At 67.3% G+C, this 57671-nt stretch carries 53 protein-coding genes and 1 riboswitch (2 of these 54 cut by a window edge); of the genes, 23 read left to right on the forward strand and 30 right to left on the reverse strand.

Translation table 11 applies throughout. The features are described from left to right. A protein-coding gene (locus L5G33_RS12620; protein WP_236998529.1) for a phytoene/squalene synthase family protein crosses the window boundary here: on the forward strand, positions 1-908 show its 3' portion. The gene continues 49 nt to the left of window position 1, outside the view; 908 of the gene's 957 nt are visible here — the last part of the coding sequence; the start codon falls outside the window, past its left edge; its stop codon occupies positions 906-908. A gap of 37 nt (positions 909-945) precedes the next feature. Here L5G33_RS12620 and L5G33_RS12625 read toward each other — a convergent pair whose 3' ends face one another. Beyond that, positions 946-1311: an Rv2175c family DNA-binding protein gene (locus L5G33_RS12625; protein ID WP_236998530.1), complete on the reverse strand. Its 366-nt coding sequence runs from the start codon at positions 1309-1311 to the stop codon at positions 946-948. Positions 1312-1384: 73 nt separating this feature from the next. Here L5G33_RS12625 and L5G33_RS12630 point away from each other — a divergent pair, with 73 nt between their 5' ends. Next, entirely contained in the window at positions 1385-2626 is a 1242-nt protein-coding gene (locus tag L5G33_RS12630) for a protein kinase domain-containing protein (RefSeq protein ID WP_236998531.1), read from the forward strand. Positions 2627-2635: 9 nt separating this feature from the next. Here L5G33_RS12630 and L5G33_RS12635 read toward each other — a convergent pair whose 3' ends face one another. Together L5G33_RS12635 and L5G33_RS12640 are read right to left on the reverse strand one after the other, a co-directional pair. Beyond that, positions 2636-4030 carry a class II 3-deoxy-7-phosphoheptulonate synthase gene (locus tag L5G33_RS12635; protein ID WP_236998532.1) on the reverse strand — a complete coding sequence of 465 codons (1395 nt, stop codon included), beginning with the start codon at positions 4028-4030 and terminating at the stop codon, positions 2636-2638. 10 nt (positions 4031-4040) lie between these two features. Beyond that, positions 4041-4541, reverse strand: a complete 501-nt coding sequence (locus L5G33_RS12640) for a polyadenylate-specific 3'-exoribonuclease AS (protein WP_236998533.1) — start codon at positions 4539-4541, stop codon at positions 4041-4043. A gap of 41 nt (positions 4542-4582) precedes the next feature. Here L5G33_RS12640 and L5G33_RS12645 point away from each other — a divergent pair, with 41 nt between their 5' ends. Next, positions 4583-5878 (forward strand): glycosyltransferase 87 family protein, encoded by a 1296-nt coding sequence (locus tag L5G33_RS12645; RefSeq protein ID WP_236998534.1) that lies wholly within the window; start codon positions 4583-4585, stop codon positions 5876-5878. Between the two features lie 44 nt (positions 5879-5922). Here the strand turns inward: L5G33_RS12645 and L5G33_RS12650 are convergent, their stop codons facing one another. From L5G33_RS12650 to L5G33_RS12675, 6 genes are all read right to left on the reverse strand, one after another. After that, positions 5923-6648, reverse strand: a complete 726-nt coding sequence (locus L5G33_RS12650) for a lysophospholipid acyltransferase family protein (RefSeq protein ID WP_236998535.1) — start codon at positions 6646-6648, stop codon at positions 5923-5925. A 53-nt stretch (positions 6649-6701) separates the two neighbouring features. Beyond that, on the reverse strand, positions 6702-7694 hold the full coding sequence (locus L5G33_RS12655; RefSeq protein ID WP_236998536.1) for an ROK family protein: 993 nt from the start codon (positions 7692-7694) through the stop codon (positions 6702-6704). A 3-nt stretch (positions 7695-7697) separates the two neighbouring features. Continuing rightward, positions 7698-8045, reverse strand: a complete 348-nt coding sequence (locus tag L5G33_RS12660; protein ID WP_236998537.1) for a hypothetical protein — start codon at positions 8043-8045, stop codon at positions 7698-7700. Positions 8046-8167: 122 nt separating this feature from the next. Continuing rightward, complete coding sequence (locus tag L5G33_RS12665) at positions 8168-9421, reverse strand: ArsA family ATPase (protein ID WP_236998757.1); 1254 nt, start codon at positions 9419-9421, stop codon at positions 8168-8170. A gap of 20 nt (positions 9422-9441) precedes the next feature. Further along, entirely contained in the window at positions 9442-9879 is a 438-nt protein-coding gene (locus L5G33_RS12670; protein WP_236998538.1) for an SRPBCC family protein, read from the reverse strand. After that, entirely contained in the window at positions 9876-10283 is a 408-nt protein-coding gene (locus L5G33_RS12675; RefSeq protein ID WP_236998539.1) for a hypothetical protein, read from the reverse strand. The genes L5G33_RS12670 and L5G33_RS12675 overlap by 4 nt, the downstream gene beginning before the upstream one ends. A 133-nt stretch (positions 10284-10416) precedes the next feature. On the opposite strand from L5G33_RS12675, the gene L5G33_RS12680 reads away from it, so the two are divergent. Next, complete coding sequence (locus tag L5G33_RS12680) at positions 10417-12213, forward strand: AMP-dependent synthetase/ligase (protein WP_236998540.1); 1797 nt, start codon at positions 10417-10419, stop codon at positions 12211-12213. A gap of 72 nt (positions 12214-12285) precedes the next feature. On the opposite strand, the gene L5G33_RS12685 is transcribed toward L5G33_RS12680, so the two are convergent. The 4 genes from L5G33_RS12685 to L5G33_RS12700 all read right to left on the reverse strand — a co-directional run bounded on the left by L5G33_RS12685 (position 12286) and on the right by L5G33_RS12700 (position 16527). Then, positions 12286-13404: a glycosyltransferase family 4 protein gene (locus tag L5G33_RS12685; RefSeq protein WP_236998758.1), complete on the reverse strand. Its 1119-nt coding sequence runs from the start codon at positions 13402-13404 to the stop codon at positions 12286-12288. Next, on the reverse strand, positions 13404-14816 hold the full coding sequence (locus L5G33_RS12690) for a peptidase MA family metallohydrolase (RefSeq protein ID WP_236998541.1): 1413 nt from the start codon (positions 14814-14816) through the stop codon (positions 13404-13406). The genes L5G33_RS12685 and L5G33_RS12690 overlap by 1 nt, the downstream gene beginning before the upstream one ends. Further along, positions 14817-15806, reverse strand: a complete 990-nt coding sequence (locus L5G33_RS12695; protein ID WP_236998759.1) for a C40 family peptidase — start codon at positions 15804-15806, stop codon at positions 14817-14819. It abuts the gene before it with no gap. A gap of 151 nt (positions 15807-15957) precedes the next feature. Continuing rightward, positions 15958-16527: a C40 family peptidase gene (locus L5G33_RS12700; RefSeq protein ID WP_236998542.1), complete on the reverse strand. Its 570-nt coding sequence runs from the start codon at positions 16525-16527 to the stop codon at positions 15958-15960. Between the two features lie 18 nt (positions 16528-16545). Next, a riboswitch (cyclic di-AMP (ydaO/yuaA leader) is annotated at positions 16546-16737 on the reverse strand. Positions 16738-17305: 568 nt separating this feature from the next. Between L5G33_RS12700 and L5G33_RS12705 the strand changes: the two genes are divergently transcribed. Then, the gene (locus L5G33_RS12705; protein ID WP_236998543.1) at positions 17306-19084 is read left to right on the forward strand and encodes a DEDD exonuclease domain-containing protein; all 1779 of its coding nucleotides are present in this window, start codon (positions 17306-17308) and stop codon (positions 19082-19084) included. Next, a complete protein-coding gene (locus tag L5G33_RS12710; protein WP_236998544.1) occupies positions 19081-19359 on the forward strand; it encodes an Lrp/AsnC family transcriptional regulator in 279 nt (92 codons plus the stop codon). Before L5G33_RS12705 ends, L5G33_RS12710 begins: the two co-directional genes overlap by 4 nt. A 35-nt stretch (positions 19360-19394) precedes the next feature. Here the strand turns inward: L5G33_RS12710 and trpD are convergent, their stop codons facing one another. Beyond that, on the reverse strand, positions 19395-20507 hold the full coding sequence (gene trpD, locus L5G33_RS12715) for an anthranilate phosphoribosyltransferase (RefSeq protein WP_236998545.1): 1113 nt from the start codon (positions 20505-20507) through the stop codon (positions 19395-19397). Between the two features lie 9 nt (positions 20508-20516). Further along, positions 20517-20966 carry a hypothetical protein gene (locus tag L5G33_RS12720; protein ID WP_236998546.1) on the reverse strand — a complete coding sequence of 150 codons (450 nt, stop codon included), beginning with the start codon at positions 20964-20966 and terminating at the stop codon, positions 20517-20519. 150 nt (positions 20967-21116) lie between these two features. On the opposite strand from L5G33_RS12720, the gene ctaE reads away from it, so the two are divergent. The 4 genes from ctaE (at position 21117) to qcrB (ending at position 25485) form a co-directional block, all read left to right on the forward strand. Next, positions 21117-21728, forward strand: coding sequence for an aa3-type cytochrome oxidase subunit III (ctaE, locus tag L5G33_RS12725; RefSeq protein WP_236998547.1), 612 nt, complete (start codon positions 21117-21119; stop codon positions 21726-21728). Between the two features lie 81 nt (positions 21729-21809). Next, a complete protein-coding gene (gene qcrC, locus L5G33_RS12730; RefSeq protein ID WP_236998548.1) occupies positions 21810-22706 on the forward strand; it encodes a cytochrome bc1 complex diheme cytochrome c subunit in 897 nt (298 codons plus the stop codon). Further along, positions 22703-23869, forward strand: a complete 1167-nt coding sequence (gene qcrA, locus L5G33_RS12735; RefSeq protein ID WP_236998549.1) for a cytochrome bc1 complex Rieske iron-sulfur subunit — start codon at positions 22703-22705, stop codon at positions 23867-23869. The genes qcrC and qcrA overlap by 4 nt, the downstream gene beginning before the upstream one ends. Further along, positions 23866-25485, forward strand: coding sequence for a cytochrome bc1 complex cytochrome b subunit (gene qcrB, locus L5G33_RS12740; RefSeq protein WP_236998550.1), 1620 nt, complete (start codon positions 23866-23868; stop codon positions 25483-25485). The genes qcrA and qcrB overlap by 4 nt, the downstream gene beginning before the upstream one ends. 408 nt (positions 25486-25893) lie before the next feature. Here qcrB and L5G33_RS12745 read toward each other — a convergent pair whose 3' ends face one another. Genes L5G33_RS12745 through ctaC form a run of 3 tightly spaced genes read right to left on the reverse strand, consistent with a single transcriptional unit; the run spans position 25894 to position 28027 of the window. Then, positions 25894-26421: a GNAT family N-acetyltransferase gene (locus L5G33_RS12745; protein WP_236998551.1), complete on the reverse strand. Its 528-nt coding sequence runs from the start codon at positions 26419-26421 to the stop codon at positions 25894-25896. A 38-nt stretch (positions 26422-26459) separates the two neighbouring features. Further along, positions 26460-26876 carry a cytochrome c oxidase subunit 4 gene (locus tag L5G33_RS12750; RefSeq protein ID WP_236998552.1) on the reverse strand — a complete coding sequence of 139 codons (417 nt, stop codon included), beginning with the start codon at positions 26874-26876 and terminating at the stop codon, positions 26460-26462. Further along, complete coding sequence (gene ctaC / locus L5G33_RS12755) at positions 26876-28027, reverse strand: aa3-type cytochrome oxidase subunit II (protein ID WP_236998553.1); 1152 nt, start codon at positions 28025-28027, stop codon at positions 26876-26878. Before ctaC ends, L5G33_RS12750 begins: the two co-directional genes overlap by 1 nt. Before the next feature lie 313 nt (positions 28028-28340). Here ctaC and asnB point away from each other — a divergent pair, with 313 nt between their 5' ends. Then, the gene (gene asnB, locus L5G33_RS12760; RefSeq protein ID WP_236998760.1) at positions 28341-30266 is read left to right on the forward strand and encodes an asparagine synthase (glutamine-hydrolyzing); all 1926 of its coding nucleotides are present in this window, start codon (positions 28341-28343) and stop codon (positions 30264-30266) included. 29 nt (positions 30267-30295) lie between these two features. On the opposite strand, the gene L5G33_RS12765 is transcribed toward asnB, so the two are convergent. The 3 genes from L5G33_RS12765 to L5G33_RS12775 all read right to left on the reverse strand — a co-directional run bounded on the left by L5G33_RS12765 (position 30296) and on the right by L5G33_RS12775 (position 32944). After that, entirely contained in the window at positions 30296-31264 is a 969-nt protein-coding gene (locus tag L5G33_RS12765) for a carbohydrate kinase family protein (RefSeq protein ID WP_236998554.1), read from the reverse strand. 124 nt (positions 31265-31388) lie between these two features. Then, positions 31389-31739: a HesB/IscA family protein gene (locus L5G33_RS12770; RefSeq protein WP_236998555.1), complete on the reverse strand. Its 351-nt coding sequence runs from the start codon at positions 31737-31739 to the stop codon at positions 31389-31391. A 128-nt stretch (positions 31740-31867) separates the two neighbouring features. Then, complete coding sequence (locus tag L5G33_RS12775; RefSeq protein ID WP_236998556.1) at positions 31868-32944, reverse strand: glycerate kinase family protein; 1077 nt, start codon at positions 32942-32944, stop codon at positions 31868-31870. Positions 32945-33003: 59 nt separating this feature from the next. Between L5G33_RS12775 and L5G33_RS12780 the strand changes: the two genes are divergently transcribed. The 3 genes from L5G33_RS12780 to L5G33_RS12790 are packed head-to-tail and all read left to right on the forward strand — an operon-like array spanning position 33004 to position 36162. Continuing rightward, entirely contained in the window at positions 33004-33678 is a 675-nt protein-coding gene (locus L5G33_RS12780) for a DUF3043 domain-containing protein (protein WP_236998557.1), read from the forward strand. Positions 33679-33680: 2 nt separating this feature from the next. Then, on the forward strand, positions 33681-35426 hold the full coding sequence (gene cobT / locus L5G33_RS12785; RefSeq protein WP_236998558.1) for a nicotinate-nucleotide--dimethylbenzimidazole phosphoribosyltransferase: 1746 nt from the start codon (positions 33681-33683) through the stop codon (positions 35424-35426). After that, positions 35398-36162, forward strand: a complete 765-nt coding sequence (locus tag L5G33_RS12790; RefSeq protein ID WP_236998559.1) for an adenosylcobinamide-GDP ribazoletransferase — start codon at positions 35398-35400, stop codon at positions 36160-36162. Before cobT ends, L5G33_RS12790 begins: the two co-directional genes overlap by 29 nt. A gap of 5 nt (positions 36163-36167) precedes the next feature. Here the strand turns inward: L5G33_RS12790 and L5G33_RS12795 are convergent, their stop codons facing one another. Further along, positions 36168-37274 (reverse strand): branched-chain amino acid aminotransferase, encoded by a 1107-nt coding sequence (locus tag L5G33_RS12795; RefSeq protein ID WP_236998560.1) that lies wholly within the window; start codon positions 37272-37274, stop codon positions 36168-36170. A 63-nt stretch (positions 37275-37337) separates the two neighbouring features. Further along, positions 37338-38447, reverse strand: a complete 1110-nt coding sequence (gene gcvT, locus L5G33_RS12800) for a glycine cleavage system aminomethyltransferase GcvT (protein ID WP_236998561.1) — start codon at positions 38445-38447, stop codon at positions 37338-37340. A 126-nt stretch (positions 38448-38573) separates the two neighbouring features. Between gcvT and L5G33_RS12805 the strand changes: the two genes are divergently transcribed. The 5 genes from L5G33_RS12805 (at position 38574) to L5G33_RS12825 (ending at position 44834) form a co-directional block, all read left to right on the forward strand. Further along, the gene (locus L5G33_RS12805) at positions 38574-40088 is read left to right on the forward strand and encodes a leucyl aminopeptidase (RefSeq protein ID WP_236998562.1); all 1515 of its coding nucleotides are present in this window, start codon (positions 38574-38576) and stop codon (positions 40086-40088) included. A 196-nt stretch (positions 40089-40284) separates the two neighbouring features. After that, on the forward strand, positions 40285-42027 hold the full coding sequence (gene sucB / locus L5G33_RS12810; protein WP_236998563.1) for a 2-oxoglutarate dehydrogenase, E2 component, dihydrolipoamide succinyltransferase: 1743 nt from the start codon (positions 40285-40287) through the stop codon (positions 42025-42027). Positions 42028-42219: 192 nt separating this feature from the next. Beyond that, entirely contained in the window at positions 42220-42954 is a 735-nt protein-coding gene (lipB, locus tag L5G33_RS12815; RefSeq protein ID WP_372476906.1) for a lipoyl(octanoyl) transferase LipB, read from the forward strand. After that, a complete protein-coding gene (gene lipA, locus L5G33_RS12820) occupies positions 42951-44018 on the forward strand; it encodes a lipoyl synthase (RefSeq protein WP_372476907.1) in 1068 nt (355 codons plus the stop codon). Before lipB ends, lipA begins: the two co-directional genes overlap by 4 nt. Positions 44019-44081: 63 nt before the next feature. After that, entirely contained in the window at positions 44082-44834 is a 753-nt protein-coding gene (locus tag L5G33_RS12825) for a DUF4191 domain-containing protein (RefSeq protein WP_236998565.1), read from the forward strand. A 9-nt stretch (positions 44835-44843) separates the two neighbouring features. Here the strand turns inward: L5G33_RS12825 and L5G33_RS12830 are convergent, their stop codons facing one another. Genes L5G33_RS12830 through L5G33_RS12840 form a run of 3 tightly spaced genes read right to left on the reverse strand, consistent with a single transcriptional unit; the run spans position 44844 to position 48141 of the window. Then, the gene (locus L5G33_RS12830) at positions 44844-46316 is read right to left on the reverse strand and encodes a flavin-containing monooxygenase (protein ID WP_236998566.1); all 1473 of its coding nucleotides are present in this window, start codon (positions 46314-46316) and stop codon (positions 44844-44846) included. Further along, the gene (locus tag L5G33_RS12835; protein ID WP_236998567.1) at positions 46313-47242 is read right to left on the reverse strand and encodes a patatin-like phospholipase family protein; all 930 of its coding nucleotides are present in this window, start codon (positions 47240-47242) and stop codon (positions 46313-46315) included. The genes L5G33_RS12830 and L5G33_RS12835 overlap by 4 nt, the downstream gene beginning before the upstream one ends. Further along, positions 47239-48141 (reverse strand): SDR family oxidoreductase, encoded by a 903-nt coding sequence (locus L5G33_RS12840; protein ID WP_236998568.1) that lies wholly within the window; start codon positions 48139-48141, stop codon positions 47239-47241. Before L5G33_RS12840 ends, L5G33_RS12835 begins: the two co-directional genes overlap by 4 nt. A gap of 92 nt (positions 48142-48233) precedes the next feature. Here L5G33_RS12840 and L5G33_RS12845 point away from each other — a divergent pair, with 92 nt between their 5' ends. Next, positions 48234-48899: a TetR/AcrR family transcriptional regulator gene (locus L5G33_RS12845; protein ID WP_236998569.1), complete on the forward strand. Its 666-nt coding sequence runs from the start codon at positions 48234-48236 to the stop codon at positions 48897-48899. Between the two features lie 7 nt (positions 48900-48906). On the opposite strand, the gene L5G33_RS12850 is transcribed toward L5G33_RS12845, so the two are convergent. Next, the gene (locus L5G33_RS12850) at positions 48907-49434 is read right to left on the reverse strand and encodes an RDD family protein (protein ID WP_236998570.1); all 528 of its coding nucleotides are present in this window, start codon (positions 49432-49434) and stop codon (positions 48907-48909) included. Between the two features lie 267 nt (positions 49435-49701). Between L5G33_RS12850 and glnA the strand changes: the two genes are divergently transcribed. The 3 genes from glnA to L5G33_RS12865 all read left to right on the forward strand — a co-directional run bounded on the left by glnA (position 49702) and on the right by L5G33_RS12865 (position 52747). Then, positions 49702-51135, forward strand: coding sequence for a type I glutamate--ammonia ligase (gene glnA, locus L5G33_RS12855; protein ID WP_236998571.1), 1434 nt, complete (start codon positions 49702-49704; stop codon positions 51133-51135). Positions 51136-51281: 146 nt separating this feature from the next. Next, a complete protein-coding gene (locus L5G33_RS12860) occupies positions 51282-52172 on the forward strand; it encodes a hypothetical protein (protein ID WP_236998572.1) in 891 nt (296 codons plus the stop codon). An 11-nt stretch (positions 52173-52183) separates the two neighbouring features. Then, the gene (locus L5G33_RS12865) at positions 52184-52747 is read left to right on the forward strand and encodes an FKBP-type peptidyl-prolyl cis-trans isomerase (RefSeq protein WP_236998573.1); all 564 of its coding nucleotides are present in this window, start codon (positions 52184-52186) and stop codon (positions 52745-52747) included. On the opposite strand, the gene L5G33_RS12870 is transcribed toward L5G33_RS12865, so the two are convergent. From L5G33_RS12870 to L5G33_RS12880, 3 genes are all read right to left on the reverse strand, one after another. Beyond that, positions 52741-53889, reverse strand: coding sequence for an esterase/lipase family protein (locus L5G33_RS12870; RefSeq protein ID WP_236998574.1), 1149 nt, complete (start codon positions 53887-53889; stop codon positions 52741-52743). The genes L5G33_RS12865 and L5G33_RS12870 overlap by 7 nt on opposite strands. 76 nt (positions 53890-53965) lie before the next feature. Continuing rightward, positions 53966-56974 (reverse strand): bifunctional [glutamine synthetase] adenylyltransferase/[glutamine synthetase]-adenylyl-L-tyrosine phosphorylase, encoded by a 3009-nt coding sequence (locus tag L5G33_RS12875; RefSeq protein WP_236998575.1) that lies wholly within the window; start codon positions 56972-56974, stop codon positions 53966-53968. 12 nt (positions 56975-56986) lie between these two features. Further along, positions 56987-57671: the 3' portion of a glutamine synthetase family protein gene (locus L5G33_RS12880; protein WP_236998576.1), read on the reverse strand. 653 nt of this gene lie beyond the right edge of the window; the window shows 685 of its 1338 coding nt (coding positions 654-1338); its start codon lies beyond the right edge, outside the window — the gene reads right to left on this strand; its stop codon occupies positions 56987-56989.

The raw sequence follows: 57671 nt of genomic DNA on the forward strand, positions 1-57671 counted from the left end.
GCTTCGCGATCGCCCGAACGGTAACGTCCAACGCGGGCCGCACCTATTACCTGGCGTCGCGGCTGCTGCCCGCCCGGCGCAGGCGGGCAGTTCACGCGCTGTACGCATTCGCACGGATCGTCGACGACGCGGTCGACGGCGAGCGGCCCGCCCCGGCGGCCGCAGACCGCGTCGATCTGCTCGAAGCCGGGCTCGCCGCCGCCCTGGCCGGCTCCCCCGCACCAGACCTGCTCCGCGGCGACGACGCCGACATCCTGGCCGCGCTCGCCGAAGCCGTGCACGACAACGGAATCGGCGTCGACACGTTCGAGGCGTTCATCCGGTCCATGCGGATGGACATTCCCGGAACGGACGTGTTCCGGAACAGGTATCGGACGTTTGACGAACTCGCCGACTACACCTGCGGGTCGGCCGGAGTGATCGGCCTCCAGCTCGTCCCGATTCTCGGCGCGGACACTGCGCTCGCCGACGGTGCGGCACTGCTCGGCGAAGCATTCCAGTTGACGAACTTCCTGCGCGACGTCGCCGAGGATCTGCGCCGAGACCGGATCTATCTGCCGTTGGACGAGCTCGCGGCTTTCGGCGTCGACGAAGCGTCGTTGCACACGGACCTCGCACGCGGCTCGGCGAGCCGTCCGCTGCGTCGCGCCGTCGCCCACCTGATCGCGGTGAACCGTGACCAGTACCGTCGCGCCACACCGTTCGTCGCACGGCTGCCGGGTGCCAGTCGTCCGGCGATCACCGCAGCCGCGCGCTCGTACGGCGACATCCTGCGAGTCATCGAAGAGACCGGCCACGACGTTGTCGCAGCGCGAGCCGTCGTACCGACCAGAACACGGATCGGACACGCCATAGCCGCGCTGCCGACCGCGGTGCCTGCGCCGAGCCGCGTCATCCGTACGCGGTGACCCGTCTCGTAGTCGGAGTCAGAACGCCTGTGCTGGGTCAGAACGCCTGTGCTTGGGCCCGTCGCAGGACTTCGCGCGCCGAATGCGTGTGCAGCGCGTCCGCGGGCCGCAGCCCGAGATCGGTCTGCTCTTCGAACAGCCACGCCAGTGCATCGTCACGCGTGTATCCGCCGTCGAGCAGGATCGTGACGAGTCCTTCGAAGTGCTTCGCGAGTCCGCCCGGACCGAAGAAGGCTGCCGGGATCACCGGCTGTCCGCCACGGGACGCAGCGAGAAGATTGTGATCGCGGATGAGAGTACGGACTCGATTGGTCGAGACCCGTAGCCGCTCTGCGGCCTCATCGAGGCTCAAGACCTCGGCGTCGTCGGGAAGAATGTCGATGGAAAGCGGAAGGGAACCCACGAGGGAAGACACTACCCGCCCGAGACCTCAGGGTCACACGGCTTCCCATGCGTTACGGGTAGATTCGATCACCGTGAGCACTCCCGTCGACCCGCTGATCGGCCGCGTCCTGGAACGCCGCTATCAGATCGACGCGCCGATCGCGCGCGGCGGGATGTCTGCGGTCTACGTCGGCACCGATCTGCGGCTGCACCGTCGCGTCGCGGTCAAAGTGATGGATGCACGCTACGTCGGCGATCCGCAGTTCCTGCGCCGCTTCGAATTCGAGGCGCGAGCCGTCGCCGGACTCAACCATCCCGGGCTGGTCGCCGTCTACGACCAGAGCATCGACGGGGAGGTGGCGTTCCTCGTCATGGAACTGGTCCGCGGCGGGAGCATCCGCGAACTGCTCCGCGAACGCGGTCCGATGCCGCCGCACGCAGTCGCCGCGGTCGGCATCCCGATGCTCGGCGGACTCGGCACCGCCCACCGCGCCGGACTCGTCCACCGCGACGTGAAACCCGAGAACGTGCTGATCTCCGATTCGGGCGACATCAAGGTCGCCGACTTCGGGCTGGTCCGCGCCGTCGCGGAGGCCGGCGTCACGTCGGCGAGCGTCATCCTCGGCACGGCAGCCTACCTGTCACCAGAGCAGGTGTCGTCGACCGAGATCGATGCGCGCAGCGATGTGTACTCGGCGGGCGTCCTCCTGTTTGAACTCCTCACCGGACGTCAGCCGTTCAGCGGTTCCACCCAGCTCGCACTCGCCTACCAGCGGCTGTCGTACGACGTGCCAGCCCCCGGCGACATCATCGACGGAGTGCCTGCACAGCTCGACGACATCGTGCTGCGCGCGACCGAACGCCATCCGGATGACCGGTTCGTCGACGGCTTCGCCATGCAGCACGCGTTCCTCGACGCCGTCGACGAGCTCGGGCTCCCCGCGTTCACTGTCCCTGCGCCCCACCAGGCGTCGGCCCGCGTCACCTCTGCGATCGCGCGCCCCGTCCAGCCACCACAGGCTCCGCGCGCGGTGGTCGGGACGCGCCAAGCGACCGACCCCGACGAGTTCGACGGTCCCGACTACTCCCGGGACGACTACTACGAGGACGACTACTACGAGCAAGACTACGGTGCGGACGATTACGCGGACCCGTACGCGGACTACGACGACGTCCGCGAACCGGCGCGCGGCCCGGCCCCTCTCGCGGCCGACGTCGACCGTCCGATGCCGCGGGCGAGTCGCCTGACCGCCCTCGTGTGGTCGTTCCTGATCATCGTGGCCGGGGCCGGCGTCGGCGCCCTCGGCTGGGCAATCGGCGCGACGTTGGCCTGACCAGCTCGCCTATCCGCGCAGCATCTCGGCGACCAGGAACGCCAATTCCAACGACTGCTGGGTGTTCAGGCGGGGATCGCACGCCGTCTCGTAGCGGCCTTCGAGGTCGAGATCGGAGATGTCCTGCGCTCCACCGAGGCATTCGGTGACGTCTTCACCGGTCAACTCGATGTGGACGCCGCCCGGATGAGTGCCCAGCGCGCGGTGCACCTCGAAGAAGCCCTGCACTTCGTCGACGACGCGGTCGAAGTGGCGGGTCTTGAAACCGGTCGACGCGGTGTGCGTGTTTCCGTGCATCGGGTCGCACTGCCAGATCACCTTGTGGCCGGTCTGTTCGACGGCCTGCACGATCGCCGGGAGTACCTCGCGGACCTTGCCGTTGCCCATGCGCGACACCAGCGTCAACCGTCCCGGACGGTTGTCCGGGTCGAGGAGCTCCACGTATTCGACGGCTTGCTCGGGGGTCGTCGTCGGCCCGATCTTCATCCCGATCGGATTGCTGATGAGTTTGGCGAGCGCCACGTGGGCGCCGTCGATCTGGCGGGTGCGCTCGCCGATCCACAGGAAGTGCGCCGACAGGTCATAGAGAACCTGGTCGTCACCGCCGCGCGGGTCGTCGGCCAGACGCAGCATCGCACGTTCGTAGTCGAGGACGAGGGCCTCGTGTGAGGCGAATATCGATGCCGACTCGAGGCTCGAGTCGGTGACGCCGCACGCGTCCATAAATTTGAGGCCGCGATCGATCTCCGCGGCCAGCGCCTCGTAGCGGGCGCCCGCCGGTGAGGTGCGTACGAACTCGCGGTTCCAGTCGTGTACGCGTGCCAGTCGCGCCTCGGCCCCGGTGAGTGCACGCACCAGGTTCATCGCGGCGGAAGCGTTCGCGTAGGCGCGGACCAGTCTCGACGGGTCGTGGACACGCGACGCCTCGTCGGCGGCCAGCGAGTTCACCATGTCGCCGCGGTACGACAGGAGGCCGAGCGCGTCCTTGTCGGCCGAACGCGGTTTGGCGTACTGCCCGGCGATGCGGGCCACCTTGACCACCGGCAGGCTCGCGCCGTACGTGAGGACGACGGCCATCTGCAGCAGCGTCCGGATGTTGCCCTTGATGTGCGGTTCGGTGTTCGCCGCGAATGTCTCCGCGCAGTCGCCGCCCTGCAGCAGGAACGCCCGCCCGTGCGCGACCTCGGCGAGTTGATCGGCGAGGTTCTCGACTTCGGTCGGCATGCAGATCGGCGGAACGCTCTCCAGAACCGTCCGCATCTTCCGCGCCTCTTGCGCAGGCCAGTTGGGCTGCTGGAGCGCGGGGCGTGCGAGCACGTCCTCGAACCGTGCGGCCAGCGAGCCGGGCAACGGCGGCAGTTCGGGGAGTTCTTCGAGCGGTACGTCTACGGTCCAGTTCACCACGGTGTTCAGCCTATCCTGCGTCGTCGACGGCTGAGCGCGCCGCCTCGATCGAACGCCACTTGTTCAAGTTGTGACGCGCGTCGGCCAACGCGTCGTGCGCGTCCTTCGGCGCGGGCGGCAGTTTGGGCGAGCCAGCCGCCTCCCAGTGCTGCCGCAGTTCCCTGGTGAAGCGCGGCATGTTTCGCGGCAGTTCGGTCATCGGCCCCCACAACTGGCACAGCACGACGTGGTCGTAGGCGGCCACCCACGCCCACAACTCGATGCGTCCCTCGCCCGCGGTGAGGAACTCGTGCAGGTCATCGCGGATCGCACTCCGTGATTTCCATGCCTTGTCGGCGGGCGACGGCAGTTTGTCGAGCACGTTGGCTCGGACCCAGGCGCCCGCCCGACCCGGGTCGAATTCCGTGGAGCACGCGTAGAACTCGCGGCCGTCCTCGGCGACGATCCCGATCGACACCAGTTCGATCGTCGTTCCGTCCTCGATGAACTCGGTGTCGTAGAAGTAGCGCACGGGGTGAAGGTTAGCGCGCCCCGTGAGACCATAATCGTCCTATGCCTTCTTCGACCCGTGCCGCCGAAGCCGTGCTGCGCCAATGGCGGCCCGGGCCGGTGGTGTCCGTGCTCGCCGCACTTGCGTTCGTCGCGTCGTCCACACTGCAGATCGCAGGCGTCCCGTTCACCTCCAGCTGGGGGACGCGGACCCGCTTCGACATGGACGTGTATCGCCTCGGCGGCCAGCTCTGGCATCAAGGGTTCAGCCTGTACGCCGACGGATCGCTGCCGTTCACACAGGACGGAATCTGGCTGCCGTTCACCTACCCCCCGTTCGCCGCGCTGCTCTTCACCCCGCTCGGCGAGGTGTCGTTGACGGCGACGAGCATCGGCGTGTCGATCGTGACCGCCGTCTTGCTGGTGTACGTCACCGCGCTGACGTTGCGCGTACTCGGGGTCGGCGATCGCCGAAACCGGTGGCAGATTTCGCTTCTCGCGTCAGCGGTCACGGTGTGGTTCAACCCGTTCTGGATGACGCTCGGCTTCGGCCAGATCAACATGGTGCTGATGGCGCTGGTCATGGTCGACGTCTTCGTCATCGGTCGCCGCGACCGGGCCGCCGCCACCGTGCAGGGCGTCCTCGTCGGCGTCGCGTCGGCGGTCAAGTTGACGCCGTTGGTGTTCTTGGGCGTCTTCCTGGCGGCGGGCCGCATCCGCGCCGCGGCGGTCGGCGTTGTGACGTTCGCGGCGGCCGCGTTCATCGGCTGGCTGTGGATGCCGGACGACTCAGTGACGTACTGGACGGACACCCTCTTCCACACCGGCCGGATCGGCGAGCCCGAGGGCCGCATAAACCAGAACCTCAACGCATTGTGGCTGCGCCTATTCGACGACGGCGGCTCCACCGCATCGATCCTGTGGATGGTGACGAGTCTGCTCGTGACGGTCCCCGCCGTCTATGCGGTGCTCGCGGCGCGTCCGCGCGAGGCGTTCGCTCCCGGGCCGATCGGCGGGCGTGTCGACGCGATGGTCGTCGCGTGCAGCGTCGCGGTCTGGGGTCTGCTCGTTTCGCCGACCACGTGGGCGCACCACTGGGTGTGGTGTGTCCCGGCCATCGCGACGTGCTTGGTGTTCGTGTCCCGAACCGGTGACCGCCGGGTCGCGACCGTGTACGGCGCCCTCGCCGGCGTCGGAGCCGCCGTCTTCGCGATCGGCCCGTTCCAGCTCCTCCCGCCGATCCAAGACGGTTGGGTGTGGTGGCAGCACATCATCGGTAACACGTATCCGATCTGGGGTATCGCGTTGCTCGTCGCGTTCTGGCGGATGCCGTACCGGACGAGCGTGCCTGCAGCCTGAACCCCGACCTACCGCGCCTGGCCCCAACTGTGCGGCCGGTCCCGTCAGGCTGCCGGCTGGTCGGGTCCCATGATGTCTTCGGCCTTGGTGTAGCTGCCGTCGTCGTTCTTGAGCTTCGCCGCATAGATATCGACGTACTGCTGGCCGCTGAGACGCATCAGCGCGTACATGATCTCGTCGGTGACGGCCCGTTCGATGAAACGGTTGCCCGCCATGCCCTCGTAACGCGAGAAGTCCAGCGGCTCACCGACTTTCAGGGTGATCCGGGTGGGACGCGGCAGGATGGTCCCGGGCGGGTTGATGCGGTCGGTGCCGACCATCGCGACCGGGATAACCGGGCTGCCCGTCTCCAGCGCCATGCGGGCGAGACCGGTCTTCCCCTTGTACAGGCGGCCGTCCGGCGAACGAGTGCCCTCCGGGTACAGGCACAGCAGTCCCCCGCCGTCGAGGACTCGCCTGCCCGCCGACAACGCGCCCGCGGCAGCACTCGCCCCGGAGCGGTCGATGGGGATCTGCCCGGACGAGGAGAAGAACCACTTCTGGAACTTGCCTTTGAGGCCCGGCGCAGTGAAGTACTCCGACTTGGCGAGGAAGTAGATCCGTCTGCGCGCCATGAGGGGCAGATAGAAGCTGTCGACGACGGCAAGATGGTTCGACGCGATGAGCGCCGCCCCGTCGGACGGGATATTGTCGTGCCCTTCGATGCGCGGGCGTCCCATGGCCCGCAGCGCAGGCCCCATGAGAACGTACTTGAAGAGGAAGTACCACATGTGTTGCCGTGTTCCCTTCTATCCGGAGCCGCGCGGCCCGACGGACACGCGGATCATTTTACTTCGCCGCCCGCGCGCGCCGCGGCCAGTCCTTGCCGTGCCACCTCGGCGGCTCCGATGACGCCAGCTGTCTCCCCCAGTTGGGTGCCGCGGATCCGGGCGAGTTGTCGGTGACCCGCGCCGGTGACCGACGCGGTGTAGTGCTCACGGGCGTCGTCGAGGAACAGTCCCGACGCGGCTCCGACACCGCCTGCGAGAACGATGAGATCGGGGTCGAAGACGTCGGCGATCATACCGAGCCCGATACCGAGCCAGCGCGCGAGGTCGGTGTACGCGGCGACGGCGACCGGGTCGCCGTCGGCCGCTGCCGCCGCCACCCGACGACCGGTGAGCGAGCCGGGGTCCGCATCCGACTCAGCGGCGAGCACGCTGCGCGGAAAACGTTGCGAAGCAAGGAGTTCGACGGCCGTGTCGACGAGCGCGGTCCCGCTGCAGTAGCGCTCCCAGCAGCCGCGTTTGCCGCACCCGCACGGTCGGCCGTCGGGAACGACCGTCAGATGTCCGAGTTCGGGGGCGACGCCGAAGCTCCCCCGGTAGATCTGCCCGCCGAGAAGCAGGCCCGCACCGATGCCGGTGCCGATCGCCAGCACCAGGGTGTTGTGCCCGCGGGCGGCCGCTCCGAAGTGGAGTTCGGCGACGGCTGCCGCGTTCGCGTCGTGCTCGGCGAACACCGGCATGCCGATGCGGGCCGCCATGTCGTCGGCGACCGCGGCCTCCTGCCACGCCAGGTGCGGCGAGAAGCGCACGAGCCGGCGATCGGGAGTCAGAAATCCGGCGATCGCCAGGCCGACGGCGTCGATCGCCCACCGGTCGCGCAGCTCGCCGACGAGTCGGTCGAGGCAGTGTTCCAGCGCCTGGGTCGTCGCCGGGGTCGCGGTCCGCAACGTGTCGAGGATCCGTCCGGTCGGGTCGACCACGCACGCCCGGACACTCGTACCGCCGATGTCGATGCCGACGGTCAGGTTCGATCCGGTCTGCTCGTCCACGCCTTACCGCCCCGGGGTCGCGATCTGTACCGGGATCGACTCGAACCCGGTCGGCGTGCCCGCCGGAGTCGTCGGGGTCGAGCGCAACATCTCAGAGACGGCTTCGAGGACCGTGATGAAGGCAGTCAGTATGCGCGCCAGGAGATCTCCGAACTCGGCGACGAGCGTGCCCAATTCCCCGAACATGTCGGACATCGCACCGGAACCCAACGCCGACGCCGCCTCGTTCTGTCCACCGCCGATCAGCGCGGCCAACTGGTCGATGGTCGTCGCCACGCCGAGGAGCAACTCCTGCACCAGGTCGCCATTCGTGGCGTCACCGGCGCGGTGATCGCGCTCGTGGTCGGACATCTCGATGCGACTCCTGTCACGTGGTCGGTCGGCGGGCGGGGGAACACGAACGATACCGGGCGCGTCGGCATCCACCGACAGCGGAGGTCAGCGACCGCGTGTGACGATCCTACTGGGAGTGTTCACTCGGGCAGATCCGGTTCGGCGGACCCGGTAGTCGACGACGCTCCCGCCCCGCCGGTGTGTCGCCGACCGGCGGGCCACACCGCGGCATTCGGGGTGAACCGCACCCGCAGCACGTCGTCAGCCCACTCCGCACCGCTCACCCGACAGCGGCGAAGCACCGACGGAAGCCGTACCGGATGCCGGAATCCGGCGACCGCGACGAGCAGATCGTCGCCGGACCGGCCGAGCCGGAGCCGTTCCGGTTCGGGCATCCGCTGCCGCCACTTGAGTTCGAAGACAGTGTCGACGCCGTCGCCGGCGAGCTTCGCCACGGTCAGCGCACCGCTGCCGTACGGTCGGCCGCTCGGTGCGGGCACCGGCACCGACACCTTGCGGATCCGAGCAAGTCGGTCCAGGACTCCGGCAGACGCTACTTCCTGCACTCGCACATCGTCGACGTCGCCGAGAAGTCCGCGCACCATCTCGGCGGTGTCCGCTGTCGGCCTGTCCCGATCACCCGAACTGACCAGTACCGATCGCAGAGGCAGCGCGGTCAGATCCGCGACGGCCACCAGGTCGGCGACCGCGCGGCGTCCACGCTCGGACGGGTCGATCACGAGGTGAGCGGCCACCGAGTGCGGGTCGGTAAACAAGTCGGCGAGGTCTTGGCAGTCTCGATCGATGCCTTCGACCGCGGCGGACAGTTGTGCGAGGACCGGCTTCTCACCGGCCTGAGCCAGTCGGGTTGCCCGCGGCCACATCCGTTCGATCGCCGCGGACAGGACCGTCGGCGCGCGCAACAGCGCGAACGGGTCCCCGACGCCCGACACGTCGACGACGATGCGCCGCCAACGACCGGAGGTCGCCGCATCGCGGACTCGGCGCAGCAGCAGGAACTCGGCCGCGCCCGGCAGGTCAGTGAGCTCGCCGGATGCGATGGACGCGAGCGTGCCGACCACCGGCAACGCGCTCCGACCAGCGGTGAGTGCGGCGAGAGCCGCGGTGAACTCGGTCCACGCCTGCTCGATCACATCGAGGTGCTCCACATGCAGAAGGTCGACACCCGACGTCACCGGAACAGGCTCGCCGGGCACGCGGTACACACCCAACCACGACGGCACCGGAGAGCGTGCATCGAGCGTGATCAGCAGGGTGTCGCGCTGCTGGCCGGCGATCGGCAGCACCGCGCCGCGTTGCGACGACGGGACTCCCGTGAGCGCGGCTGCGGCGGCCAGCACGGAGACGCCCGAGCCACCGGGCCCGAGCACCAGATGGATGTCAGCGAGATCGATCAGCCTTCGACCCTCTTCTTGAGGTCACTGAGTGCGGCCTCGGTGATCGCCTTCTCCGCGCGTCGCTTGAGCTGACTGATCATCGGGATCTGGAGATCGACGGTCAACGTGTAGGTGACCTTCGTCGACCCCGGCACCTGCTGGGCAAGTTGGTAGCGGCCCTGCTGGTCTCGCTGCAGTTGACTGGACACCAACCCCCACGACACCCACGAGCCGTCGTCGGACCACTGGTACCGCAATTCGTAGGTGTCGGCCAGAACACCTGCGTCGAGAACGAAGCGGACATGGGTACCGCGGCCGCTGGTGTCACGTTCGAGCACCGTCACCTCCCGCGCCGCGCCGACCCACTCCGGATACTTCTCGAAGTCGGCGATAACGGACATGACGGCGTCGACGTCTGCCCCGACGACCGTCGACTGTTCGGTGTGGTCACTCATGCCACGGCCTCCCCGACTGCGGGCGCACCTGCCGCGCGACCGGCTTCCAGAGTCTGTTTCACCTCGAACGCCATCACCTTTCCGGCGATTCGGCGTACACGGTTGAGTTCGGCGACGGCGTCCAGCCAGGCTCGCGGCTCGGCCGGCAGGGGTTCTGCGGGCTCGGCGTGCAGGAAGTAATGGAGGATGAACCCGTCCATCCGCTTCTCGCACCAGATCTCCATGGTGCCGATCACCGGACCCGATACGCGCCAGCGCACACCTTCGTCGCCTCGATCTTCGGCGACCTCCAGAGTCAGGTCCGGCCACCACCGACGCCAGCGGGCGCGGTCGCCGACGACGACCCCTGCCAGCGACACGGAGGCAGCGACGAAAGCGTCGTCGGCCACCTGGATGCTCGTCACCGAAACAGCATCACATACCGGCGACGAAAGGGGAAAGCCGCCTCGGGCACGTCACACCGCCGACGGCAGATTAGACTTCAGCTTGATGGACCAACGCGTCTTGTCACATAGATCGCTCCGGAAGGTGTTTTCAATGGCTGAGTGCCGTGTCCCCGCAGGTTTCGTCACACCGAAGGAGCGGAATTCGGCCGACGTCCTTTATGACATCGCCGCGGCGACGCCCGGCAAGACCGTGTTCCGCATTCAGCAGGGCGACCAGTGGCTCGCTCTGTCGGCGGGAGACGCCGTCGAGCGGGTCCGGGCGCTCGCCAAGGGATTCATCGCTTCGGGCATCGAGCCGGGCGACCGCGTGGCCCTCCTGTCCTCTACTCGTCTCGAGTGGACGCTGATCGACTTCGCGATCTGGTCTGCAGGCGCGGTCCCGGTCCCGATTTACGACTCGTCGTCGGGCCCGCAGATCGACTGGATCCTGCGCGACTCGGGCGCGGTCGCGATCGTCGTCGAGACGCCTGCGCACCGCGCGGTGGTCGACGGCCTCGAATCGGTCACCGACGCCGTCCAGGTCTTCGGAATCGACGCCCCGAACGGCGAGGGCATCGTCGATCTGTTCGCCGAACGCGGCGCCACCGTCACCGACCAGCAGCTCGACGACCGCCGCCGCCTCCTGACATCGCAAGACCCGGCGACCCTCATCTACACCTCGGGCACCACCGGACGCCCTAAGGGCTGCATGCTCACGCACGCCAACATGCTCGGCGAGATCGGCGGCGTCCTCGAGTCATCGATGGGCACGCTCCTCGGACCCGAGAAGCGTCTGCTCCTGTTCCTACCGATGGCTCACGTGTTGGCCCGCGCCATCAACCTGGTGGCCATCGAAGCAGGCGTCGAGGTCGGCTACACGAACAACACGAAGGATCTGCTGCCGATCTTCGCGCAGTTCCAGCCTTCGCTGATCCTGTCGGTGCCGCGCGTGTTCGAGAAGGTGTTCAACTCGGCGCGCCAGAGCGCGCACGATTCGGGCAAGGGCAAGATCTTCGATCTCGCAGCCGACACAGCCGTCGAGTTCTCGAAGGCCGGTTCGGATGCGGGTCTGGTGCTGCGCGGTAAGCATGCGTTGTTCGACAAGCTCGTCTACCGCAAGCTGCGTGCGGCGCTCGGCGGCCGGTGCGAGCTCGCGATCTCCGGCGGCGCACCGCTCGGACCGCATCTCGGACACTTCTTCAGCGGCGTGGGCATTCCCGTCTACGAAGGCTACGGTCTCACCGAGACGACCGCCGCGATCTGCGTGAACACCCCGCACGAGGTGCGGGTGGGCACTGTCGGACGCCCGCTGCCCGGCAACGCGGTCCGCATCGCCGACGACGGCGAAGTCCTGTTGTCCGGCGAGGTCGTGTTCTCCGGGTACTGGCACAACGACGAGGCGACGGCCGCTGCGCTCACCGACGGATGGTTCCACACCGGGGACATCGGGACCCTCGACGCCGACGGCTACCTGTCGATCACCGGCCGGAAGAAGGAGATCATCGTCACCGCCGGTGGCAAGAACGTGTCCCCCGCGCCGATGGAGGACCTCGTCCGCACGCATGCGCTGGTGTCGCAGGCGATGATCGTCGGCGACCAGAAGCCGTTCATCGCTTCGCTCATCACGATCGACCCCGAGACGTTCGAGGGTTGGAAGGCACGCAACGGCAAGGACGCAGGCGCTTCGGTCGCGGACCTGGCAGACGACGTCGAACTTGTCACCGAAGTTCAAGCCGCTATCGATTTGGCCAACGAGAGCGTCTCCCACGCGGAGGCGATCAAGAAGTTCCGGATCCTGCCGAGCGACTTCACCGAGGAGACCGGAGAACTCACGCCGACGCTGAAGGTCAAGCGCAACGTCGTCGCCGAGAACTTCGCCGACGACATCGAAGCCCTGTACACGAAGTAGGGTGCTCCTTGCCGATCGGGCGGAGTCGAACTCTCGGCTCCGCCCGTCGCACGGCAGTCAGAAATCCACCTGCTAGAGCAAGCGCATCAGCCGGGCGGCCTGCTGCCGCCACTGCCAGTGCTGGACGATCCACGCACGACCCTTCGCGCCCATCGCAGCCGCCAGCTCGGTGTCTTTCAGGAGCGTCGTGATCGCCTCGGCGACCCGCTCCCGGTCGCGGCCGTCGACGACTGTGCCGGTCACCCCGTCGTGGACTGTCTCGGGTGCGCCGCCCGAATCGCCTGCGACGACGGGCACTCCGCTCGCGGACGCCTCGAGGAAGACGATGCCGAGACCTTCGACGTCGAGTCCGCCGCCACGCGTACGGGTCGGCATCGCGAACACGTCGGCCATTGCGTGGTGCTTCGGCAGTTCGTCGGCAGGCACCGATCCGGTGAACGTCACCGAGTCGGCCACTCCGGTCTTCGCGGCCAGTTCACGGAGGCGATCACCGTACGGTCCGCCGCCGACGATCATCAGCTGGGCATCCGGCACCTCCCGCAGAATCGACGGCCACGCCTGGACCAGCACGTCTTGACCTTTGCGGGGCACCAGCCGAGACAGGCACAGCACGACCGGTGCGTCACCGATCCCGTATCGCTCCCGCAGTTCCGTCCGGGCGGCAGCGTCGGGCGCGAACCGGTCCGTGTCCACCCCGCACGGCACGTACTCGAGTGCGGCGTCCCGCCCGAACGCTGAGGAGAAGCGCCCACGCGTGTACCTGCTGACATAGGTGACGACATCGGTGTGGACGCCGATGTACCGCAGCACCTGGCGCGCTCCGGGGAGCATCGACCAGCCGACCTCGTGACCGTGGGTGCTGGCGACGATACGGCGAGCGCCCGCCTTGCGCAGCCGCGGCGCGAGGACCGCGAGCGGGGCTGCCGCACCAAACCAGACGGTGTGGACGTCGTGCTCGCGCACCAGTCGCGCGGCCCGGCGCGCGACGAACGGGGTCGGGAGCATCAGCGACGTACGGTGCCGCACGATCGGGTACGGGGCCGCGGCGTCGTACTCGTCGGACCCCTTCCATTTCGGCGCGTACACGACGACGTTCTCCGGCGGGACGAAGCGCAGCAGGTTCTCGAGGTATGACTGGATGCCGCCGGCCCGCGGCGGAAAATCGTTCGTCACCAGCAGCGTCGTCCCCATCATCTGGCCTGGACGCGCAACCATGTCTGCCACTGCTTCACCAACGCATTCTTGTCGTGCCCGACTGCCGTCTTCATCGCGGCGTCCATCGCTGGGGTGTCGCCGGCAGCGGTCATCTTGCGGTACATGTCTTTGAGCTTGGGTTCGCCGTACTTGTCGGCGATGAACGCGGCGAACGACCACGCACTCTGGTAGGCGACGCGAGCGGCGTCGGTGTCGACCGCGAAGTCCGAGTCGACCGGCAGCTTCTTCGGAACTCGGCCTGCCGCCACTTCCACCGCGAGATCCGGTGCGGCGTCGACAAACTCGCGATACGTCCCACTCCGTCCGACGTACTCGGGGACGCCTTCGGTCAACCACATCGGAGAGATCTCCGACGTGGTCAGTCGCGTCGCGACATGCATGAGTTCGTGCCGCAGAACGACGGCGAGCGCCGGTTCGGATAGGTCGACAGCGTTGGGCGAGAGCACGATTCGCTGTCCGATGACCTGGTCGGTACGCCTGTCGATGCGCGAGAACACAGTGGCCGCCGCCGCCACCGCGGTATCGCTCGCGGCCGTGCGGGTCAGACCGGAGAACTCGTTCTGGTCGCCGGTCGCGATGATCGCGGCCTTCTGCGTCCAATCGTCACCCCAGAACTTGCTGACCGCGGCGACCGCCTTCGGCAGGATCGACTCGATACGCGTGACCGCCTTCTCGGTGTTCGGGTATGAGAGGACCGGCGAGGTGCCGCCCGCCGTGTGGACGTCCGCCGCGGCCAGCCCCGTGAACTCCCACGGCCCGACTTCGGCGGGCGGCTGCGGCCCGGTCGTCGTCGGCCGGGGATCCACTGCGGCCGACGCGTCGCCGAGCACCTTCCAGTCGTCGCCGTAACGGGCGAAGACCATCGTCTCGGTCAGCGTCACTTCGGGTTCGGCGAGGCCCGGCGTCGACGAGCCGCCGAGCGCGTAGGTGAGTTCGACGGGCGTCACCCACGTGTCGCTCGATCCGGCCTCGTCGACCTTGGCGGCCAGCGCCGGATCGACCTGCCATTCGGGCCCGTCACTCGGCGCCACGCGGTAGCTGAACGATGTCGTCGCGAGTGCGCCTCCCCGCCGTCCGCGGTTCTTGCCCGGCGCGAACGCTGCGGCAACGGTGTGCATGCGGTCGATGATCGACTGGGGCGCCGCATCGTCGATCAGCGCGTCGACTCCGCCGCGATCACCGGTCCGGAGCACCGACGAGAGCTCGTCGAGCAGAGCGCCGACTCCGTCGGTCCGCTGCTGTTCAAACGGGTTGAGGGGCGTCGACGCGACACTGGTCGACGAGGTGCTCGACTGGTCGGACGAGTCCGAGCACCCGGCGACCGTTCCGACGACGGCCAACGCGACTGCGACAGCCGCCGCTGCGGTACGAGGCGCGACGGCGGCCACTCAGTACCGTCGCGCAGCGTTGTACGGGCCCGCTTTGTCGACGGGGACGACGGCCACGGGGACACCGAACGTCGAGGCGTGGACGACGAAACCATCGCCGACGTACATGCCGACGTGGGAGGCGTCCGGGTAGTAAATGATGAGGTCGCCTGGTTTGAGGTCGTTGCGGTCGACCGGTGTGCCGCCGCCGAGCTGTGCCTCGCTGGTGCGCGGAATGGTCTTGTGCGCTTGTTTGTACGCCCACAGCATCAGTCCCGAACAGTCGAACTGGTGGGGCCCGGTCGCGCCCCACACGTACGGGTCGCCGATCCGGGAGATCGCGGCTTGAAGAGCGACGAGCGCTGGGGACGTCCCCTTGGGGACGGCGCTCGCGTCGAACTTGTACTTCGGTCCACGGAGGGCAGCGAGCTGCCTGCCGGTCAGCGACTTGTAGATGGCCCGGATCTGGACCGCTTCGAGCTGGAGGTCGGCCTGTTTGGCCTGCAGGCGACCGCGCTGCTTCTCCGCGACAGCGACGGCTTCGCTGGCGTCCCGGGCCGACTTGTCGGCGTTCGCTTTGGCTTCCCGCGTCTTACGGGCGACCGCCGTGATCGACCGCAGGTCGGCCGCCGACTGCCGCGACATGACCTCGAGACCCGACATATTGTCCAGGAGGCTCTGTGGGGAGTCGCTGACGAGCATCGCGTAGAGGCGGTTAACGCGCGCCCCACGGTAGCTGGCGCGGGCGAGTGCGTCGACCTTCTCCTGCGCCGACGCCATCTGCTCGCTCATCGCGTCGAGCTTCTTGCTCGCTTTCGCCGATGCGCGCCGTTGCACGATGACAGTCTTGCGCTGCACGTCGTACTCGTGCTGCGCCTTGTTCATCGATTCGGTGGTCCGCTCCGCGTCGCGGGAGAGTTCACGGTAGTGGGTCAGGATCTGGTTCGCGTTGCGCGACGGCTCCGCAGCCGCCTCGGGTGCGACCGGAGCCAGCGACACGGTCGCCAACATCACCGCGCCGAGCGCGGTCGCGCGAGCCGTCCGGCGTCCGGCCCTTCGATTCCTCTGATCCACCACATGTTCCTTAATACCGAACGGGCGGGTCCACACGCATATCGCGCATGGCCCGCCCGGTTCAAGAGCTCACGACGGCCGTCACCGCTCAGTAGCGGCGGATGCTCGTCACGCTCCAGTTCTTGACTTTGTCACGCTTGACGGGCACGCCTTCGGTCGAGGCGTGGACGAACATGCCGTTGCCCGCGTACAGGCCGACGTGGCCGCCACCGTTGAACACGAGGACGTCACCGGGACGTGCGGCTGCGAGCGAGGCGATCGAGGTGCCGCCGCCCATCTGGCCGTAGCTGTCACGAGGGATGGTCTTGCCTGCCTGCCGGTATGCCCATGAGGTCAGTCCGGAGCAGTCGAAAGCGCTGGGGCCGGAAGCGCCGTACACATACGGCGAGCCGATCTTCGACTCCGCGTAGTGCAGTGCCTTCTGGGCACGCACCTGCTGCGGTGTGCCGATCGGACCCTGCGGGTTGACCTTCGGCACCTTCGGAAGCAGATTCTCGGGGACGTCGAACTTGCCGACGCCCGGGATGTTGATCGGCGCGGCGTCCGCGGGGCCAGCTGCGAGCGCAAGCGACCCGCCGATGGCGATCGAGCCTGCGACTACCGCAGTCGTGGCGACCTTGCGGCCGGCGCCGGGCTTGTCCAAACGGTGTTTAGCCACTGAACTTCAGAACTCCTTGTTGTCTCCCTGACCGCCGACCGGGTTAGCTGTCGGGTTCGGGCCGGAAGAGATGGCCCTACGCGTCCGTAGATCTAGGCGACCTGCGACCGCGATTCACCCCGATTCGCCGGCGCGTTTTCACACGCCCGTGAAAGAAGTGGTTCCCCGGTTCGCCTTCGGAGGGTGAAGGCGATTAGGCGGTGACCCTCCGGATGTCTCCCAGTAACTGGTTGATCACCCTGAGTGGAAAGTCTCGAAAAGATTACGAAACCCTGCCGCCGATGTCCACCAGCCTCGACACGAATGCGACACACCGTCGTGTCAGACCGCACGGAGCCAGTCCCGCGCATCCGGCTCGAATGCGCGGTGACCTGCAGAGACAGCAGCTATTGCACTGCGTGCCGATTCGTCCGAAATCATGCCTGTGGCAACGAACACATCAACGGCGGACGCAATCTCCGCCGAGTCGCCGTCGGAGCCATATGCACTGGTGACAGGGTCGAACAGGACTTGCATCATGCACCCGTCGCATTCGCGATTCCGGGCCGGACAGGTGGCGCAGTCGATTCGCATTGTGATCCGCCTCTCATTTGATGTTCGTTGGCACGATCTTCGCGCGTTCCGCCGGTGCCGGCGTGTCGCGAGGAGGTCGGATTATCTCGACCTCAGGTGCAGACTACGAATCCCCTCCGACAGTTTCGTTCGACAGTCGCGCTCGGGTGCGACCCGGCGCCTCGGCGGACGTTCGATGTCAGAGGGGTCCCCTAGCGTGCGGTCCATGACCACCGGACAGCTCTCGTTCGCCGACCTCGACGATGACGACGAGTTCGCCGACAGATCTTTGTTCGACACGACGCTCGTCGTCGTCGATCTGGAGACGACCGGCGGAAGCTCGGAGACCGACGCCATCACCGAGATCGGGGCCGTCAAGATCCGGGGCGGCGAGGTCCTTGGGGAGTTCGCAACGCTCGTCGACCCGGGCCGTGCGATTCCGCCGCAGATCGTCGCGCTCACCGGGATCACCACCGCGATGACCTACGACGCGCCACCCATAGAAGAAGTACTGCCCGCGTTCGCGGAGTTCGCGCAGGGCGCGATTCTCGTCGCGCACAACGCGCGCTTCGACACCGCGTTCCTCCGCAAGGCAGCCGCGAGGATGGATCTGCCGTGGCCGTTCACCACGTCCCTGTGCACGGTGGCGATGGCGCGGCGCATCCTCACCCGGGAGGAGGCGCCGAGCGTCAAGCTGTCGGCGTTGGCCGACCTGTTCGAGGTGTCGGTTCGCCCGACCCACCGCGCGCTCGACGACGCCCGCGCGACCGTCGACGTGTTCCATCGGCTGCTCGAACGGGTCGGGAACCGCGGAGTGCACACCTATCGGGATCTCACCGACTACCTCCCGCGTGCGACGCCCGCGATGCGGGCCAAACGTTCGATGGCGACCGGTCTGCCGCGGAGCCCCGGCGTTTATCTGTTTCGCGGACCGAGCGACGAAGTCCTCTATGTCGGGACGGCGGTGGATCTTCGTCGCCGCGTCTCCTCATACTTCTCGGGGTCGGACACGCGTGCCCGGATGAGCGAGATGGTCGCGCTCGCCGAACGCGTCGAGCACGTCGTGTGCGCACACGACCTCGAGGCAGGCGTACGCGAACTGACACTCCTGGCCGCACACAAACCCGTGTACAACAGGCGGTCCCGCAACCCGCACCGCGGGTGGTGGGTCAATCTCACCCGCGAACGGTTTCCTCGCCTGTCCGTCAGCCGGACGCCCGTACCGGACGCGATCGGGCCCGTGCACAGCCGCACAGTCGCCGCCGACGTCGCCGACGTCATCAGCGCGGCGGCCGGATTGCGCAGCTGCACACAGAACCTCAAGCGCGCCGACCACCACTGGTGTCCGGGTGACGCGTCGGCCGTCGGACTCCCCGACCCGCTCATCGCACACCGTCCCGGCCTGTGCCACGCGGCGAGCGACCGGCCGCAGACCCTGCCCGACTACCTCTGCCGTGTGGAAGCGGCCCGCGTCCTCATGGCCGGCGAATCGGATGCATTGCTCGTCGATCTTCAACGGCGGCTACAGCTGCTCGCCGACACGCGACGATTCGAGTCGGCCGCCCGCGCACGAGACCGCCTCGCGGCGACCGTCGACGTCCTGGCCCGTTCTCAACGTCTCGCCGTGATCGCTCGCATCCGCGAAATCGTCGTCGCCCGGCCCGACGACGGCGGCGGCTGGAAGCTGTGTGTCGTCCGATACGGCCGACTGGCGGGCGCAGCGCACGCAGCACGCGGGGTGCCGCCGCTGCCGGTGATCGAGATGATGACGGCTGGCGCGCGGACCGTCGTCGAGCCCGTCGACGCCGGGCCACTCGGCGGCGCGCCGCCCGAAGAGCTCTCGCTGATCGAGCGGTGGATCGGCGAGCCGGGCACACGACTGGTCAGCGCGACCGATCCCCTGTCGTCGCCGATCGGCTCGGCGCAGCGCTGGACCGACTTCGCCCTCGCGGCCCGGCGAGCGAGAGATGCGCCGATGCCGCTGCCCGCTAGAGTTGGGGCATGATCACCGCCATCGTTCTCATCGGGGCCGACATCCACCAGATTCCCGAGACCGCACAGGCGGTCGCCGATATTCCGGGCGTCACCGAGGTCTACTCCTGTGCCGGCGACGTCGACCTGATCGCGAAGGTCAGGGTCCGCGACCACGACGAGATCGCCGACGTCGTCACCGGCAGGATCAACCGGCTGCCCGGAGTCCGCACCAGCGCCACCCACATCGCGTTCCGCAGCTATGCGAGCGCGGAGGTCGACGGCGGCTTCTCCATCGGCGAAGACTGATTGGCGCAGATTAGACGGCTGGCCGGGTCGACCATTCAGGCGAGCTTGCGCGTCAGCGCGGCCCAATCGTCGAGCAGCCGCGCGGCGGCGCCGGAGTCGATGATCTCCTCCACCCGAGCGACGGCAGCACGCAGCGCGGCGAGCAGGCCGGCGTCGTCGTACAGGACAGTTTGTTCGTAGGCGACGATCGCAGCCGCCGCATTGACGGTTACTGCATCGCGGACCGCTCCGCGCGCTCCGTCGAAGAGTTCACGTGCGATCCGTGCGTTCACGGCGGCGTCCCCGCCTTGCAGCGCAGCCAGTTCGACCAGGTCGATGCCGAGGTCGCGCGGGTCCAGCGTGAACCTGCGCACCTGCCCGGCGACGACCTGCCAGAGGCTCGTGGTCGTCGTGGTGGTGATCTCGTCGAGACCGTCATCGCCGCGGACGACGAGGACGCGGTTGCCGCGGTCGACGAATGCCTGGGCGAGAACCGGCGCAAGATCGTCGAACGCGCATCCGATGAGGCTCGCCTGCGGCGACGCCGGGTTCGTCAGTGGACCCAGCACGTTGAAGATCGTGGGGATGCCGATCTGTTTGCGCGGCGGACCGATGAAGCGGAATGCCGGATGGAACACGGGGGCGAAACAGAACCCGATGTCGAGTTCCTCCACGCAGGCCGTCACCGCGTCCGGACCGAGCGTGATGGCGACGCCGAGCGCTTCGAGCACGTCGGCTCCGCCGCTCTTCGAGGACGCCGCGCGATTGCCGTGCTTGACGACCTTGATTCCCGCGGCCGCCACGACCACCGAGGCCATCGTCGAGATGTTCACGGTGTGCGACCGGTCGCCTCCGGTGCCGACAATGTCGACGGCCTCCCCGGACAACGTGATCCGGTTGGCCATGGCCAGCATCGCGTCGGCCAGGCCGCGCAACTCGTCCGCTGCCGCCCCCTTCATCTTCACGCCGACACCGAACGCGCCGATCTGTGCGCCGGTCGCCGCATCGGACATCATCTCGTGCATCGCCCATGCGGCTTCGTCGACCGACAGGTCGAAGCCATCGGTGATCCTGCCGAGAATCCGCGGCCACGTATGTGCAGTATCTGCAGAAGTCGACGGGGTGACCGCGTCGACGGGAGTGCTCTCGGCGAATTCGGGGGTGCTCACGCGACCAGCCTATCGATCCGGCAGAACGTCGAGGACGGCCCACCCGAGACCGACGCCACCGTTGCGCGATGCGAGGCTCGCGACCCGGGACCGCTCCTGCGAGACGATCCGCGCGTCCGCCCGCTGCACCCTCGACAGCGCGACCGGCACGAGCGGCGGCTGGACGGGCGGATCGTCGTCGAGCCGTTCCGTCGCAACGTACCCCTCCAACGCAGCGGAGGCCGTCGCGCTCGCGACCGCCGACGCGGGGACTGCGATCAGATGACGAAGCACAACCGGTGACGCCGACTCGAATCCAGCGGACTCCAGTACCGTTGAGGTGGCGACCGCGTCGTCGTCGCTGCGCACCACGACGGCGAGGTCGGGGTCCTCCGGCGAGAGAACCCGCCCCGCACCGCCGCCACGCCGGAACATCTTGGCAATCCGGCCGAACATGCCGTCCCCTGACTCTCCGCTCATGGCAACGAGCAAACCACGCGATCGGTCGCCGCCGAAAGGACACGCCGGACCCCGCCGCCCGGACCGCGCCTACCTGCACGGAGACCCCGCGGCGAACCGATTTACCGACCCCGCTGGAAATCGGTTACTACGAACCGTCATACTTCTTGTGTGACTAGCGCTGTGGGTAACTCCGGAACCGCCATCACCTCACGCGTGCACTCGCTGAACCGTCCGAATATGGTCAGCGTCGGCACCATCGTGTGGTTGTCGAGCGAGTTGATGTTCTTCGCCGGCCTGTTCGCGATGTATTTCGTCGCGCGGGCCAATGCCGCCGACGGGTGGCCCCAACCGCCCGCGCACCTGAACCTGGCGCTCGCGGTGCCGGTGACCCTCGTCCTGATTCTCAGCTCGGTGACCTGCCAGTACGGCGTCTTCGCTGCTGAGCGCGGTGACGTATACGGTCTCCGCCGCTGGTACACGCTCACCTTGGTGATGGGCACGTTCTTCGTCTGCGGCCAGGCGTACGAGTACTACACGCTGGTCGGCGAGGGCCTGACCCTCTCCTCGAACGCATACGGCTCGGTCTTCTACATGGCGACCGGCTTCCACGGCATGCACGTCATCGGTGGCCTCCTCGCCTTCGTGTTCCTGCTGATTCGGACGCGCTTGTCGAAGTTCACGCCGGCTCAAGCCACTGCCGCGATCGTCGTGTCGTACTACTGGCACTTCGTCGACGTCGTGTGGATCGCCCTGTTCGTGGTCATCTACTTCATCCGGTAACGGCGGCCAGAACCGTTCAGCCCAGAACCGTTCAGCCCGGTTCACCAGAAACCAGTCCAACCGCTTAGTAGAGAGTCACCGATGAGATCATCTCCACCGAGTTCGCCGAAGCCGCGCGACACGGCGTCGACGCCGTCGCGTGCCAAAGCGCGTCGTAAGCTCCGCCGGCGTGCCACCGGCACGATCTTCTTGCTCCTCGGCCTCGTGGCCACCGGCCTGATCGCCGGACTGCTCAGTCCGAAGCCTCAGGTCGCCACCGCTGACGATAAAGAGTCGAGCTTGATCGCTGCAGGCAAGCAGCTGTACGACACGTCGTGCATCACCTGCCACGGAGCGAACCTCGAGGGCGTCACCGACCGTGGCCCCTCGCTGATCGGTGTCGGCGACGCCGCCGTGTACTTCCAGGTCTCGACCGGCCGTATGCCGGCGATGCGCGGTGAGGCCCAGGCACACCGTAAGCCCGCCAAATTCACCGAAGCAGACATCGACCAGCTCGGCGCCTACGTCCAGGCGATGGGCGGCGGTCCGCGCGCGATGTACGTCCTCAACGAGGACGGCCAGATCAAGCGCGACGAGAACGGCTTCCCCGAGCTACAGATGGATCAGCTGCGCGGTGACGACCTCGGTCGCGGTTCCGAGCTGTTCCGGATGAACTGCGCGTCCTGCCACAACTTCACTGGCCGTGGCGGCGCGCTCTCGGGCGGCAAGTTCGCTCCCCCGCTGAGCGATGTGAACCCGCAGCAGCTGTACACCGCGATGCTTACGGGTCCGCAGAACATGCCGAAGTTCTCCAATCGTCAGCTGTCGATCGACGAGAAGAAGGACATCATCGGCTTCATCCGCTACGCGGACACTGCTGCCCCGTCGGGCGGCTACGGTCTCGGCGGTTTCGGCCCGGCCTCTGAGGGCATGGTCATGTGGGTTGTCGGCGCAGCGGTCATCATCGCGGGCGCCATGTGGATTGGATCACGAAATTGAGCGATTCGAATAAGGACATCCCGTCCGACGAGGAACTCGCGGAGATGTCTCACGAAGACAAGGTCCGTCTCGGCACGAACCTCGACGGGGTGGAGATCATTCACCGCGCCGAGCGTCACCCCGAGGCGGGCACCAAGGCTGAGAAGCGCTCCGAGTTCGCCGTCGCGATCTGGTTCGTCATCTCCGGCCTGCTCGCCATCGCGGGCTTCGCACTCTTCATCTGGAACCGGTGGGAATTCACCATGCCGGAGGAAGACGGCTACTGGGCGTACACGTTCTACACCCCGCTGCTCGGCGTCACCTTCGGCGGCGCGATTCTCGCATTCGGCTTCGGCGTCATCCAGATCACCAAGCGTTTCATCCCGCAGGAGATCTCGGTGCAGGACCGCCATGACGGCGGATCCACCGAAGTCGACAAGCAGACGGTCGTCGCCGAACTCAAGGACACTGCCGAAACGAGCACCCTCGGTCGCCGCAAGGTGATCCTCGGTTCCGCGGCCTTCGGCCTCGGCGCACTGGGTCTCGCCGGCGGTGTCGCCGCGGTCGGCGGCTTCATCAAGAATCCGTGGGCCAAGCGCGACGACGCACCCCTGTGGAACACCGGCTGGTCGCCGATCTTCAACGAGAGCAAGGGCGAGACCGTCTTCCTGCGTCGGGACACCGGCAACCCGTACCAGGTGGCGCTCGTGCGCCCCGAAGATCTGGACGCCGGCGCCATGGAGACGGTGTTCCCGTGGCGCGTCTCGGACGGCTACGGCGACACCGAGGAGTCACGCCATAAGCTCCTCGAGGGGATCCGCGGCATCCGCAACGCAGTGATGCTGATCCGTTTCCGCCCCGAGGACAACGCGAAGGTCATCAAGCGACGCGGCCAGGAGAGCTTCAACTTCGGCGACTACTACGCGTACACGAAGGTCTGCAGCCACCTCGGTTGCCCGACGTCGCTGTACGAGCAGCAGACGCACCGCGTCCTGTGCCCGTGCCACCAGTCGCAGTTCGATGCACTGGAGTTCTGCAAGCCGGTCTTCGGTCCTGCTGCACGCGCGCTGGCTCAGCTGCCTATCACTGTCAACAACCAGGGCTACATGGTCGCGAACAGCACCATCAACGAAGGAAACTTCATCGAGCCCGTCGGACCGGCATTCTGGGAGCGTAAGTCATGACAGTCGCCGACCGCCTCGCCACGCAGGCAGAAGAGGTCGACTCCAGGTATCACCTCGCTGCCGGCATGCGCCGCCAGATCAACAAGGTGTTCCCGACCCACTGGTCGTTCCTCCTCGGTGAGGTCGCCCTTTACAGCTTCATCATCCTGCTGCTGTCGGGCACCTACCTCACACTCTTCTTCGATCCGTCGATGGCGCACGTCCAGTACGACGGCGCGTACCAGCCCCTCAACGGTGTGACGATGAGTCGCGCCTACGAGACCACCCTGAACCTCTCATTCGAGGTCCGCGGCGGTCTGTTCGTGCGCCAGATCCACCACTGGGCAGCTCTGCTGTTCGCCGCGTCGATCATCCTGCACATGTCTCGTATCTTCTTCACCGGCGCGTTCCGCCGCCCGCGTGAAGCGAACTGGATCATCGGCTGCTTCCTGCTGCTGCTGGCCATGTTCGAGGGATTCTTCGGATACTCGCTGCCGGACGACCTCCTGTCGGGCACCGGTGTTCGCGCCGCCATGTCGGGCATCGTCCTGTCGATCCCGCTGGTCGGTACGTGGGTCCAGTGGGCGCTGTTCAACGGCGACTTCCCGGGCGACATCATCATCCCGCGCCTGTACGTGCTGCACATCCTGATCTTCCCGGCCATCATCCTGGCTCTGATCGGTGCTCACCTCGCGCTCGTCTGGTACCAGAAGCACACCCAGTTCCCCGGCCCCGGCCGTACTGAGAAGAACGTCGTCGGCGTGCGCATCCTCCCGGTCTTCGCGGCCAAGGGCGGCGCCTTCTTCGCGATCGTCTTCGGTTTCCTGGCCCTGATCGCAGGCGTCTTCCAGATCAACCCGGTCTGGAACATCGGCCCGTACAACCCGGCTCAAGTCTCCGCCGGTTCACAGCCGGACATATACATGATGTGGACTGACGGTTTTGCACGTCTGATGCCTGCGTGGGAGCTCTACCTGGGCAACTACACGGTGCCCGCAGTGTTCTGGGTCGTCCTGGTGATCGGTGTGATGTTCGGGCTGCTGTTCGGGTACCCGTGGATCGAGAAGAAGCTCACCGGCGACTACGCGCACCACAACCTGCTGCAACGCCCGCGTGACGCTCCGGTCCGCACGGCGGTCGGTGCGATGGCCCTGACGTTCTACATCATCCTCACGCTGATGTGCATGAACGACATCATCGCGCTTAAGTTCAGCATCTCGCTGAACGCGACGACGTGGATGGGACGTATCGGCATGATCGTCCTGCCCCCGCTGGTGTACTTCATCACCTACCGCTGGGCTCTCTCGCTGCAGCGCAGTGACCGCGCCGTCCTCTCCCACGGCATCGAGACAGGCATCATCCGTCGCGAGCCGCAGGGCGAGTACATCGAGACGCACCAGCCGCTCGGCCCGGTCGACGACCACGGTCATCCGATTCCGCTCCCCTACGAGGGCGCCGCGCTGCCGAAGCGAATGAACAAGCTCGGCTCTGCGGGCTCGCCCGGCACCGGTACCGTCCTGGTCCCGGACACCGCCGAGGAGCAGGCGCAGAATGCGCGTATCGCGCACGAGCAGCACGATGCCGAGAAGAAGGCGATCATGGAGCTGCAGGCCAAGGGCGGAAACCCGCTCGACTAGGTCGGTTCTCTACGACGATGGCCGCCTCGCGATTCGCGAGGCGGCCATCGTCGTATTTGGAGGCTCAGTCGTATATCTGGCTCAGTTGTATATCTGGCTCAGCGGTCGCGCGGCGCATCCAATGCCGCTACCGACAGGAATGGCCAGGCGGGCTTGCACTCGCGGTGTGAACCGGACCTTGGTCGACGATCGCCGCCGTCCCACAGCAACTTCGTCGACTCCCCTCCCCCACTTCCGCTACCGCGCGCGCCACCGTCAGGGCCGTCCGCGGCCCGCTGTCGCTGTAGCGGGGCAGGCGGCGTGGGCGAGTCGGCGACGCGGCGTCCGCGTCGCCCCGCATACGGTCACGAAAGGAGCGAGAGTTGCTCCGTGCAGTGCAGCACGACATCTCCTACTCGTCTGCGTTGCCTACCATGCCGATCCGGCGCGTGGATCGCAGATCAGACGTCGGGTAGTGTCCAGGCCCGGGTGTGTCGGCGTTCGCAGCACCAGAATCGAATCCTCGTCGGCGGTCGGTCGTACGCCGTCGAGTGTGAGGACGCCGAGCGGGCCGTTCCACGGCTCCCACCCGCGGCGCAGATACAGGGGGCGGCCGTCGTCGGATGCGCTCAGCGCCCCGAGGTCGTAGGCATCGGCTATGACGTCCTCGACGCACACCATGAGCGCATCTCCGATCCCCTCCCGACGTCTGCGGGACGCGACCGCGACCGCCTCCACATACCCGGTGCGTAGCACGGTGGCACCCGCGATGAGCTGCCGTTGGACGACGGACGCGTGGCCGACGAGCCCCGCATGATCGTCCGCCAGGACGTGGAGGCCGCCGAGACTATGGTCGAAGTCGAAGTCGGCGAAGTCACCGTCGAACGCGTCGGAGAGAAACGCTCGCAGCGTGTCCCGCTCGGCGGCAGACAGTTGATGGGTATGACGAAGCCGCACCCGGTATCCGGATGCGGCTTCGGCGGATGCTTCGTGGTTCAGTGCTTCTCGGGACCCACGTGGTATTCGAAGACGAGCCCTGCCACGGTGCCGATGATCGCGACCACCAGGGCGATCGCGAACCAGAAGTTCGCGGTCGCGAAACCGATCGCGAAGAGCGTCGCACTGGCGGCGATGGCGATCGGCCAGTAGCTGTGCGGGCTGAAGAATCCCAGCTCGCCTGCGCCGTCTTCGATCTCGGCCTCTTCGTAGTCCTCAGGCCGGATCTCGACGCGGCGTGCGACGAAGCGGAAGTAGGTGCCTGCGATCAGCGCGAGTCCACCCGCGAAGAACATGCACACCACGCCGGTCCATTCGACGCCGGTCCGGTAGAAGTACGTGCAGATCGCGTAGATGATGCCCATCACGACGAAGAACATCGCGAGGATTTCAAAGATCCGTGCTTCGACCTTCATCAGTTCGTACCTTCCTTAGCCTGCACACAACCCGCGACCTTGGTGTTGTTCGCGTCACCGAGATCCTTCGGAGTCTCATCGTTGGAGACGCGTCGCGAATCGAACGGCACGGTCGTCACGGACTCGGGGACTTGGCAGATCGAGTGGAGCGCTTCAGCGTTCGACGCCTCGGGGTTCTCGGAGCGGTACTTGATGTAGCTCGCGAAGTCGGCGGGGCTGACCGCGCGGACCTCGAAGTTCATCATCGCGTGGAAGGTACCGCACATCTCCGCACAACGTCCGACGAATGCGCCCTCACGGTCAATCGAACTGATCTGGAAGCTCGGGTCTGTGTGGTTCTGCGCCGGGAACGGCATCACATCACGCTTGAACAGGAACTCGGGAACCCAGAACGAGTGGACGACGTCCGCGGCAGCGAGATCGAACTCGATGCGAGTGTCCGTCGGGAGGACGAGGACCGGGATTGTCGACGACGTGCCCAGGGTCTCGATCTTGTCGAACTTCAGGTACTTGCGCTCCTCATTGGAACGGCCGCCGGCCGCGCCCTTGATGAGCTCCTTCTCGCCTTCGTGCTCCCGATACTTCGGAATCTGCAACTCGAACGGCTCACCGTTGCGCGAGTCCTTCGCGTTGACGAGCTGGTCATCCCCGATCTTCACAGAGTTGTAGCCGAACTTCCAGTTCCACTGGAACGCGGTGACGTCGACGACAACGGCAGGGTTGTCCTCTTCCTTTTCCACGTTGTTCTGCACGACGACCGTGAAGTAGAACATCACTGCGATCAGCACGAACGGGATGGCGGTGTACGCCAGCTCCAGCGGCACGTTGTAACCGGTCTGACGCGGGATGACCTCGTCGTCGCTCTCAGTCTCTTTCGCGCGGTGGAAGGTGATGGTCCAGAAGATGAGAGCCCAGACCAGCACGCCCATCGCCAGAGCAGCGATGACACACCACGTCCAGAACACCCGCATGTCGTGGGCTTCGGGGGTGACCCCTTCAGGCCAACCGAAATGCAAGGCCTCTTCGGCACTGCAACCCGACGTCATCAGCACGACGACGCCCAGGACCGCGAGGGCACTCAGTCGTTTGATCGTGCGCGACGCGGGTACTCCACGTCGTGCCGACGGCCGTCCACGGTTCGTCAATTTCACGCCTTCCTGCTGGCAGGGAGCTGTTCCACAAGGTTCGCACGGCGGAGCAAACCACTCCTTGCGCAATTCTTGCACCTAGTAACTACGCAGCGTAGTCCAACCCGCGGATGAGTTCTCTATTGGGTCAGCCGATTTCAGTACTGCGTCGCGCGACCTGCGAATACGCTCACGTCCGGCGTGGCGTCGACCTCATGTGGGGCGCGAGATGTCGCACCTCGGCGTGCTTCTACGGCATAGTGGACGCGGCGCGCGAGCGGTATTCGGCTGGTCGCGTCCCATGTATCTGCAATCGATGGAAATGAGGCTGGTCAGCGTGTGCGGCTTGCTCGGAATGCTCACCAGCGACGCCTCGGCGGGATCCACCGCGGAGTTGATCGCGTCGGCAGCGCACTGCATGCGACACCGCGGCCCCGACGAACCCGGCACATGGAACGACGACGATATCGTGCTCGGCTTCAACAGGTTGTCGATCATCGACATCGAGCACTCACACCAGCCGCTGCGCTGGGGGCCCGCCGACAATCCCGACCGCTACGCCCTGGTGTTCAACGGTGAGATCTACAACTACCTGGAGATCCGCGAGGAACTGGCACGCGAGTTCGGTACACAGTTCCGCACCGAGGGCGACGGCGAGTCGATCGTCGCGGGCTTTCACCATTGGGGCCCGGAGGTGGTCCGCAAACTGCGCGGCATGTTCGCGTTCGCGGTGTGGGACACGCAGACACGCGAGTTGTTCCTGGCGCGCGACCGGTTCGGCATCAAGCCGCTGTTCCTCGCGACCAGCGCCGCGGGGACCGCGTTCGGCAGCGAGAAGAAGAGCCTCCTCGAAGTCCTGGACCGCCTCGGACTCGGCCATGAACTCGACGACCGCGCGATCGAGCACTACACGGTGCTGCAGTACGTCCCCGAGCCCGAGACGCTCCACGCGAACATCACGCGCTTGGAGTCCGGCTGCTACGCGACGTTGCGACCCGGGCTCGCGCCGACCGTCACCCGGTACTTCGACCCGAAGTTCCCGGTCCGTCCGTTCACGCCAGACACCGCACAGAAGCGGTACGACGAGATCGCCGACGTGCTGCGCGATTCGGTCGCCAAGCACATGCGCGCCGACGTGACGGTCGGTTCGTTCCTGTCCGGCGGCATCGACTCGACGGCCATCGCGGCGCTCGCCATCCAGCACAATCCGGACCTGATCACGTTCACCACCGGCTTCGAGCGCGACGGCTACTCGGAGGTCGACGTAGCAGCCGAATCGGCGGCCGCGATCGGCGCCCGCCACATCGTGAAGGTCGTCTCGCCGCGCGAGTTCATCGACGCACTCCCCCAGATCATCTGGTACCTCGATGATCCGGTCGCCGATCCGGCCCTCGTCCCCCTCTACTTCGTGGCCGCCGAAGCCCGCAAGCACGTCAAGGTGGTGCTCTCGGGTGAGGGCGCCGACGAACTGTTCGGCGGGTACACGATCTACAAGGAGCCGTTGTCGCTCAAATCGTTCGACAAGCTGCCGGGCGGTCTGCGTCGTCTCGCAGGCAAGGTGTCCGATCGGATCCCCGAAGGCACGCGCGGCAAGAGTCTCCTGCACCGCGGTTCGCTGTCGTTGGAGGAACGCTATTACGGGAATGCCCGAAGCTTCGACGACGCACGTCTGCGTGCGGTTCTCCGCAATTTCCGCGACGACTGGATGCACCAGGACGTGACGGCCCCGATCTACCGGATGAGCGAGGGCCTCGACCCCGTGACCCGCATGCAGCACCTGGACCTGTTCACGTGGCTGCGCGGCGACATCCTCGTCAAAGCCGACAAGATCAACATGGCGCACTCACTGGAACTCCGTGTGCCGTTCCTCGACAAAGAGGTCTTCGACATCGCCGAACAGCTTCCGTTCGACGAGAAGATCTCCCACGACACCACGAAGTACGCGCTGCGCAAGGCCCTTGAGCAGATCGTGCCGCCGCACGTCCTGCACCGCCGCAAACTCGGCTTCCCGGTGCCGCTGCGTCACTGGCTCGCGGGCACCGAGATGTACGACTGGGCGCGCGAGCTCATCGCGACGTCCGACACTGATCACATCTTCAACAAGGCGTTCACCCTGCAAATGCTTGAGGAGCACCGAGCCGGATCCGTCGACAACAGTCGACGGATCTGGACGGTCATCTGCTTCATGCTCTGGTACGGGATCTTCGTCGACGGGACGATCGTCCCGGCTATCGAGGACCACGACTACCCCGTGCGGCTCTAGCCACTCCACAGGCTAGCGGACGGCGGGGGCTAGAGGACGGCGCGAATCTGGGCCGCGGCGTCAGCGCCGTATGCGGCGGACAGACGCTTCTCGGCCGACTCGACGTCCCACTCCCACCCCTGGGTCGACTCACATTCGAGGACGAGGGTCGCGATCATCGCGCCGAGTTGGGCGGATCGCTCGTAGGTCAGCCCCTTGCTCACACCCGTCAGGAAACCCGCGCGGAAGCCGTCTCCGACACCCGTCGGGTCGATCTGTGCGTTCACCGGGACCACGTCGACGTGGGTCGTCGTCCCGTCGGTGTCGAAGATGTCGACGCCGTTCGCGCCGAGCGTCGTCACCCGGACGCCGACGATCCCCGCGATGTCGTCATCGGACAGGCCGGTCTTCTGCTTGAGGAGACCCCACTCGTATTCGTTCGTGAACAGGTAGGCCGCACCGTCGATCAGGTCACGCGCGACGTCGCCGTCCAACCGCGCCAACTGCTGGGACGGGTCCGCGGCGAACCTGATGCCCGCGGCACGGCATCCCGCAGTGTGGCGAGCCATCGCGGCCGGATCGTCGGCGCCGATCAACACCAGGTCCGGATGCTTGTCGGCGACGACGTCGACGAGGTCGATGTCGCCTGCCTCAGTCATCGCCCCCGCGTAGAACGTGGCGAGCTGGGCCATCGTCTCGTCCGTGGTGCACATGAAACGTGCTGTGTGCTTGGTCTTCGAGCGGTGCACGCCACGGCAGTCGACGCCGTGCTCGGACAGCCAGTTCTCGTAGTCGTCGAAATCGCCGCCCGCCGCGCCGATCAGCAGCGGCTCATTGCCGAGCACCCCGAGCGCGTACGCGATGTTGCCGCCGACACCGCCCCGATGCAGGACGAGGTCCTCGACGAGGAAACTGAGCGAGATGTGCTCGAGCTGGTCGGCCACCAGTTGTTCGGAGAACTTTCCGGGGAACTTCATCAGATGATCGGTCGCGAGCGATCCACAGACGGCAATGAACATCAGTCCAACCTAGTGGGATCTCGACTCTCCTCGATCAGCGGGGTGGGTCACGATCCGCGGGGGCACCGACGACGACGGCCGCGACTCCGTGGGGAGTCGCGGCCGTCGTGCGGACCGGTGAAGGTCAGTTGAACGAGTCGCCGCAGGCGCAGCTGCCGGTAGCGTTCGGGTTGTCGATGGTGAAGCCCTGCTTCTCGATAGTGTCGACGAAGTCGATGGTCGCGCCCTGCACGTAGGGTGCGCTCATCCGGTCGACGGCCAGCTTCACGCCGCCGAAGTCGGAGATGACGTCACCGTCGAGTTGGCGATCGTCGAAGAACAGCTGGTACCGCAGACCGGCGCAACCACCCGGCTGAACGGCGATGCGCAGTGCCAGGTCGTCGCGGCCCTCCTGGTCGAGAAGGCCCTTCGCCTTTGCTGCTGCGGCGTCGCTGAGCACGATACCGGCTTCGGTGGTTTCGTTCTGGACAGTCATGAGCGCTCCTTGAATACGTCTGTCGTCAATCGCTGACATGGATCTGGCGGACCCGGCGTCGTCGGTCTGACACGGACAACGGTACTCGCCATCGCGTTATTCCCGCAGCGTCCCCCTTCCGGCGATCCTCACGGCAAGCCCGCTGGGCCCCATTCGGCTGCTACGCGCGCGGCCAGGCTCGCCAGAGACGGACCGGGATCGTTCATCGCGCAGTCGAGTGATCCGACATGCTCGACGACCGACCAGACGCCTGTCACACCGTCTATCTCCACCTGTCCCGACACCTGCCCCGCGAGGACCAGGACCGGCGTGGGTCGGGCGTCGGCGGCGAGCGCCGCGACGACCTTGCCGTGGGCGGTCTGCGCGTCGAACCGCCCTTCGCCGGTGATGACAAGGTCTGCCGCCGCGAGCCGCCGGCGACGGTCGGTCGCGTCCGCGACGACATCGGTTCCCGCACGGCGTCGACCACCGACGGCGAGCAGCGCGGCGCCGAGTCCACCCGCCGCCCCAGCGCCTGGCGAGTCGCGGACGTCGCGTCCAGCCCGCGCCAGATCGTCTGCCCACGCGGCGAGCCGGGCCCCCAACACTGCGACCGTGGCCGCGTCCGCCCCCTTCTGCGGACCGAACACCTGCGCCGCACCGTGCCGACCGAGGAGCGGATTGTCGACGTCGGACGCGACCACCAGTTCTACCCTGCGCAGCAGCTCGGCGGCGCTCGCCGGCCCGCCGAGCACCTCGAGGGCACCCCGGCCGCCGTCCGTCGTCGCGCTGCCGCCGAGCCCGACGACGATGCGTCGGGCGCCGTCGGCGATCACGATGCGCAGCAACTCGCCGACCCCGGTGGTGGTGGCGGCGAGAGCGGTCTCCGGCGACGGCTGTCGTCCGAGGATCGCGAGTCCGCACGCCTGAGCCGCCTCGACATACGCGGTCCCGTCGAGGGCGATCCCATACTGAGCGATCACCGGGCCACCCAACGGCCCCGACACTCGCGCCGTATGGACGGCGACCGCTCCCGCAGCGGCGAGGACCGCCACAAGGCCCGGGCCGCCGTCCGACTGCGGCAGCACATCGAACCGGTCGTCGCGCCGCACCGACGACCAGCCGTCGACGATCGCGGCCGCGGCCTCGGTCGCCGTTAGCGTCCCGCCGTACTCGTCCGGCGCGACCACGACCATCGCTCCGCGCGCACCGGCTGGTCGGTTCATGTGCTGCAGGCTACCGCCCGATTCCAGACGACGGCCCGTCATCGCCTAGTCTCGAAGGCGTGAAGCTGCCTTGGAAATCCGATGCGACGAGCACCGACGACACCGTCGACGACGCCCCGACCACCGACGCCGCCCGTGCCGACGAGGTGTCGCTCGAGAAGCCGACGCAGACGCCCGGCAAGGGACGTCCGACGCCGAAGCGGCGCGACGCCCAGAGCAAGCGCCGCGGCCCCGTGGCACCGCCACCAGCCACACGCGCCGAGGCCCGTGCCCGCAAGAAGGCCCTCAAGTCGACGATGAGCAAGAGCCAACGCAAGGAACTCAGCGCGCAACGTCGTGAGGCTCGCCTCGAGCAGCGCGAGAAGATGATGAGCGGCGACGAGAAGTACCTGATGCCCCGCGACAAGGGCCCGGTCCGCCGGATGACCCGCGACATCGTCGACTCGCGCCGCAACTTCGCAGGACTGTTCATGCCGTTCGCGGTGTTCCTGATCGTCGCGATCATGATCCCGCAGATCGCGGGCCTGGCGAACCTTGTGCTGTTGGTGTTCGTCGTGTTCATGGCGATCGACTCCTACATCCTCGGCCGCATGGTGAACAAGCGAGTCCGAGAACGCCACCCGGACACGCAGGAGAGCCGATTCCGTCTCGGCTGGTACGCCTTCACCCGAGCTATGCAGCTGCGGATGATGCGCGCGCCGAAGCCGCTCGTCAAGCCGGGTGACAAGGTTTAACGGTGCGCACTCTGGTGCTGGGCGGTACCCGCTCGGGCAAGTCAGCGCACGCTGAACGCCTCCTCGCCGACGCCGACTGCGTCCGGTACCTGGCGACCGGGCCGGTCCCCACAGCCGACGACGCCGCATGGCGCGCCCGCGTCGACGCGCATCGCGCTCGGCGCCCGGAGCGGTTCGCCACCGTCGAGACCACCAATCCCGCCGCCGACCTGCGCGACGACCCGACGACGGCGACCCTCCTCGACGATCTCGGCACCTGGCTGACCGGCGTCCTTGACCGCGCGCACGCCTGGGACGACCCGACGGTGTCCATCGAAGCTCAGGTCGACGAGTTGTGCGCGGCGATCGGCGACCATCTCGGCGACCTTGTGGTCGTCAGCCCTGAAGTCGGGTTGTCGGTGGTCGCGTCGACCGTCGCCGGTCGACGGTTCGCCGACGAACTCGGCGCCCTCAACGCCCGCGTCGCTGACGTCGTCGACTCCGCTCGCCTCGTCGTCGCCGGCCGGGTCCTCGACCTCCCCGCCGACGAGACCCCCGAGTTCGAGCCGCCTGCCGCACCGGTGGGCCCCACCGCTGTGCCCGTGCCCGCTCGGGGAAACACCCCTGCTCACGAGAACACCCCCGTCGAGTTCGTCGGCCCGGCCGTGCCGGACGGGACCGACGCCGAGGTGTTCGCCGCGATCGACCCGCCCGATCCGTCGACTGTCGTCGAAGCACAGGCCAGGCAACTCACTCTCACGAAACCGCCCGGATCGCTCGGACTGCTCGAAGACTTGAGCGTCTGGATCTCGGCATGCCAGTCGCAGTGTCCGCCGCGCCGGATCAGCGCTCCGGCGGTCGCCGTGTTCGCCGGCGACCACGGTGTCGCGCAGAGCGGCGTGTCGGCGTTCCCGCCGGAAGTGACGGCGCAGATGATCGCGAACATCGCGGCAGGCGGCGCCGCCGTCAACGTGCTGGCCCGGCGCATCGGCGCGAGCGTCCATGCATTCGACATCGCCGCAGACGTCGACCTGCCCGCGGGCCACACCGTCAACACCGACTACAAGGTGCGGCACTCCAGCGGAGACCTCCGACGAGGCGAAGCGCTCACGATCGGTGAGGCGCGCCGCGCGGTCGCTGCCGGACGCGCCATCGCCGACGGCCTCGTCGACTCGGGAGCCGACCTGCTGATCGCGGGCGACATGGGAATTGGCAATACCACCCCGGCCGCCGTGCTCATCGGCACAATCACCGAGCAGGAGCCTGTGGTCGTCGTCGGCCGCGGTACCGGCATCGACGACGAGACCTGGATCCGGAAGACCGCCGCGATCCGCGACGGCATGCGCTTCGGCCGCCGATACCGCAACGAGCCTCTGTCGTTGCTCGCCGCCGTCGGCGGAGCCGATGTCGCGGCCATGGCCGGCTTCTACGCGCAGGCGGCCGTCCGCAGGACACCGGTGATCCTGGACGGTGTGGTGACGACCGCCGCGGCTCTCGTCGCCGAACAGATGGCTCCGGGCGCGTCATCGTGGTGGCTGGCGGGCCACCAGTCGACCGAACCAGCGCACGCGTTCGCGCTCAAGAACCTCGGACTCGAACCGATCGTCGATCTGTCGATGCGACTCGGTGAGGGCACCGGTGCACTGACCGCACTGTCGGTCGTGTTGTCCGCCGTCGACACCCTGATCGACATGGCCACGTTCGCAGAGGCAGGCGTCAGCGATGGGGCAGGCGTCAGCGATGGGGCCGGCGTCAGCGATGGGGCGTAACCCGCTCACCGCAGTACACGTGGCCGTCAGCTGGCTGACGGTGGCCCCAGTCCCCGCGCCACGCGTGGAGATGGATCGTTCGACGGGCGGCGCCGTGATCGCGACGGTGCCGCTGGTCGGCGCACTGCTCGGCGGCGTCGCGGCCGCTGCGGCCTACGGACTCTCGCGCACCGAACTCCCCGACCTGCTGGTTGGGGTGCTCATCGTCGCGCTGCTGGCGTTGACCACACGCGGCATGCACGTGGACGGCCTCGCCGACACGGCGGACGGCTTGGGCTGCTACGGCGACGCCGACCGGATCCGCGAGGTGATGCGCAGCGGCGACGTCGGCCCCTTCGGTGCGGCGACGCTGGCGATCGTGCTCGGCGCGCAGTCGGTGGCGTTCGGCGCGTTGGCAGCGGACGAGCGTTGGTGGCAGGCCGGGTTCGCCGTCGCGCTCGCCCGGGTCGCCGTCGTCTACGTCTGTCGCGCCGGACTGCCGCCCGCCAACAGCAACGGATTCGGTGCGCTCGTCGCGGGGACCGCGCGGTGGTCGATCCTCGTCTGGACGATCCTCGCCGTCGGTGCCGCGTGGCCGCTGGGGACCCGCGCATTGTGCGCGGTCGCCGCCGTCGCGGTGTTCTCGGTGGCGTTCTCCGCGCACTGCCGCCGACGCATGGGCGGCGTCTCCGGCGACGTGCTCGGCGCAGTGATCGAACTGTCGACCGCGCTCACACTCGTGATCCTGTGCGCGTAAGTGCTTTACGGCGCCGGGTACAGCGTGGTCATCCACCCGTGGGTGTCGGCGAAGGTACCACGCTGTAGTCCGGTGAGGGTGTCGCGCAGCGCCATGGTGACCTCGCCGGTCTCGCCGCCGCCGATCATGTACTCGTCGGTGTCGCTCAGGACGCGTCCCACCGGGGTGATGACCGCGGCGGTCCCGCACGCGAACACCTCGGTAACTTCGCCGCTGCGGACGTCGGCGGCGAGCTCCTCGGTGGAGACCTTGCGTTCCTGCACGTCGTAGCCCGCGTCGCCGGCCAATGTCAGCAGCGATTTGCGGGTGACACCGGGCAGCAGCGAACCGCTGAGCTCCGGGGTCACCAGGCGCGCCTGGGAACCCGACCCGTACACGAAGAACAAGTTCATGCCGCCCATCTCTTCGATGTACCGGCGTTCGATCGCGTCGAGCCAGACCACCTGGTCGCACCCCTTCTCGGCGGCCTGCGCCTGCGCGAGCAGCGACGCGGCATAGTTGCCGCCGAACTTGGCCGCACCCGTGCCGCCGGGCGAGGCGCGGACGTACTCGGTGCTCAGGTAGACGCTGACCGGCTTGACGCCGCCGGAGAAGTACGCGCCCGCCGGTGACGCGATCAGCGCATAGCGGTACTCGTCGGCCGGTCGGACACCGAGGCTAGCTTCGGTGGAGAACATGAAGGGCCGCAGGTACAGCGACTCCTCTCCGCCCGCAGGCGGCACCCACCCGTTGTCGACGGCGAGGATCTGACGCAGCGACTCGATGAACACGTCGGTCGGAAGTTCCGGCATCGCCAGTCGGCGAGCCGACGTGCCGAACCGTTCAGCGTTCGCCTCGGGCCGGAACGCGGCGATCGAGCCGTCGGGCTGCCGGTAGGCCTTGAGTCCTTCGAAGATCTCCTGCGCGTAGTGCAGAACCATCGCCGCCGGATCGAGCGCGATGGGGCCATATGGAGTCACCCGCGCCCGATTCCAACCCTGTGCCCGGTCGAAATCGATCGACACCATGTAGTCGGTGAAGTAGTTGCCGAAGCCCGGCGCGGCGAGGATCTCGGCGCGGCGACCTTCGGATACAGGGTGCGGATGTTCGGTGCGGGTGAACTCCAAGGTCATGCCGACAATCCTAACGCCGCCCCGCAATCAGGTTTTCGCGCACCTGTGTCCGGCCGCCGCGAATCAGACGTGCGCGTCGACGAACGGCGGCAGGACGACTTCGCATTCGAGGGCGCGTCCACGCACGTCGACGACGACGCTCGCACCCTTCTTGATCCCCGACGCGACGTCGATGAACGCGAGTGCGATGCCCTGCTTGAGAGTCGGCGAGAACGTGCCGGACGTGCACACGCCGATCTGTTCGCCGCCCGCCTCCGCGTGAACCGTGCAGCCCGCGCGCGGGACACCGCGACCGGTCGCCTTCAGCCCGTACAGTCGGCGGACCGGTCCGGCCTCACGTTCGGCGATGAGCGCGTCGCGCCCGAAGAACTCCGGCTTGTCCCAGCCGACCGCCCACGAGCTGCGTGCCTGGACCGGCGTCACGTCGACGTTCAGTTCGTGCCCGTGCAGCGCGTAGCCCATCTCCGTCCGCAGGGTGTCGCGGGCGCCGAGCCCGGCGGGCATGCCGTCGCGGGCGGTGACCTCGGCGATCAGGGCGTCCCAGACCGGTCCGGCGTCCGCCCAGCGCGGCAGGATCTCGTAGCCGTGCTCCCCGGTGTACCCGGTGCGACAGACGCGCACCTCGCGGGTCGCACCGTCGACGTCGAGCGGTGCGTCGGCGAACGCCATGTACTCCATCTCGGTCGGCAGACCGAGCGCTTGCAGGACCTCGGTCGACCGCGGGCCCTGCACGGCGAACACCGCGTGCTCGCGGTGCAGATCGGTGATCTCGACGTCGTCGGGAGCGACGGCGCGCAACGCGTCGAGAACTGTCGCGGTGTTCGCGGCGTTCGGGATCAGGAAGACCTCGTCGTCGCCGACGAGATAGGTGATCAAGTCGTCGATCACGCCGCCCTCCGCAGTGCAGCACATCGTGTACTGCGCTTTGCCCGGCACGATTTTGCCCAGGTCGTTGGTGAGCGTCCGGTTCACCAACGCCGCGGCGCCCGGGCCGGCGACGAGCGCCTTACCGAGGTGGCTGACGTCGAAGATCCCGACCGCTTCGCGGACGGCAGCGTGTTCGGCGACGGTGCCGGAGTACGAGACGGGCATGTTCCAGCCGCCGAACGCGGCGAACGATGCTCCGAGGGCGACGTGACGGTCGGCGATGGGGCCGGCGAGGAGTTCGGTCATGCCCGATACGGTAACGCCCGTCGGAGACTGCCGGTGCACATGCCTGCCGGGCACATGCCCGCCGGGTACACACGACTGCTGGCACCCCCGACTTGGCCGGCCATGACTGTGGCAGAGTTGACTTTTGTGAGCAGCAACGATTTCTCCGCCCGCGAACGCGGCCCGCGCATCGAACTGACCACCGCCCTCGCCAAGGACGACGACGTCCTGGTGATCGGCCTGATCGCCCCCGACGCAGAGAACGAACCACCGACCCTACTGATCGCCGACGATCTGTTCGACGACGAGACCGCCGAAGCCGTGTCCAGCGCGTTGACGGCGTTGGGCGCGACTCATAAGGCTGGTGATCTGACCACGATCCCGGCTCCCGCGACGCTGCCGGTGTCACGCATCCTCGCTGTCGGTCTCGGCGACGACGCCGACGACGCCGAAGCACTGCGTAAGGCCGCAGGCACCTCGATTCGCGCACTCGACGGCGTCGACCGGGTGGTGTCGACCCTGTCGGCCGCCGCGATCGGGCCCGTCGTCGAGGGCTTCTATCTCGGCGCATACCGGTTCGAGGAGTTCCGCACCGAGAAGTCTCGGTCAGACAAGCGTCCGCCGTCGCAGGTGCGCCTGCTGGCCCCGAAGACCAAGGAGAACCGCGCCGAACTCGATCACTCGGTGGCGGTCGCCGACTCCGTCGCGATCGCCCGCGACCTGGTGAACACTCCACCCAGCCATCTGTTCCCCGCCGAGTTCGCCGAACGCGCCCGCGTGCTCGGCAGCCAAGCCGGGCTGCGCGTGGAGATCCTCGACGACGCGCAACTCGTCAGGGAGGGGTACGGCGGCATCGTCGGCGTCGGCAAGGGCAGCTCACGTCCTCCTCGCCTGGTCCGGCTGGTCCACGACGCGAAGGGGTCGGACAAGACCGTCGCCCTCGTCGGCAAGGGCATCACGTTCGACACTGGCGGCATCTCGCTCAAGCCCGCGGCAGGCATGGAAGCGATGACGTCCGACATGGGCGGTGCGGCAGCTGTGATCGCGACCGCGGTCGCCGCGGCCCGCCTCGACGTGAACGTCACCGTCATCGCTACTGTCCCGATGGCCGAGAACATGCCGTCAGGCACTGCGCAGCGTCCGGGCGACGTTCTCACCCAGTACGGCGGCACCACCGTCGAAGTCCTCAACACCGACGCCGAGGGCAGGCTCGTCCTGGCCGACGCGATCGTCCGAGCGTGTGAGGACGAGCCCGACTACCTGATCGACACCGCAACCCTCACCGGTGCGCAGATGGTCGCGCTGGGCACCCGCACTCCGGGCGTCCTCGGCACAGACGAGTTCCGCGACCGAGTCGCGACCCTCTCGCAGCGCGTCGGCGAGAACGGCTGGCCGATGCCGATGCCCGCCGAGCTGCGCAGCGACCTCGACTCGCGGGTCGCGGATCTCGCGAACGTCACCAATCATCGGTGGGGCGGGATGCTGTCGGCGGCCATGTTCCTGCGCGAGTTCGTCGCCGACGGCGTCGGGTGGGCGCACGTCGACGTCGCCGGTCCCGCATTCAACACTGCGGGCCCCTGGGGATACACGCCGAAGGGCGGCACTGGTGTGCCTGTGCGGACTCTCGTCGCGGTCCTCGAGGACATCGCCGAGAACGGCTGATCCCGCCCACCCACGGCTACTCGTGGGTAGGAGGGCCACTCCCCTGAGCGTGCAGCAGGCAGCGGGTACTGTGAATCGCGGGAGTCGGTCGATCCACCGCCTGCACTATGCGTGCGCATACCCTCGCTCACGCAGACAGACCCGCATCGGCTTGACCGGACATAACAAAGTTCACGAGTTTAGGGAGTCACACGCAATGGCCTTCTCTGTTGAGATGCCCGCACTGGGTGAGAGCGTCACCGAGGGCACCGTCACCCAATGGTTGAAGCAGGAAGGCGACACCGTCGAAGTCGACGAGCCCCTGCTCGAAGTCTCGACCGACAAGGTCGACACTGAGATCCCTTCGCCCGTGGCGGGTGTCCTCACGTCTATCGTCGCGCACGAGGACGACGTCGTCGAGATCGGTGGCCAGCTCGCCCTGATCGGTGAGGCAGGCGAATCTGCTCCGGCCGAGCAACAGGCTCCCGCAGCCGAATCCGAGTCGGCCCCCGAGCCCGCGGTCGAGCCCGAGCCGCAGACGCAGCGCGAACCGGTTGCACCGGAGCCGTCGCAGCCGTCGCCGGAGTCCGCGCCGGCTCCTGCCGGGTCTGCGTCCGGCACCGATGTCGTGATGCCCGAACTCGGTGAGTCCGTCACCGAAGGCACCGTCACCAATTGGCTCAAGCAGATCGGCGACACCGTCGACGTGGACGAAGCACTCCTTGAGGTCTCGACCGACAAGGTCGACACCGAGATCCCGTCGCCGGTCGCGGGCGTCCTGCTCGAGATCGTCGCCGATACCGACGACGTCGTCGAGGTCGGTGGCCGTCTGGCCGTGGTCGGCGACGCGAACGCCGCGCCGACCGACGCTGCCCCGGCGACGCCAGCTCCCGAACCAGAACCCGAGCCCGCCGCTTCACCGACGCCGGAGCCGGCTCCCGAGCCGACCCCTGAACCGACTCCCGCCCCTGCGGCGGCTCCCGCGGCACCGGCAGCCGAAGCGAACACCCTCGAGTCGACGCCATACGTGACCCCGCTCGTCCGCAAGCTCGCCGCCGAGAACGACGTCGACCTGTCGACGGTCACCGGCACCGGAGTCGGCGGTCGTATCCGTAAGCAGGACGTGATCGCCGCGGCCGAGGCGAAGAAGGCCCCGGCGGCTGCCGCCCCGACTCCCGCCGCTCCCACCGCTCCTGCTGCCGCGCCGGCGGCGGCAGCGAACCCGGAACTGGCGGCACTGCGCGGAACCACGCAGAAGATCAACCGGATCCGTCAGATCACCGCCGCCAAGACCCGTGAGTCGCTGCAGTCCAGTGCACAGCTGACGCAGGTCCACGAAGTCGACATGACCCGGATCGCCACGCTGCGCAAGTCGGCGAAGGCGAAGTTCCAGGCCGCTGAGGGCGTCAACCTCACGTATCTCCCGTTCTTCGCGAAGGCTGTCGTCGAGGCACTGAAGGTGCACCCGAACGTGAACGCGTCGATCAACGAAGAAGCCAAGGAGATCACGTACCACGCGAACGTGCACCTGGGCATCGCCGTCGATACGCCGCAGGGGCTGCTCTCGCCGGTCATCCACAATGCCGACGATCTGTCGCTGGCCGGCCTCGCTCGCGCGATCGCCGACATCGCCGACCGCGCTCGCAACGGCGGCCTCAAGCCCGATGAGCTCGCAGGCGGTACGTTCACGATCACCAACATCGGCAGCCAGGGCGCACTGTTCGACACGCCTATTCTGGTTCCGCCGCAGGCCGCGATGCTCGGCACCGGTGCGATCGTCAAGCGTCCGGTCGTGTTGACCGCGCCGGATGGCACCGAGTCGATCGCCGCACGGTCGATGGCGTACCTGCCGTTGACCTACGATCACCGCTTGATCGACGGCGCCGACGCCGGTCGTTTCCTCACGACCGTCCGTCACCGCCTGGAAGCGGCCGAGTTCGCTGCCGATCTGGGGCTGTAAGACGTTCCGTTCGACCATGACTGCCGTCCGCTGCGACCCCAGGGTCGGGGCGGGCGGCGGTCGTCGTCGGGCGGGAATAGTTCGGGCCGCGTGCGACGTTGGACGTTGCGTGCGTGCTCCCGTCTCCGACTCAGGTCTGCATCGTCCTCATTTCTTTCCCTTTCTCTCTCGTTGATGTCCAGGAGCGTTGTTGTGCGTAACGGATCCGCTCGGCTGAGCACCGAACCCATTGAGGTTCGTCGCCTCGGTGCCGTCGACTATCAGGAGGCGTACCGGCTCCAGCACGAACTGGCCGAGAAGCGCGCGTCCGGTGAGATCGACCATGACGTGATGCTCCTGTTGGAGCATCCGTCGGTGTACACGGCGGGCCGACGCACCGAGGACTCCGACCGTCCGGTGAACGGCGCAGCCGTGATCGACGTCGACCGCGGCGGCCGCATCACGTGGCATGGCCCCGGCCAGCTCGTCGGCTATCCGATCGTCAAACTCGCCGAACCCGTCGACGTCGTCGACTACGTGCGCCGTCTCGAAGAGGCGTTGATCCGGGTGTGCGCCTTGCGGGGGGTGGCAACCGGTCGCGTCGATGGCCGGTCCGGTGTGTGGATCCGCGACGACGCTGGCGAGCGCAAGCTCGGACAGATCGGCATCCGGGTCGCCAAGGGCGTCACGCTCCACGGTTTCGCATTGAATGTGAACCCCGATATGTCGGTGTTCGACGCCATCGTCCCGTGCGGAATCGTCGATGCGGGCGTCACGTCGATCACGATGGAGACGGACGTCGAACTGTCCGTCGACGACGTACTCGACGAGGTGACCGCTCAGGTCGCCACCTGTCTCGACGATCCGATCCCGCCGTCTCCCGGACACACCGAGGACGCGCTCGCCGCAACCGAACCCGCAACCGCAACCGTAGGAATCTCGCAGTGACTGATCCCGCAGTGACCGATTCGCCGTCCACCCCATCCCCCGCTCCCGCATCGCCCGCTGATGCCCCGTCGGGCCGCAAACTGCTCCGACTCGAGGTCCGCAACGCGCAGACTCCGATCGAACGCAAGCCGAAATGGATCAAGACGCGCGCCACGATGGGCCCGGAGTACACCGAGTTGAAGGCGCTCGTGAAAGGCGAGGGCCTGCACACGGTGTGCGAAGAGGCCGGGTGCCCCAACATCTACGAGTGCTGGGAAGACCGCGAGGCGACCTTCCTGATCGGCGGCGAACAGTGCACTCGCCGCTGCGACTTCTGCCAGATCGACACCGGTAAGCCTGCCCCGCTTGACCGGGACGAACCGCGTCGCGTCGCCGAGTCGGTCAAGTCGATGGGGCTGCGCTACTCGACGATCACCGGAGTGGCCCGCGATGATCTCCCCGACGAGGGCGTCTGGCTGTATGCCGAGACCGTCCGGAAGATCCACGAACTCAATCCGGGCACCGGTGTGGAGAACTTGATCCCGGACTTCCACGCGAAGCCCGACCTGCTCGCTGAGGTCTTCGAGTCGCGCCCGGAGGTCCTCGCCCACAACGTCGAGACCGTCCCGCGCATCTTCAAGCGCATCCGTCCCGCGTTCCGTTACGAGCGGTCGTTGGACGTGCTGACCCAGGCACGCGACTTCGGTCTCGTCACCAAGTCCAATCTGATCCTGGGCATGGGCGAGACGCCCGAGGAGATCCGGGAGTCGCTGCGCGACCTGCACGAGGCCGGCTGCGACATCGTGACGATCACCCAGTATCTGCGTCCGTCGCCGCGCCACCACCCGGTGGAGCGGTGGGTCAAGCCCGAGGAGTTCGTCGAGCATTCGCAGTACGCGGAGGAGATCGGTTTCGCCGGCGTCATGGCGGGGCCGCTGGTCCGGTCGTCGTACCGTGCCGGCCGCCTGTACGCGCAGGCGATGGCACGTCACGGTCGCGAGCTCGCGCCCGAACTCGCCCACCTGACCGCCGAGGGATCGACGGCGCAGGAGGCGTCGAGCGTGCTCGCTCGTCTGGCCAACTGACCGGCGTCGAACGTCGTCGACCGGTGTGCGGACCCCCGGGTGCGGGCACCGTAGACTGTGGGCATGGCGAAGGCGCAAGACAAGGCGAGTAAAGAGGCGAAGGCTGCCGCGAAGACAGCCCGTAAAGCAGCGAGTAAGGAACGGCGCCAGCAGATCTGGCAGGCGTTCCAGATGCAGCGCAAGGAAGACACAGTCCTCATCCCGCTGATGGCGGGGATCATCGTCGTCGTGACGGCGATCTTCGTGCTGCTGTCACTGTTCGCGAACTTCGGCCCGCTGTGGCTGATGATCCCGCTCGGTCTGATCCTCGGCGTGCTGCTCTCGTTCGTCGTCTTCGGTCGACGTGTCCAGAAGACCGTGTACCGCAAGGCGGAGGGACAGCCGGGAGCCGCAGGCTGGGCGCTCAGCAACATCAAAGGCCAGTGGCGTGTACAGCAGGCCGTCGTCGGCACCTCGCACTTGGATGCGGTGCACCGGGTGATCGGTAAGCCGGGCGTCATTCTCGTCGGCGAAGGTCAGGCGAGCCGTATCAAACCGCTGCTGTCGCAGGAGAAGAAGAAGTCCGCCCGAGTCGTCGGCGACACCCCGATTTACGAGATCATCGTCGGAAACGACGAGGGCCAGGTCCCCCTCTCGAAGCTCGAGCGCCACATCCGCAAGCTTCCCGGCAACATCGACCGTAAGCGCATGGACGCGCTGGAAGGCCGTTTGTCCGCACTGAAGGCCAAGGGCGGCGCCGGTGCCGCGATGCCCAAGGGCCCGATGCCGCAGGGTGCCAAGATGCGCAGCGCCGCCCGTACCGTTCGACGACGCTAGGTGTAATCCTCAATCGGTCGGGGCTGCGGACGTGATCGTGAAATGTTCGTCGATCGGGGCGGACAGCATGGCGTCCAACGTGCGACGGTCGAACGGCCACAGATCGACGCCGAGGCCGGTCTGGTACCAGGAGTTGCATCCGGTGTTCCACACGGTCGGTTCCATCGCTTCGGCGACCTGAGCGTTGAACTCATCGGTGGCCGCGCCGGTCACCTCGACGCGATCGACGGTGCCCGCACGGAACCGTTCGAGCCACGCGACGATGTACGACGCCGTCTTCGACGACGAATGCTGCAGCGAGATCGATCCGGTCGGCGAGTTCGGTCCGAGGACGGTGAACAGGTTCGGGAAGCCCGGGATCGCCGTCATCCGGTAGGCCCGCGGCCCCTCGCTCCAGACGTCGTCGAGAGCGATGCCGTCGCGCCCGGTGATCTCCATCGGTCGCATGTAGTCGTGCGCCCGGAACCCAGTGGCCAGGACGATCACGTCGACGTCGTGGCGACGGCCGTCTGCGGTGACGAGACCACCGGCGTCGATCCGTTCGATGCCGTCGGTAACGAGTTCGGCGTTGTCGGCTTTGAGCGCACGGTAGTAGGTGCCCGACAGGACTTGGCGTTTACACAACGGCTCATAGTCCGGTGTCAATCGGTCGCGGAGTGCACCCGCACCGACCTGGGCGCGCAGGGACAATCGCGCATACCGTTGCACCGCTCGCCTGCGCCACGTCGGTTTCGTGACGACGTCGACGAGGATTCCGGACGCCGACAGGAGAGCCCGGTGCAGCGCGTCGAGCGCGCCCGGAACCGCCCGGAAGAATGCTGCGGATCCGGGGATCTGCGGCAGCCGCATCGGCGCCCACAGGATCCATTGCGGCGAGCGAACGAAGTGCTTCACGGACGCGGCGCGCGGCTGCAGAGCCGACACCACTTGCACACCGGTCGAGCCGGTGCCGATCACCGCAACCGACCGTCCGTCTGTCTCCAGGTCGTCGTCCCATCGGGCCGTGTGGACGACGGGACCGTCGAAGGAGTCGATCCCGGGGATGTCCGGGTACGCCGGGTTGTGGAGCACGCCGGTCGCACAGATTACGAAGTCGGCGACATGGACCTCACCTGCCGCCGTCGTCACCGTCCACTCCCCCGACTCGTCGTCGAAGTCGGCGGAGACCACCTCGACGCCGCACCGGATCCGGTCGGCGAGACCGAATTGCTCGACGACGTCGCGGTGGTAGCGCTGGATCTCCGCTCCCGGTGCCCAGATCCGCGACCAGTCGGCTTTCGGCGCGAACGCGAACTGGTAGATCTGCGACGGGACGTCGCAGGTCAGGCCTGGGTAATGGTTCCAGTACCAGACGCCGCCGACGTCGTCGCCCTTCTCGAGGACGACGAAGTCAGTGAAACCGGCCTCCTGCAGGTGGTGGGCGGTCGTGATGCCTGCGACGCCCGCTCCGATGACAACGATTCGTGGTTCACGCCCGCTCATGCCGCATCTCCTTCGTTCAGTGCGCGTCGGACCGACGCCGCAGCCGTCCGCATCGACGAGTCGAACGCCGCCTGTCGACGAGTACGGCGCATGAAGTGTCCGCCGAGGCCTGCGAGGTCCGCCGCGTCCGGCGTGATCAGCACGACATGGGTGCCGCGTGCCCGGACCTCGTGCACTTCGCGGCGCAGGAGCGTCGACATGGGCGACCGCAGCAACGCGTGCTCGGCGATCCCGCCGAGCCCGGGCGCCTTGATGCCCGGCGCGGACGCCATCGGCGCGATCACGTAGACGACGTCGGCCTCGTCGGCTCCGATCAGGTCGACCGATGCCGTGGACGCCGCACCGCCGTCCACGTATGACGAGCCGCCGATGGCGACCGGCGGCATCCACCCCGGAATCCCCCACGACGCGCGCAACGCCTGACCCGCGGTGGCCGCCGGAGCGCCGGGCGCACCGAATGCGACACGTCGGCCGTCGGCGGGTCGATAGGCGACGAGGCGGAGGCCGTCGCGCGCGAACCAGTCGTCGCCGCCGGTCGCAGCGTCGGCGAGTCGCTGCAACCAGGCGGCGTCGCCGCGGCCGCGCGGTGCGACGCCGACGAGCCTGCGGTGACCTCCGGCACGGCTGAGCGACGACAGCCGGGGCTTGGCAGGCGCGGGCAGCGGCGGCAGTGACGGCGGACAGTCCGCGAGATGGGCTGCCAGCACGCGATCACGCGGGCGCCCCGAGGCCATCTCGACCAGATCGTCGACGGTGTATCCGCCGCCGAACATCGTAACGAGCTCAGCACCCGCCGACGTGCCCTGCAGAATCGATGCGGACGCGGGATCCCACCCGGTCTGCTCGGCGACGTGGTGGAGTGCGGCCACCGCCCATGCTCCGCCGATGGTTCCGCCGCAGCCGATCGCAAGGGCCGTCCGAGTCATCGGGTCACCTCGTCGGTGGCGGTGCCGGTTTCAGTTCCGGTGGTGTGGGCGCCCGCCTGACGGTCCACGCGGTCGAGATAGGCCTTGCGCGCCGTTGCATCGAGTGCCAACGCCTGACGATCGTCGGTGAACCGCCGCACAATGCGTTCGATCCATTCGGGCACCAGAGCGTCCACGAGACTCCAGACCGGGGCGATCCAGCCGGGGACCGACGTGCAGGCGGCGCGGGTGTCGACGGTCCTGAGCACTGCGCGCGCGACCGTCTCTGGGTCGACGGTCGGCAGTACCCCGCCGAGGCTCGCGCCGGACGCCAGTTCGGTGCGTACCGCAGCGGGAAGGATCGCCGACACCGTGACGCCGGTGCCGTCGTACTCGCGTCGAGCCGCCAAGGATGCACCGAGCGCTGCGTACTTGCTCGCGTTGTAGGTAACCATGCCCGGCAGGGGCAGCATCCCCGCCATCGAGGCGATGTTCACGATGTGGCCGCGGCCGGTGTCGCGCATGCTCGGGAGCACCGTCTTCATTCCGTGCAGCACGCCGCGTACGTTCACATCGAGCATCAGATCGGTGGTCGGTTCGGGTTCGTCGACGAACGGCCCGACCGGCATCACGCCCGCGTTGTTGACGAGGATGTCGACCGGCCCGGATTCGTCTGTCACCGCGGCGACGAACTCACGCCACGACTCACGGGAGGTCACATCGAGCCGCGCCGATCGCGCCCCGATGCGGACCGCTGCCTCGGCCGCGACGTCGGCGTCCACGTCGCCGATCCAGACCGTGGCACCGCGTTCCCGGAACAGTGCTGCGGTGGCGGTGCCGATTCCGCGCGCCCCACCGGTGACCACGACGACTGCCTCGCTCACCTCGATCGGTGACGCGGGGATCCTGACCAGTCTCATATGAGCCCTCTCTGACGTGTGGCCCCGATCATCATTCACATACCATCGGTATGTCAATACTCACGGTATGTGAATGCGATACCCTGGTGGCCATGTCGCCCAACCCGCCGCGTGTCTCGCGCGCCGACCGCCGCGCGCGTACCGTCGCCGACCTCGTCGCGACCGCGCGCGCGGCCTTCCTGGCCGACGGGTACAGCGCGACGAGCCTGGATGCGATCGCCGAAGCCGCAGGCTATTCGAAGGGCGCGGTCTACTCGAACTTCAGAGACAAGCCCAGCCTGTGCCACGCCGTTCTCGCCGACATTCACTTCGAGAAGATGCACGAAGTGCAATCCCTGACACCCACCTCCAACGAGGTAGACGTCGAAGCGTTCGTCGCCGAGTTCGGCGACTGGCTGCGTCGCAGCCTCGGCGACATCGAGTGGACGATGCTCGAGTTCGAGTACGTGGCCCTCTCACGAGGCAATCAGAGCGTGCGTGACGGCATCATCGAATTGCGGACCGAGGTCCGCGACGCGGTCGCCGAACTACTCACCCGGGTGCTCGGCGGTCTACTGCCGACAGAGTCCGGAGACGACGAGTTCGATCTCCCGACGCCGACCGAACTCGCCGACCTCGTGTTGAGCACCGGGATCGGCTTGAGTGTTCAGCGGGCGGTCGACCCGAGCGTGTCCGTCGAGCCGGCGATCGACATCCTGACGACGGCTGCCAGCCTGTTCACAGCACTCGGCATGGACGGTCCTCGGGCGACGGACTGACCGATCGTCAGCCGCGCGTGCGGACCAGCGCGGTCCCCGTGGCGCGATCGTGCATGGCGCGGCCGTTGAAATCGTTGATGAGCGCTGGAACGACGAAGCTGATCAAAACCTGGCGACCGAGTGCGCGGACCGGCCCGACCGCTGCTCGCGGCACCTCGCCGACGGCCTCGGCCGCGCCTCGTTCGGCACCGAAGTCGACCCTCGCCACCCGCATACCGGTGATGTACTGGCCGGGAGTGAATCCGAAGAGCGACACGGCGAGCACACCGATCACGAACCAGACGATGAGCACGGTCGTCCCGATGTTGTTGTGCCATCCGCCCAAGATTAGGAACGCGACACCGTACGAGATGAGCCAGTCGACCAGAAGACCGAGGACGCGTTGCCAACCGGTGGCCAGCGACCCGACCCCACTCGCCGGAAGACCGAGGTCTTCGCCGCGATAGTCGTTGTTCTCGCCGCCCGGCATCTGGGTACCCGACAGCCACGATCCCATCGCGCGCCGGGACGTCTCCTCTTCACGCCGTGCAGTCATGGCTACCATCGTAGTCGGCGAGACGGATGATCCAATTCCCGTGACCACCGGCACACACACGGCATTCACTGCACATACGTCGTCGGCAGGCGACTAACCTGTAACACGTCGCCCGTGACGTAACACAGGGGAAACATTCGCTTGACGCCCGGGCAACCTCACCTCCATAGATTTCTCGGTGAGAGTCGCACCTGCCGAATCCGGTCGATGCGACCTGCGGTCAGAGGTTCTGGCCGGAACGTTTTGATTTAAGGAGTCAGGCCCACCGTGTACAACACGAACGAAGAGCTGCTCGAAGGCATCAAATCCGAAGGCGTCGAGTACGTCGACATCCGCTTCTGCGACCTGCCGGGCACTATGCAGCACTTCTCGATCCCTGCAGCGGCGTTCAACGAGGACGTCTTCACCGAGGGCCTGGCGTTCGACGGCTCGTCGGTCCGTGGCTTCCAGTCCATCGACGAGTCGGACATGATGCTTCTGCCCGACCCGGCGACGGCCCGCATCGACCCGTTCCGCAAGGCGAAGACGATGAACATCAGCTTCTTCGTCCACGACCCGTTCACGCGTGAGGCGTACAGCCGCGACCCGCGCAACGTCGCCCGCAAGGCCGAGGACTACCTGCTCTCGACAGGTATCGCCGACACCTGCTTCTTCGGTGCCGAAGCCGAGTTCTACATCTTCGACTCGGTCTCGTTCAGCTCCGAGATGAACTCGACCCACTACGAGGTCGAGTCGGTCTCCGGCTGGTGGAATTCAGCGTCGCCGACCAACCCGGACGGCACCCCGAACCTCGGCTACAAGGTCCGCCAGAAGGGCGGATACTTCCCCGTCGCACCGTACGACCACTATGTGGACCTGCGCGACGAGATGTCGTCCAAGCTGCAAAACTCGGGTTTCGAACTCGAGCGCGGTCACCACGAGGTCGGCACCGGCGGCCAGGCGGAGATCAATTACAAGTTCAACACGCTTCTGCACGCGGCCGACGACGTCCAGTTGTTCAAGTACATCATCAAGAACACCGCGTGGCAGAACAACAAGTCGGTCACCTTCATGCCCAAGCCGCTGTTCGGTGACAACGGTTCGGGGATGCACGCCCACCAGTCGCTCTGGAAGGACGGCAAGCCGCTGTTCCACGACGAGTCCGGCTACGCGGGCCTCTCGGACGTCGCACGCCACTACATCGGCGGCATCCTGCACCACGCGCCGTCCCTGCTGGCGTTCACCAACCCGACGATGAACTCGTACAAGCGTCTGGTCCCCGGATACGAGGCGCCGATCAACTTGGTCTACAGCCAGCGCAACCGCAGCGCCTGCGTCCGTATCCCGGTGACCGGAAACAACCCGAAGGCCAAGCGCGTCGAGTTCCGTTGCCCCGACAGCTCGGGCAACCCGTACTTGGCGTTCGCCGCCATGATGATGGCCGGGCTGGACGGCGTGAAGAACAAGATCGAGCCGCACGAGCCCGTCGACAAGGACCTGTACGAGCTTCCGCCGGAGGAGGCCAAGGGCATCCCGCAGGCCCCGACCTCGCTGGCCGCGGTCATCGACCGTCTCGAAGAGGACCACGACTACCTGACCGCAGGCGGTGTGTTCACCGAGGACCTCATCGAGACCTGGGTCACTCTCAAGCGCGACAACGAGATCGAGCCCATCCAGATCCGTCCGCACCCGTACGAGTTCTCGCTCTACTACGACTGCTGATCTGTTACGAAACGGCCCGCTCGGATTCTCCTCCGAGCGGGCCGTTTCGTCATCGAGGGCGACGTACCCGCGGGAACGCCTCACAGGTAGTGTCCACGTCCAGTGCACGTGGAGACATGGCGAACAGCACGGGGAGGGACTTGTCGATGAGCGGGCGACACCGGATCGAAGCACCGAGCGGCGGCGAACGCCGTTCGCTGCGCTCGCTCGCCGTCGCAGTGATCGTGATCGCCGTCGTCGTGGTTCTCGGGTTCGCGAGCTACTTCGTGTTCCGAAGCGACGAGGAGCCTTCCACGCCCGCCGGCCCGGCCGGGCCTGCCGGGCCGGCGGCCGCCAAGTCGCTGCAGGATTCGTTCGCGGCACTGAAACTGACGACGCCGACCGGTGTCGCCCTCACCCCCGTCGGCGGCGGCGACACGATCCTGCTGGGCGATCAACGCGTACAGGACGCATGGTCGACGATCAAGGCCCCACTCGGCCTGGCCGCCGAACGCAAGCACGGTATGAGCCGCACCGAGGCGAACGCCCTCATCGACTCCGACAACCGCTCCGCACGTGTGCTCACTCGTTCGCTCGGGTCGCCGGTGGAGGCGTCCGACGAACTCACGGCCGTCCTTCGGGAGGGCGGCGACACGACGACGGTGCCGGCGCCCCGCCACGGCGGCGACTATCCGATGCTCGGCGAGACCTTGTGGAGTCTCGCCGATTCGGCGACGTGGACCGCGCACCTTCCGTGCATGATCGGCAGCGACCACGTCCTCGAGCTGATGCGCGACGTGGCGGGCGTTCAAGAGTGGGGCCTTCGCCGGGTCGGCGACCACACTCCCGTCAAAGGCGGCTGGGGTGAGGCATCCGACGGCGGTTACGTCGTCCGACAGATCGGTGTCTTGACGCTCCCCGACGGCGAGCAGGTGGCGGTCTCGATGAGCACGCACCGTCCCGCGATGGCGTTCGAGGACGGCACCCGCGAACTCGATCGGGTCGCCGACTGGTTGAACGCCAACCTGGCGCTGCTGCCCGGCGGCGCCTGCCGGTAGCCTTGACATCCATGACGCTGACCACGAAGTTCAAGCCCCTGATCCTGATTCCCGCGGCACTCACCGCGTTCACGCTTGCCGCCTGCTCCTCCGACGACGACTCGTCAGACGCCCTCTCGTGCCCCAAAGACGTTCCCGCTGCGGGCACGAAGGCCGACTGGACACTGCCAGGTAAGACGGGCTCGCTCGCGGTTGTCGCACCCACCGACGACACCGCTCCCCTCATCACCGTGAACGGACCGTTCAGCGTCGACGAGACCACCGTCAAGACGCTCAAGGAGGGCGACGGCGACGAGGTGACCGAGGCGATGGACGTGCAGGTGTGTTACCAGGGCGTGAACGGCCGCGACGGGAACACGTTCGACAACGCCTTCGAGCGGGGCGAGCCCGCCAAATTCAATCCGACGGCCGTGGTACCCGGATTCTCGAAGGCTCTGGTCGGCCAGAAGATCGGGTCGACGGTGGCCGTCGCGATGACCCCGACCGACGGTTATGGCCCCACCGGCAACGAGCAGGCCAAGATCCAGGGCGACGACACCCTGATCTTCGCACTGACGATCGTCGACGGCTACTGACTGTCCGCGTGGCTCGCCCGGTCTGAACGCCGCCACCCGGGTGAACGTTTCGGCGATGCCGCGAGCGGTGCGATGAACTCCGGGACGCCGCCGGTCCGCCGCAGCAGTGGAGTCCCGAAGAACGGTGCGACCATCTGGCACGGGACGACGCGCATCGGCTCGTCGTCGAGCGCGTTGAGAACGTAGGCGGCAGCGCGGGGCGATCCGCAGATGCCCAGGTGGTCGGACAGGTCCTTCGAGCACCCGGTCTGCAAGACGATGTTGTGCACCGTCACCCCATCGGCGCCGGGCGTCTGACCCGAGGTGAACGGTCGGACGAGTTCGTCGTGAACCGTCGAGATGTTCGTGTACTCGATGCCCGGCACGTACGGGCCGCCGTCGGAGTTCATTTTCGCGATGAACCTCGAACCGTCCATCATCTGCGGGAGCGCACGGCACGGGATGACCGTCGCGGGATCGAGTCCCAGCCTCTTGTTGGCCCCGGTGAACACGAGACTCGCCGCGTCGATCAGCGACGTGCCCTCCCAGAGCGGGGCGAGCGACACGTACTTGCCGATCTTGTCGGCCCCGCCCAGGAACTTCGCCCAATAGTTCGGGACCAGGGTGCCCTGGGAGTGGCCGACGACGTGGACCTTGTCCGAGCCGGTCGCTCCCATCACCTTCTCGGCGAACGCGCCGAACTCGGCGGCACTCTCCTCGATCGGCCGCATGCCGCCGAGCGCCGAGATCGGCCACCGCGATCCTTCGATCGCTCCGTAGGTGAGGCTGAACACCGAATAGCCCGCGTCAGTCAGCAACGGCACGTACGTCGCCCAGTTGGTCTGCGCGCCGCCCGCGGTCCCGTGCACGAGGATCACCGGGATCGGATGGTCGGGGTCGAGTGGGTCATCCCAGCGATTGGCGCCCGGGAGGTCGCCGCCGGGATGCGCCAGCTCGGGACCGATTCCTGCGAAGAAGTCGTACACGACACGACCCTGCGCGTCGTTGCGCTCGCTGCCCAGCGGGACGAATTCCTTCGGGAACCGTTGCACCACTTGGTTTCCCAAGACCAGTACAGGTTTCGTCATCTGCTGTCCGACGCGGACCGACGCGATGATCGCGTCAGCGACCTTATGCCCGATTCTGGTACGTAAGGATCCCATTCTCGGAAGCCTACGGGAGAATCCCGTCATATGAGAATTGACAGGGCACGGGCCGAACCCGCACGCGCGGGAGACCTCAGACGCCGAACACCTCGGTGACCACTGCCTTCGCCCGACGGGTCACGCGCATGTAGTGCTCCAGGAACTCGGTCGCGTCCTCCTGCGGCCACCCGGCCGCGTAGGCGACAGCCCGCAGTTGACGTCCGGGACCGGGAAGCTGGTCGACAGGTTTGCCCCGCACCAGCACCAGCGCGTTACGGGCGTGGGTCGCGGTGATCCACGCGTCAGTGAGGATGTCGACCTGCTCGGCCGGGATCAGATCGGCGGCGGCGATCGCCTCCAACGTCTCCAACGTCGATGTGTTGTGCAGCGACGGATACTCGTGCGCGTACCGCAACTGGGTCAATTGCACAGTCCATTCGACGTCGGCGAGTCCACCGCGACCGAGCTTGGTGTGCGTCGCCGGATCCGCGCCGCGCGGCAGCCGTTCGGAATCGACTCGCGCTTTGATCCGACGGATCTCGCGGACCGCGTCTGGTGAGACGCCTCCGGCCGGATACCGCGTCTCGTCGATCATGTGCAGGAAGTCCAAGCCCAGGTCGTCGTCGCCCGCGACGGTGTGCGCACGCAACAACGCCTGCACCTCCCATGCCTCCGCCCACTGGCGGTAGTACGCCGCGTACGACCCGAGTGTCCGCACCACCGGACCGTTGCGTCCTTCGGGACGCAGACCGATGTCCACTTCGAGCGGGGGGTCGGCGCTCGGTGACCCGAGCATCGTCCGCACCTGTTCGGCGACGCTCTGCGCCCAGGTGACCGCCTCCGAGTCGTCGAAACCGGCGACCGGCTCGCAGACGAACAGCACGTCGGCGTCCGAACCGTACCCGAGTTCGCCGCCACCGAGCCTGCCCATGCCGATGACGGCGATGCGCGCAGGCGCGGCGGCCCCCCTGGTCCGCAGCGACTCCTCGACCACCTTGTCCAGCGAAGCGTCCAAGACCGTCGCCCACACCGTCGACAGGGCGCGGCACACCTCTTGGACGCTCATCAGACCGAGGATGTCGGCCGATGCGATCCGGGCGAGCTCAGCCCGACGGTGCGAACGAGCGACGGCGATCGCCCGCGTCAGGTCCGGCGCGCGCCGCATCGACGCGCGCAGCCCCTTCGCGACATCGGCGGGGTCGACCTCGGTGAGCTTCGGTCCGGTGGCGCCGATCGAATACATCTGAATGACGTCCGGCGACCGCATCAGCAAGTCGGCGATGTATTCGCTCGTCCCGAGCACCCGCATCAGGGACTCGGCGACGACACCGTCGTCGCGCAGCAGACGCAGATACCACGACGTGGTGCCCATCTGTTCGCTGAGCTTTCGGTAGTTGAGCAGCCCGGCGTCCGGGTCGGGCGCATCGCTAATGTGCTCGAGCAGTCCCGGCAGAATCATCGACTGAATGGCTCCGGTCCGGCCCGGCGTGGACGCCAACGCGCGGATGTGCGCGAGCGCACGGTCGGGCATCGCGTAGCCGAGCGCAGCCAACTGGCGTTTGGCCGAGTCGTCGGTGAGCCGCAGCAGTCCCTTGTCCGTTCGGGCGACGGCGTCGAGCAGCGGACGGTAGAACAGCTTCTCGTGCAGCTGCCGCACCCGCGTGACCTGTCTGCGTAGACCCCGCCGGAAGACGTGCGTCGCATCCTTGTCGCCTTCGGGGCGAATGTGCGCGGCGCGCGCCAACCAGCGCACCGCAGGATCGTCGTCCAGGGCGGGCAGCAGATGTGTCCGCTGCAGGCGCTGCAGTTGCAGCCGATGTTCCAGGAGCCGGAGGAACTGGTAGGACGCGGAGAAGTTCGCGCCGTCGTCACGGCTGATGTATCCGCCTGTGACGAGCGCGTCGAGCGCGTCGAGCGTCGACTGGACCCGCAGTGAGGCGTCCACCCGGCCGTGCACCATCTGCAGCAGTTGGACGGCGAACTCGACGTCGCGGAGTCCGCCGCGGCCGAGCTTCAAGTTCCGCGCCTTGTAGTCGTCGGGCACCAGGGACTCGACCCGTCGGCGCATCGCCTGCACTTCAGGGACGAAGTCGTCACGCTCGGACGCGTCCCACACCATCGGCGACGTCGCGAGCACGTAGTCGCGGCCCAAGCTCATGTCGCCGGCCATCGGCCGAGCCTTCAGCAGCGCCTGAAACTCCCAGGTCTTGGCCCACCGCTGGTAGTAGGCGATATGGGATTCGAGGGTCCTCGTCAGCGCACCCGACTTGCCTTCCGGCCGCAGCCCGGCGTCGACGTCGAAGAACGCGAGCGACCCGATCCGCATCATCTCGCCTGCGATCCGCGCCGACGTCGGGTCGGCGGGTTCGGCGACGAAGACGATATCCACGTCGCTGACGTAGTTGAGTTCGCGCGCACCGCATTTGCCCATCGCGACGACGGCCATCCGGGTCTCGAGCTGTGCGTCGCCGAGGACGTCGGCGATCGCGACGGCCAACGCTGCCGTCAACGCGACGTCGGCGAGATCGGCGAGTCGTCCGCCGACCTCGGGCAGATACAGGACCGGCTCGTCTTCGACGGTCGCCGCGAGATCGTGCGCGGCCAGGATCAAGACCTGGTCGCGGTAGACGCGGCGCAGCGCCGTGACCGCATCGTTGCCGGTGATCCCCGCACGGAACGTCAGGTCGCCGTCGCCGGCGCTCGAATCCGGCGTCGCCTCCACGGCCGCCAGCAGCGCGGAACGCGACTCGTCGACCGTGGGCATGGCGTCGTCGATGAGGAGCCGCCACGCGTCGGGCTCGGCGACGATGTGGTCGGCCAGCGCATCGGAACCGCCGAGCACCGACAGGAGGCGGCCGCGGAACGGTTTCGACGTGCGTAGGAACCGTTCCACCTCCCGCCACGGCTCGTCGTCCCGCTCGCGCAGTCGGACCAGTGCCCGCAACGCGAGGTCCGGGTCCGGGGCCCTCGACAGCGCCCACAGCAGATCGACGTCGTCGGGCGACGACCAGCCGAGCACGAGGAGACTCTCGCGCGCGTTCTCGTCGAGCAGCCCGAGACGCCCAGGGCTCGGGACAGCCGACCGGCCTCCACCTCTCGTCACTCTCGAAACCCCTTACAACGGCAGGTAGCGCTCGAGCTCGAACGGCGTCACCCGGCCACGGTACGCCGCCCACTCGGCCCACTTGTTCCGAAGGAAGTAGTCGAAGACGTGCTCCCCCAGAGCCTCGGCGACCAGCTCGGACTTCTCCATCTCGGTCAGCGCTTCGGCCAGCGACCCAGGCAGTTCGCGGTACCCCATCGCCCGACGCTCGGCGGGCGTCAACGCCCACACGTTGTCTTCGGCCTCTTCGGGCAGCTCGTAGCCCTCCTCGATGCCTTTGAGCCCGGCAGAGAGCATCACCGCGAACGACAGGTACGGGTTGCACGCCGAGTCAGGCGTGCGGATCTCGACACGACGCGACGACGCCTTGTTCGGCGTGTACAGCGGCAGACGCACCATCGCCGAACGGTTGGCCCGTCCCCACGTCGCCGCAGTCGGAGCCTCGTCGCCGTAGACGAGACGCTTGTAGCTGTTGACCCACTGGTTGGTGACGGCGCTGATCTCGGTGGCGTGCTCCAGGATGCCCGCGACGAACTGCCGACCGACCGTCGAGAGCTGCATCGGATCGTCCGGATCGTGGAAGGCGTTGGTGTCGCCCTCGAACAGGCTCAGATGCGTGTGCATCGCCGAACCGGGATGCTCACTGAACGGCTTGGGCATGAACGTCGCCCGAACGTTGTCGTTGAACGCGACCTGC

The sequence above is a fragment of the Gordonia liuliyuniae genome, from assembly GCF_021738805.1.
Lineage (GTDB): Bacteria > Actinomycetota > Actinomycetes > Mycobacteriales > Mycobacteriaceae > Gordonia > Gordonia liuliyuniae.

Excerpts from the sequence above, each read along its gene's own strand:
- L5G33_RS12795 (WP_236998560.1), bottom strand. The coding sequence starts at position 37,274 with ATGACCTTGGAGTTCACCCGCACCGAACATCCGCACCCTGTATCCGAA.
- qcrB (WP_236998550.1), top strand. The coding sequence starts at position 23,866 with ATGACAGTCGCCGACCGCCTCGCCACGCAGGCAGAAGAGGTCGACTCC.
- qcrC (WP_236998548.1), top strand. The coding sequence starts at position 21,810 with ATGAGATCATCTCCACCGAGTTCGCCGAAGCCGCGCGACACGGCGTCG.
- L5G33_RS12850 (WP_236998570.1), bottom strand. The coding sequence starts at position 49,434 with ATGACTGCACGGCGTGAAGAGGAGACGTCCCGGCGCGCGATGGGATCG.
- L5G33_RS12720 (WP_236998546.1), bottom strand. The coding sequence starts at position 20,966 with ATGAGCGGAGAGTCAGGGGACGGCATGTTCGGCCGGATTGCCAAGATG.
- L5G33_RS12825 (WP_236998565.1), top strand. The coding sequence starts at position 44,082 with ATGGCGAAGGCGCAAGACAAGGCGAGTAAAGAGGCGAAGGCTGCCGCG.
- L5G33_RS12670 (WP_236998538.1), bottom strand. The coding sequence starts at position 9,879 with ATGAGTGACCACACCGAACAGTCGACGGTCGTCGGGGCAGACGTCGAC.
- L5G33_RS12775 (WP_236998556.1), bottom strand. The coding sequence starts at position 32,944 with ATGAACCGACCAGCCGGTGCGCGCGGAGCGATGGTCGTGGTCGCGCCG.
- L5G33_RS12680 (WP_236998540.1), top strand. The coding sequence starts at position 10,417 with ATGGCTGAGTGCCGTGTCCCCGCAGGTTTCGTCACACCGAAGGAGCGG.
- L5G33_RS12710 (WP_236998544.1), top strand. The coding sequence starts at position 19,081 with ATGATCACCGCCATCGTTCTCATCGGGGCCGACATCCACCAGATTCCC.
- L5G33_RS12770 (WP_236998555.1), bottom strand. The coding sequence starts at position 31,739 with ATGACTGTCCAGAACGAAACCACCGAAGCCGGTATCGTGCTCAGCGAC.
- L5G33_RS12870 (WP_236998574.1), bottom strand. The coding sequence starts at position 53,889 with ATGGGATCCTTACGTACCAGAATCGGGCATAAGGTCGCTGACGCGATC.
- L5G33_RS12660 (WP_236998537.1), bottom strand. The coding sequence starts at position 8,045 with ATGTCCGACCACGAGCGCGATCACCGCGCCGGTGACGCCACGAATGGC.
- L5G33_RS12790 (WP_236998559.1), top strand. The coding sequence starts at position 35,398 with ATGGGGCCGGCGTCAGCGATGGGGCGTAACCCGCTCACCGCAGTACAC.
- L5G33_RS12830 (WP_236998566.1), bottom strand. The coding sequence starts at position 46,316 with ATGAGCGGGCGTGAACCACGAATCGTTGTCATCGGAGCGGGCGTCGCA.
- L5G33_RS12750 (WP_236998552.1), bottom strand. The coding sequence starts at position 26,876 with ATGAAGGTCGAAGCACGGATCTTTGAAATCCTCGCGATGTTCTTCGTC.
- L5G33_RS12645 (WP_236998534.1), top strand. The coding sequence starts at position 4,583 with ATGCCTTCTTCGACCCGTGCCGCCGAAGCCGTGCTGCGCCAATGGCGG.
- L5G33_RS12650 (WP_236998535.1), bottom strand. The coding sequence starts at position 6,648 with ATGTGGTACTTCCTCTTCAAGTACGTTCTCATGGGGCCTGCGCTGCGG.
- L5G33_RS12840 (WP_236998568.1), bottom strand. The coding sequence starts at position 48,141 with ATGAGACTGGTCAGGATCCCCGCGTCACCGATCGAGGTGAGCGAGGCA.
- L5G33_RS12845 (WP_236998569.1), top strand. The coding sequence starts at position 48,234 with ATGTCGCCCAACCCGCCGCGTGTCTCGCGCGCCGACCGCCGCGCGCGT.
- gcvT (WP_236998561.1), bottom strand. The coding sequence starts at position 38,447 with ATGACCGAACTCCTCGCCGGCCCCATCGCCGACCGTCACGTCGCCCTC.
- L5G33_RS12865 (WP_236998573.1), top strand. The coding sequence starts at position 52,184 with ATGACGCTGACCACGAAGTTCAAGCCCCTGATCCTGATTCCCGCGGCA.
- L5G33_RS12705 (WP_236998543.1), top strand. The coding sequence starts at position 17,306 with ATGACCACCGGACAGCTCTCGTTCGCCGACCTCGACGATGACGACGAG.
- sucB (WP_236998563.1), top strand. The coding sequence starts at position 40,285 with ATGGCCTTCTCTGTTGAGATGCCCGCACTGGGTGAGAGCGTCACCGAG.
- L5G33_RS12765 (WP_236998554.1), bottom strand. The coding sequence starts at position 31,264 with ATGTTCATTGCCGTCTGTGGATCGCTCGCGACCGATCATCTGATGAAG.
- L5G33_RS12860 (WP_236998572.1), top strand. The coding sequence starts at position 51,282 with ATGAGCGGGCGACACCGGATCGAAGCACCGAGCGGCGGCGAACGCCGT.
- L5G33_RS12685 (WP_236998758.1), bottom strand. The coding sequence starts at position 13,404 with ATGGGGACGACGCTGCTGGTGACGAACGATTTTCCGCCGCGGGCCGGC.
- L5G33_RS12835 (WP_236998567.1), bottom strand. The coding sequence starts at position 47,242 with ATGACTCGGACGGCCCTTGCGATCGGCTGCGGCGGAACCATCGGCGGA.
- L5G33_RS12695 (WP_236998759.1), bottom strand. The coding sequence starts at position 15,806 with ATGTTGGCGACCGTGTCGCTGGCTCCGGTCGCACCCGAGGCGGCTGCG.